The organism is Komagataeibacter sucrofermentans DSM 15973 (assembly GCF_040581405.1).
Lineage (GTDB): Bacteria > Pseudomonadota > Alphaproteobacteria > Acetobacterales > Acetobacteraceae > Komagataeibacter > Komagataeibacter sucrofermentans.
In genome coordinates this window covers 57,672-115,342 of record NZ_CP137159.1, presented here as the reverse complement: position 1 = coordinate 115,342, position 57,671 = coordinate 57,672, and the positions used below count along the sequence as shown (strand labels likewise).

47 protein-coding genes, 1 tRNA gene and 13 pseudogenes (2 of these 61 cut by a window edge) are annotated in these 57,671 nt (G+C 57.0%); 36 read left to right on the top strand and 25 right to left on the bottom strand.

The window, feature by feature from the left end; translation table 11 throughout:
• Nucleotides 1–743, bottom strand: partial view of a 1-aminocyclopropane-1-carboxylate deaminase gene (locus R5N89_RS15610; protein WP_110569950.1) — the 5' portion only. Its footprint begins 274 nt before the window's first position; 743 of the gene's 1,017 nt are visible here — the first part of the coding sequence; it begins with the start codon at nt 741–743; its stop codon lies beyond the left edge, outside the window.
• Nucleotides 744–931: 188 nt separating this feature from the next.
• On the opposite strand from R5N89_RS15610, the gene R5N89_RS15605 reads away from it, so the two are divergent.
• Complete coding sequence (locus tag R5N89_RS15605) at nt 932–1,396, top strand: Lrp/AsnC family transcriptional regulator (RefSeq protein WP_110569951.1); 465 nt, start codon at nt 932–934, stop codon at nt 1,394–1,396.
• Between the two features lie 210 nt (nt 1,397–1,606).
• Complete coding sequence (locus tag R5N89_RS15600; RefSeq protein WP_110569952.1) at nt 1,607–2,680, top strand: alkene reductase; 1,074 nt, start codon at nt 1,607–1,609, stop codon at nt 2,678–2,680.
• Between the two features lie 295 nt (nt 2,681–2,975).
• Here R5N89_RS15600 and R5N89_RS15595 read toward each other — a convergent pair whose 3' ends face one another.
• The 3 genes and pseudogenes from R5N89_RS15595 to R5N89_RS15585 all read right to left on the bottom strand — a co-directional run.
• Nucleotides 2,976–3,902 (bottom strand): ketopantoate reductase family protein, encoded by a 927-nt coding sequence (locus R5N89_RS15595; protein WP_110569953.1) that lies wholly within the window; start codon nt 3,900–3,902, stop codon nt 2,976–2,978.
• Nucleotides 3,903–3,988: 86 nt separating this feature from the next.
• Nucleotides 3,989–5,431: a tyrosine-type recombinase/integrase gene (locus R5N89_RS15590; RefSeq protein ID WP_110569954.1), complete on the bottom strand. Its 1,443-nt coding sequence runs from the start codon at nt 5,429–5,431 to the stop codon at nt 3,989–3,991.
• A gap of 379 nt (nt 5,432–5,810) precedes the next feature.
• Nucleotides 5,811–6,755: pseudogene (locus R5N89_RS15585) on the bottom strand (Fic family protein); the annotation flags it as partial.
• A 93-nt stretch (nt 6,756–6,848) separates the two neighbouring features.
• Between R5N89_RS15585 and R5N89_RS15580 the strand changes: the two are divergent.
• A protein-coding gene (locus R5N89_RS15580; RefSeq protein WP_110569955.1) for an IS630 family transposase occupies nt 6,849–7,906 on the top strand; the annotation gives its coding sequence in 2 pieces (ribosomal slippage) (nt 6,849–7,353 and nt 7,353–7,906; 1,059 coding nt in all).
• A gap of 14 nt (nt 7,907–7,920) precedes the next feature.
• Here R5N89_RS15580 and R5N89_RS15575 read toward each other — a convergent pair.
• The 3 genes and pseudogenes from R5N89_RS15575 to R5N89_RS15565 all read right to left on the bottom strand — a co-directional run.
• Nucleotides 7,921–8,082, bottom strand: a pseudogene (locus R5N89_RS15575) (DUF4172 domain-containing protein); the annotation flags it as partial.
• Nucleotides 8,083–8,169: 87 nt separating this feature from the next.
• Nucleotides 8,170–8,640, bottom strand: coding sequence for a hypothetical protein (locus R5N89_RS15570; RefSeq protein WP_208624720.1), 471 nt, complete (start codon nt 8,638–8,640; stop codon nt 8,170–8,172).
• A 168-nt stretch (nt 8,641–8,808) separates the two neighbouring features.
• Nucleotides 8,809–8,949 carry a hypothetical protein gene (locus R5N89_RS15565; protein WP_199858430.1) on the bottom strand — a complete coding sequence of 47 codons (141 nt, stop codon included), beginning with the start codon at nt 8,947–8,949 and terminating at the stop codon, nt 8,809–8,811.
• A 948-nt stretch (nt 8,950–9,897) separates the two neighbouring features.
• On the opposite strand from R5N89_RS15565, the gene R5N89_RS15560 reads away from it, so the two are divergent.
• From R5N89_RS15560 to R5N89_RS15505, 12 genes and pseudogenes are all read left to right on the top strand, one after another.
• On the top strand, nt 9,898–11,235 hold the full coding sequence (locus R5N89_RS15560; protein WP_208624721.1) for a transposase: 1,338 nt from the start codon (nt 9,898–9,900) through the stop codon (nt 11,233–11,235).
• A complete protein-coding gene (locus tag R5N89_RS15555) occupies nt 11,225–12,040 on the top strand; it encodes a ScpA family protein (RefSeq protein ID WP_244192267.1) in 816 nt (271 codons plus the stop codon). Before R5N89_RS15560 ends, R5N89_RS15555 begins: the two co-directional genes overlap by 11 nt.
• A gap of 85 nt (nt 12,041–12,125) precedes the next feature.
• Entirely contained in the window at nt 12,126–14,390 is a 2,265-nt protein-coding gene (locus R5N89_RS15550) for a dynamin family protein (protein ID WP_110569956.1), read from the top strand.
• A 12-nt stretch (nt 14,391–14,402) separates the two neighbouring features.
• A complete protein-coding gene (locus tag R5N89_RS15545) occupies nt 14,403–15,467 on the top strand; it encodes a hypothetical protein (protein ID WP_146220228.1) in 1,065 nt (354 codons plus the stop codon).
• 14 nt (nt 15,468–15,481) lie between these two features.
• Nucleotides 15,482–18,772 carry an ATP-binding protein gene (locus R5N89_RS15540; protein ID WP_167400899.1) on the top strand — a complete coding sequence of 1,097 codons (3,291 nt, stop codon included), beginning with the start codon at nt 15,482–15,484 and terminating at the stop codon, nt 18,770–18,772.
• A gap of 11 nt (nt 18,773–18,783) precedes the next feature.
• Entirely contained in the window at nt 18,784–19,491 is a 708-nt protein-coding gene (locus R5N89_RS15535; RefSeq protein ID WP_208624722.1) for an HNH/ENDO VII family nuclease, read from the top strand.
• 21 nt (nt 19,492–19,512) lie between these two features.
• Nucleotides 19,513–19,914 (top strand): SMI1/KNR4 family protein, encoded by a 402-nt coding sequence (locus R5N89_RS15530; protein WP_167400900.1) that lies wholly within the window; start codon nt 19,513–19,515, stop codon nt 19,912–19,914.
• A gap of 21 nt (nt 19,915–19,935) precedes the next feature.
• Nucleotides 19,936–20,376, top strand: a complete 441-nt coding sequence (locus R5N89_RS15525; protein WP_110569960.1) for a transposase — start codon at nt 19,936–19,938, stop codon at nt 20,374–20,376.
• Nucleotides 20,354–20,464: pseudogene (tnpB, locus tag R5N89_RS15520) on the top strand (IS66 family insertion sequence element accessory protein TnpB); the annotation flags it as partial. The gene R5N89_RS15525 and the pseudogene tnpB, both read left to right, overlap by 23 nt.
• A gap of 279 nt (nt 20,465–20,743) precedes the next feature.
• Nucleotides 20,744–20,833: pseudogene (locus R5N89_RS15515) on the top strand (IS5/IS1182 family transposase); the annotation flags it as partial.
• A 71-nt stretch (nt 20,834–20,904) separates the two neighbouring features.
• Nucleotides 20,905–21,921: an IS110 family transposase gene (locus R5N89_RS15510; RefSeq protein ID WP_110569961.1), complete on the top strand. Its 1,017-nt coding sequence runs from the start codon at nt 20,905–20,907 to the stop codon at nt 21,919–21,921.
• Nucleotides 21,922–22,253: 332 nt separating this feature from the next.
• A protein-coding gene (locus tag R5N89_RS15505) for an IS3 family transposase (protein ID WP_354680737.1) occupies nt 22,254–23,440 on the top strand; the annotation gives its coding sequence in 2 pieces (ribosomal slippage) (nt 22,254–22,512 and nt 22,512–23,440; 1,188 coding nt in all).
• A 415-nt stretch (nt 23,441–23,855) separates the two neighbouring features.
• Here the strand turns inward: R5N89_RS15505 and R5N89_RS15500 are convergent.
• The 7 genes and pseudogenes from R5N89_RS15500 to R5N89_RS15470 form a co-directional block, all read right to left on the bottom strand.
• A pseudogene (locus R5N89_RS15500) lies at nt 23,856–24,002 on the bottom strand (integrase core domain-containing protein); the annotation flags it as partial.
• Between the two features lie 115 nt (nt 24,003–24,117).
• Nucleotides 24,118–25,704: an efflux transporter outer membrane subunit gene (locus R5N89_RS15495; protein ID WP_110570218.1), complete on the bottom strand. Its 1,587-nt coding sequence runs from the start codon at nt 25,702–25,704 to the stop codon at nt 24,118–24,120.
• Nucleotides 25,701–26,888 carry an efflux RND transporter periplasmic adaptor subunit gene (locus tag R5N89_RS15490; RefSeq protein WP_110570219.1) on the bottom strand — a complete coding sequence of 396 codons (1,188 nt, stop codon included), beginning with the start codon at nt 26,886–26,888 and terminating at the stop codon, nt 25,701–25,703. Before R5N89_RS15490 ends, R5N89_RS15495 begins: the two co-directional genes overlap by 4 nt.
• Entirely contained in the window at nt 26,888–30,079 is a 3,192-nt protein-coding gene (locus R5N89_RS15485; protein WP_110570220.1) for an efflux RND transporter permease subunit, read from the bottom strand. The genes R5N89_RS15490 and R5N89_RS15485 overlap by 1 nt, the downstream gene beginning before the upstream one ends.
• 889 nt (nt 30,080–30,968) lie before the next feature.
• Complete coding sequence (locus tag R5N89_RS15480) at nt 30,969–31,877, bottom strand: NAD(P)-dependent oxidoreductase (protein ID WP_110570221.1); 909 nt, start codon at nt 31,875–31,877, stop codon at nt 30,969–30,971.
• 21 nt (nt 31,878–31,898) lie between these two features.
• Nucleotides 31,899–32,288, bottom strand: coding sequence for a cupin domain-containing protein (locus R5N89_RS15475; RefSeq protein WP_110570222.1), 390 nt, complete (start codon nt 32,286–32,288; stop codon nt 31,899–31,901).
• A gap of 35 nt (nt 32,289–32,323) precedes the next feature.
• Nucleotides 32,324–32,866, bottom strand: a complete 543-nt coding sequence (locus R5N89_RS15470) for an Rrf2 family transcriptional regulator (protein ID WP_110570223.1) — start codon at nt 32,864–32,866, stop codon at nt 32,324–32,326.
• Between the two features lie 78 nt (nt 32,867–32,944).
• Between R5N89_RS15470 and R5N89_RS15465 the strand changes: the two are divergent.
• A pseudogene (locus tag R5N89_RS15465) lies at nt 32,945–33,097 on the top strand (oxidoreductase); the annotation flags it as partial.
• Between the two features lie 76 nt (nt 33,098–33,173).
• Here the strand turns inward: R5N89_RS15465 and R5N89_RS15460 are convergent.
• The 3 genes and pseudogenes from R5N89_RS15460 to R5N89_RS15450 form a co-directional block, all read right to left on the bottom strand.
• Nucleotides 33,174–33,601: pseudogene (locus R5N89_RS15460) on the bottom strand (transposase); the annotation flags it as partial.
• 55 nt (nt 33,602–33,656) lie between these two features.
• Entirely contained in the window at nt 33,657–34,466 is an 810-nt protein-coding gene (locus R5N89_RS15455) for an IS5 family transposase (protein WP_354680736.1), read from the bottom strand.
• Between the two features lie 100 nt (nt 34,467–34,566).
• Entirely contained in the window at nt 34,567–35,910 is a 1,344-nt protein-coding gene (locus R5N89_RS15450) for an IS1182 family transposase (protein ID WP_233043190.1), read from the bottom strand.
• 106 nt (nt 35,911–36,016) lie between these two features.
• On the opposite strand from R5N89_RS15450, the gene R5N89_RS15445 reads away from it, so the two are divergent.
• The 5 genes from R5N89_RS15445 to R5N89_RS15425 all read left to right on the top strand — a co-directional run bounded on the left by R5N89_RS15445 (nt 36,017) and on the right by R5N89_RS15425 (nt 38,013).
• Nucleotides 36,017–36,331, top strand: coding sequence for a hypothetical protein (locus R5N89_RS15445; RefSeq protein WP_354680735.1), 315 nt, complete (start codon nt 36,017–36,019; stop codon nt 36,329–36,331).
• Nucleotides 36,332–36,573: 242 nt separating this feature from the next.
• Nucleotides 36,574–37,170: a helix-turn-helix domain-containing protein gene (locus R5N89_RS15440; RefSeq protein ID WP_110570285.1), complete on the top strand. Its 597-nt coding sequence runs from the start codon at nt 36,574–36,576 to the stop codon at nt 37,168–37,170.
• Nucleotides 37,171–37,319: 149 nt separating this feature from the next.
• Complete coding sequence (locus R5N89_RS15435) at nt 37,320–37,493, top strand: hypothetical protein (protein ID WP_019089580.1); 174 nt, start codon at nt 37,320–37,322, stop codon at nt 37,491–37,493.
• Nucleotides 37,483–37,755 carry a type II toxin-antitoxin system RelE/ParE family toxin gene (locus tag R5N89_RS15430; RefSeq protein ID WP_019089579.1) on the top strand — a complete coding sequence of 91 codons (273 nt, stop codon included), beginning with the start codon at nt 37,483–37,485 and terminating at the stop codon, nt 37,753–37,755. Before R5N89_RS15435 ends, R5N89_RS15430 begins: the two co-directional genes overlap by 11 nt.
• Before the next feature lie 164 nt (nt 37,756–37,919).
• A tRNA-Pro gene (locus R5N89_RS15425) sits at nt 37,920–38,013 on the top strand.
• A gap of 17 nt (nt 38,014–38,030) precedes the next feature.
• Here R5N89_RS15425 and R5N89_RS15420 read toward each other — a convergent pair.
• The 3 genes and pseudogenes from R5N89_RS15420 to R5N89_RS15410 all read right to left on the bottom strand — a co-directional run bounded on the left by R5N89_RS15420 (nt 38,031) and on the right by R5N89_RS15410 (nt 39,924).
• Nucleotides 38,031–38,462, bottom strand: coding sequence for a hypothetical protein (locus R5N89_RS15420; protein WP_354680742.1), 432 nt, complete (start codon nt 38,460–38,462; stop codon nt 38,031–38,033).
• Between the two features lie 12 nt (nt 38,463–38,474).
• Nucleotides 38,475–38,666, bottom strand: a pseudogene (locus R5N89_RS15415) (hypothetical protein); the annotation flags it as partial.
• The gene (locus tag R5N89_RS15410) at nt 38,581–39,924 is read right to left on the bottom strand and encodes an IS1182 family transposase (protein WP_233043190.1); all 1,344 of its coding nucleotides are present in this window, start codon (nt 39,922–39,924) and stop codon (nt 38,581–38,583) included. The gene R5N89_RS15410 and the pseudogene R5N89_RS15415, both read right to left, overlap by 86 nt.
• 60 nt (nt 39,925–39,984) lie before the next feature.
• Between R5N89_RS15410 and R5N89_RS15405 the strand changes: the two are divergent.
• From R5N89_RS15405 to R5N89_RS15395, 3 genes and pseudogenes are all read left to right on the top strand, one after another.
• Nucleotides 39,985–40,266 (top strand): annotated as a pseudogene (locus tag R5N89_RS15405) (PIN domain-containing protein); the annotation flags it as partial.
• A 421-nt stretch (nt 40,267–40,687) separates the two neighbouring features.
• Nucleotides 40,688–40,786: pseudogene (locus R5N89_RS15400) on the top strand (GTP-binding protein); the annotation flags it as partial.
• Between the two features lie 4 nt (nt 40,787–40,790).
• Nucleotides 40,791–41,111 carry a DUF6525 family protein gene (locus R5N89_RS15395; RefSeq protein ID WP_110569779.1) on the top strand — a complete coding sequence of 107 codons (321 nt, stop codon included), beginning with the start codon at nt 40,791–40,793 and terminating at the stop codon, nt 41,109–41,111.
• Nucleotides 41,112–41,169: 58 nt separating this feature from the next.
• Here the strand turns inward: R5N89_RS15395 and R5N89_RS15390 are convergent, their stop codons facing one another.
• Entirely contained in the window at nt 41,170–42,345 is a 1,176-nt protein-coding gene (locus R5N89_RS15390) for a PepSY domain-containing protein (RefSeq protein WP_167400895.1), read from the bottom strand.
• Nucleotides 42,346–42,580: 235 nt separating this feature from the next.
• On the opposite strand from R5N89_RS15390, the gene R5N89_RS15385 reads away from it, so the two are divergent.
• From R5N89_RS15385 to R5N89_RS15360, 6 genes are all read left to right on the top strand, one after another.
• Nucleotides 42,581–43,090 carry a sigma-70 family RNA polymerase sigma factor gene (locus R5N89_RS15385; RefSeq protein WP_110569777.1) on the top strand — a complete coding sequence of 170 codons (510 nt, stop codon included), beginning with the start codon at nt 42,581–42,583 and terminating at the stop codon, nt 43,088–43,090.
• Nucleotides 43,091–43,190: 100 nt separating this feature from the next.
• Complete coding sequence (locus tag R5N89_RS15380) at nt 43,191–44,183, top strand: FecR domain-containing protein (RefSeq protein WP_110569776.1); 993 nt, start codon at nt 43,191–43,193, stop codon at nt 44,181–44,183.
• 176 nt (nt 44,184–44,359) lie between these two features.
• A complete protein-coding gene (locus R5N89_RS15375) occupies nt 44,360–46,870 on the top strand; it encodes a TonB-dependent siderophore receptor (protein WP_110569775.1) in 2,511 nt (836 codons plus the stop codon).
• Between the two features lie 334 nt (nt 46,871–47,204).
• The gene (locus R5N89_RS15370; RefSeq protein ID WP_265001387.1) at nt 47,205–47,396 is read left to right on the top strand and encodes a sigma factor; all 192 of its coding nucleotides are present in this window, start codon (nt 47,205–47,207) and stop codon (nt 47,394–47,396) included.
• Entirely contained in the window at nt 47,393–47,758 is a 366-nt protein-coding gene (locus tag R5N89_RS15365) for a sigma-70 family RNA polymerase sigma factor (protein WP_167400894.1), read from the top strand. The genes R5N89_RS15370 and R5N89_RS15365 overlap by 4 nt, the downstream gene beginning before the upstream one ends.
• Before the next feature lie 97 nt (nt 47,759–47,855).
• A complete protein-coding gene (locus R5N89_RS15360) occupies nt 47,856–48,104 on the top strand; it encodes a hypothetical protein (RefSeq protein ID WP_167400893.1) in 249 nt (82 codons plus the stop codon).
• A gap of 588 nt (nt 48,105–48,692) precedes the next feature.
• Here the strand turns inward: R5N89_RS15360 and R5N89_RS15355 are convergent.
• Nucleotides 48,693–49,252 (bottom strand): annotated as a pseudogene (locus tag R5N89_RS15355) (recombinase family protein).
• A 230-nt stretch (nt 49,253–49,482) separates the two neighbouring features.
• On the opposite strand from R5N89_RS15355, the gene R5N89_RS15350 reads away from it, so the two are divergent.
• The 4 genes from R5N89_RS15350 to R5N89_RS15335 all read left to right on the top strand — a co-directional run bounded on the left by R5N89_RS15350 (nt 49,483) and on the right by R5N89_RS15335 (nt 54,440).
• Nucleotides 49,483–50,202, top strand: coding sequence for a hypothetical protein (locus R5N89_RS15350; RefSeq protein WP_354680739.1), 720 nt, complete (start codon nt 49,483–49,485; stop codon nt 50,200–50,202).
• On the top strand, nt 50,202–52,805 hold the full coding sequence (locus tag R5N89_RS15345) for an EAL domain-containing protein (RefSeq protein ID WP_110569770.1): 2,604 nt from the start codon (nt 50,202–50,204) through the stop codon (nt 52,803–52,805). The genes R5N89_RS15350 and R5N89_RS15345 overlap by 1 nt, the downstream gene beginning before the upstream one ends.
• A 110-nt stretch (nt 52,806–52,915) precedes the next feature.
• Nucleotides 52,916–53,530 carry an NERD domain-containing protein gene (locus R5N89_RS15340; protein WP_110569769.1) on the top strand — a complete coding sequence of 205 codons (615 nt, stop codon included), beginning with the start codon at nt 52,916–52,918 and terminating at the stop codon, nt 53,528–53,530.
• 88 nt (nt 53,531–53,618) lie between these two features.
• Nucleotides 53,619–54,440 (top strand): 2OG-Fe(II) oxygenase, encoded by an 822-nt coding sequence (locus R5N89_RS15335; RefSeq protein ID WP_110569768.1) that lies wholly within the window; start codon nt 53,619–53,621, stop codon nt 54,438–54,440.
• Between the two features lie 361 nt (nt 54,441–54,801).
• Here R5N89_RS15335 and R5N89_RS15330 read toward each other — a convergent pair whose 3' ends face one another.
• The 3 genes from R5N89_RS15330 to R5N89_RS15320 form a co-directional block, all read right to left on the bottom strand.
• Nucleotides 54,802–54,978, bottom strand: a complete 177-nt coding sequence (locus R5N89_RS15330; protein ID WP_167400892.1) for a hypothetical protein — start codon at nt 54,976–54,978, stop codon at nt 54,802–54,804.
• A 21-nt stretch (nt 54,979–54,999) separates the two neighbouring features.
• Nucleotides 55,000–55,212, bottom strand: coding sequence for a hypothetical protein (locus R5N89_RS15325; protein WP_110569766.1), 213 nt, complete (start codon nt 55,210–55,212; stop codon nt 55,000–55,002).
• A 79-nt stretch (nt 55,213–55,291) separates the two neighbouring features.
• Nucleotides 55,292–56,002, bottom strand: coding sequence for an autoinducer binding domain-containing protein (locus tag R5N89_RS15320; RefSeq protein ID WP_110569765.1), 711 nt, complete (start codon nt 56,000–56,002; stop codon nt 55,292–55,294).
• A 326-nt stretch (nt 56,003–56,328) separates the two neighbouring features.
• Here R5N89_RS15320 and R5N89_RS15315 point away from each other — a divergent pair.
• Together R5N89_RS15315 and R5N89_RS15310 are read left to right on the top strand one after the other, a co-directional pair.
• A pseudogene (locus R5N89_RS15315) lies at nt 56,329–56,668 on the top strand (transposase); the annotation flags it as partial.
• A 92-nt stretch (nt 56,669–56,760) separates the two neighbouring features.
• Nucleotides 56,761–57,671, top strand: a pseudogene (locus tag R5N89_RS15310) (IS701 family transposase); it runs 219 nt beyond the window's last position.

Genomic DNA, 57,671 nt, shown 5'->3' with positions numbered 1-57,671 from the left:
TCGACCAGAGCCGAGGTCTTCTGTGCAATGTCGAGCACCTGGGCCTTGACCGGCTTGGGCGTGAAGGAGGCGTCGATGCCAATGACCTGGCGCGCCCGGCCATCGTCGGCAAAACCGACGACCATGCCCGCATGTGTCGAACCTGTAACCGTGCAGACGACGATGAAGTCGAACTTCACGCCCATTTCCGCTTCCTGGGCGCGCACTTCTTCGGCAAACCCGACATATCCGAGACCGCCATATTTATGGACGGACGCGCCGGCCGGGATCGCGTAAGGCTTGCCGCCCTTCGCCTTGACCTCTTCCATCGCGTTCAGCCAGCTGTCGCGGATACCCACGTCGAATCCCTCATCGACAAGCTGGGAATTGGCACCCATCAACCGTGTCATGAGAATGTTGCCGACGCGGTCATAGACGGCGTCATCGTGCGGCACCCAGCTTTCCTGAATCACATGACATTTCATGCCGATTTTCGCGGCGACAGCCGCTACCAGCCGGGTATGGTTGGACTGCACGCCACCAATCGACACCAGCGTATCGGCACCTGATGCGAGAGCGTCGGGCACGATATATTCGAGCTTGCGAAGCTTGTTCCCACCCATTGCCAGACCCGAATTACAGTCTTCGCGTTTGGCGTAGATATTGACATCACCACCAAGAAAATCCGAAAGGCGCACCAGATGCTCAATCGGCGTCGGGCCAAAAGTCAGGGGATAGCGTTCGTAACGGTCAAGGTTGAGCATGGGCGGACTCCGTAATGACGAGGGCGTCCTGATGGCTGGACGGTCCTCAGTGATTGCGTCCGCACTATCTCACATTCCTTATGAATGGTGCTTCCTTATTAGTCCAACATAATGCGTATCTCTTCCTACGTGATCGATTCCCACGTAGAAATAGATCATAAAATATAACTTAATCGGAAGATCCTTTCATGCCAGAAAATCTGGACCGAATCGATATATCCCTGCTGCGCCTGCTCCAAAAGAATGGCCGGATGCCTAATGCGGAACTGGCACAGGAGGCTAATATCAGCGCGGCGACATGTCATCGCCGCGTACAGCGACTCATGGCAGATGGTTACGTGCGCGATGTCCGCGCAGAGCTCGAACCAGCGCAGCTCGGTTTTGGTACGCTCGCTCTCGTCGGGGTCGTTCTTGACCGCTCGACGCCCGACAGCTTCGGTCTGTTCGAACAGGCCGTACACAACATCAAGACGATCCTAGACTGTTATCTTGTGGCGGGGGATTTCGATTATTTTCTCAAAATCAGGGTAAAGGATATGGCTGATTTCAACCGATTTCACGCCAGCCGCCTTATCGCCCTGCCGGGCGTACGTCAGACACGAACATTCTTCGTCATGAAAGAGGTCGTGGACGGCCGACCTCTCACGCTCTGAAAGCACACGTGCAGGTCAGTGCCTTCTTGGATTCAGTCTGCTGCGCCGTCACCCACAGGGGGATGCCCAGCGGCTGCTCCCTGTCTGCTTCAAGAATTGACCAGACAGGCAGCACTTACCTCAAGTCAGACAAGGTGGTAGGCCTCCTGTTGTTATCCTCGTGAGTCTTCCGCAGTTCATAGGAACTGCGTCTTTTAGGAAGGATCTGTCATGCCCAGCCTGTTTGAGCCGATCGAACTGGGAAGCATTTACGCCAGAAACAGAATTCTCATGGCACCGCTCACACGCGCCCGGGGCACCCGTGAGCATGTGCCCACTCCCATCATGGCAGAATATTACGCGCAACGCGCTGGAGCCGGTCTGATCATCTCGGAGGCGACCGGGATCAGCCGCGAAGGTCTTGGCTGGCCTTATGCGCCGGGTCTATGGTCGCAGGAACAGGTGGAAGCCTGGAAGCCCATCACCGCTGCAGTCCACGCCAAGGGCGGAAAAATCGTGGCCCAACTTTGGCATATGGGTCGGATGGTGCATTCCAGCGTGACGGGTCAGCAGCCTGTGTCCTGCTCGGCGACAAAAGCACCTGAAGCGCTCCATACTTATGACGGCAAACAGGCTCCCGAAATCGCCCGTCCTCTTACCAGGGAGGACATTGCCCGCATCCTGGACGATTATGAAAACGCTGCTCGCAATGCTCTTAAGGCAGGCTTTGACGGTGTGCAGATTCATGCCGCCAACGGTTATCTGATCGACGAATTCCTGCGGGACGGCACCAATCATCGTTCCGACGAATATGGCGGTTCGCCGGAAAACCGCATCCGCTTCCTGCGTGAAGTCACGGAACGCGTGATCGCAACGATTGGCGCGGACAAGACGTCAGTACGGCTGTCCCCCAATGGCGATACGCAGGGTTGCATCGACAGCCATCCCGAGCAGGTTTTTGTACCGGCGGCAAAGCTGTTGAACGACCTCGACATCGCTTTTCTTGAACTGCGCGAACCCGGGCCGAATGGCACATTCGGCAAGACCGATCAGCCCAAGCTGCATGGTCCGATCCGCGAAGTTTTCAGGAAGCCGCTGCTTCTGAATCAGGACTACACACGCGATGAAGCGATCGAGACCGTCGCAACCGGTGTCGCGGACGCCATTTCATTCGGCCGTCCATTCATCGCCAATCCGGACCTTGTGCGTCGTCTGGAAGACAATCTGCCTCTGAACAAGGACGATATCCGCACCTGGTACTCGCAGGGCGCAGAAGGCTATACCGATTATCCACTTGCTCGCTGACACCCTATTTTCTTCGCAAGCTCCTTCCATTACAAGGAGCTTGCATTTCAACTATAGAAAACATTTAGATGCCCACGTGATAGTTGTCGTGTGTTGGGCGAAATCACCTGAATAGTTCTACCCTCTGTCATGAATGTGAATGCTGCAAAAGGCTGTTTTTGGTAGTCCTTATCAGCAGTCGACTATCTGCTTTCCCCAGGTCAGATCGTGCAGGGAAAAGTTATCTTTGAATAAGGCGGGCATGATCTACGAAGCGGATATGTCTGCCGGTGCCTCGTGCCTGCCCTGCGTGTCTTCACGCGTGCCTTTGCTGTTCATACACGCGCAGATTCAGATCCGTGAGATCCAGGAGAGGCGTCGGGATCTGATGGACGCGTGCCCGCCTGACCAGATCACCAATAATCTGCTGCGCCTCCACAGGCGCATCCTGCAGCAGATCCCGGAACATGGAGGACGTCAGGGTGGAGTCCGTTTTCGTCAGGAGACTGACAGTGCCCTTCAGCGTGGCATCCCGCAGGGGATAGCCAGCAGCAGCGGCCGTCGACGCACATTCGTGGATCACCGCCTGTGCAAAGGCCTGACCTGCTGGCTGGGTGGCGACATCCCCCACGGTTCCGCGCATCAGGCAGCAGATGCTGCCCAGGGCGGCGAGCAGCACCCATTTGTCCCACATATCCTGCAGGATGTGGGTGGAACACACGGTTTTAAATCCGGGGCCCGACAGGGTTTCCGCAATACTGCGCGCCGCTGGCGTATTGCTACCGTCCCGCTCCCCCACGGAAAGCCGGGGGAGGGAGCCCGTCTGGACAATGCGCCCCTGCGCATCAAGCTTGCTGACGATAAAGCATGTCCCCCCCATGACCGCGGCAGGGCCAAAGCGGTCTGCTAGCATATCAAGATGCTGCATGCCGTTGAGGAGTGGGACAATCCGAGTCTGCGGTCCCACCGCAGGCGCAAAATCGTTCATTGCACCCGTCAGGGAATAGGCTTTTACACTGAGCAGGATGATGTCGTAGGGACCCTCAATCCCACCGGCCATCACCATCCGGGGGGCGATGGTGACGTTGCCAACGGAACTGATCAGGCACAGGCCCTCGGCACGGAGCTGCTGCAGGCGCCTTTTGCGCACCAGAAAGGTCACGTCATGCCCGGCGCTGGCCATGCGCGCGCCAAAATACCCACCCATGGTGCCCGCGCCGACAACAAGAATTCTGGAGCCCATGACGCTATTTCCTCTCTTTAATCCGCCCTGACGTGTTGCGGTTGAAGGCGCGTTGGGGCGCTCTGGCGGCAGGGGTCAAGACAGGCTCAGAATCTCGACCTTCCCGGATGCCGGGCCTTGATGCTGGCCTCGTCAATATAGGTCTCGACGACCTGAAGGCTTTTGTGCCGCGAGAAGCGCTTCAGCTCCAGGAGATCATACCCGTCTTTCGCCCCCGTGGTGATGGCCCCGCGGCGCAGGCTGTGTCCGCCAAAGTCCCCCTCAAGGTGGGTGTCGCCGCAGCGTTTGCGGATGATGTCCGTGACCGCCCGGTCCGACAGGGCGTGCGGGCCGATCCTGGGCGGGGCTCCGACGGGAGTGGTTCCCGCCCTGTGACCCCGCGCGGACCAGATACGCCGGAAGACCGGACCTTCCGTGATCCCGGCCTGCCGGAGCCAGGTCTCGTATGCCAGAACCGGGCAGTTCCGGGTCAGGCCCCGCGGGATGCCGATCAGCGCGCCCTTGCGCTGGGGATCCCCCTTGGACCGGCCCAGTCGGATCTGCATGCCGTCCTCGTCCACCGTAATGTCTTCCATCTTCAGTGCGGCAAGTTCGGAGCGCCGAAACGCGCCGGCAAAACCGAGCAGAAGAATGGCCCGGTCCCGTGCACCGACCAGATCGTGGGGACTGATGGCCTCGACGACCCGGACCAGCCTGTCCCAGGTGAGCGCGGTTTTCTGGCGGGGCAGGGTCTCCTTTGCCTCCCGACGGATGCCAGCAAGCGTTGCGGTCACCATCGGGTGGGCGGTGGGCACGGCAATCTGCGCCAGATGGTGCAGGTAGCGCAGGGCGGCACGATGCAGGTCGATGGTGCTGGTCCTGCGCCCCTGCAGTGCCATGTCGGCCAGATAGGCGGCAACATCCTCGCTGCGGGCCGGCAGGGCGGGCAGCGCATGACCGGCCGCCCAGCGACACCAGGACCGCACGGCGGCGCGATAGGTGCGCAGCGTGTTTTCGGCCTTGCTGCGGTGCATATAAGCATCGGCCGCCTGACGGGCCGTGGCCAGGCGGCCATCATGTTCGGGGACGGGCTGTGCCGAGACGACGGAAAACCATTGCGCGACGGCAGCGGCCGGCTGGCCAACGGGGGCAGGGGGCGCCTCTGTCGTCTCGGGACAGGCCCCTACGGGCAGGAGCGGCCGGAACCAGGCCAGGAAACAGGGTGTGCCATCATCGATTTCCAGCCCGACGGCCAGTTCGAACCCTGATGGGATATCGGCCACATGGTCCTGAGCCATCTGCTGGGCGGCCGATGCATACGGCACGTTCTGGGCGAGGGGGGTATCCGGGGAATAGCTACCGTCTGGCAATTCGATGCCCGCCAGAAGCAGGGGTAGGGGCGGGGTGAACCGCGCGGTCGAGAGGATTTCGCGCCAGCGCGCCGGGTCCTGTGTCTCGGCCAGACGCTGTCGTGTCAATTGGTCAACGCGGGCGTGCAGCGCGGCCTGCGCGCGCCTGCTGGAGCCGAGGATGCGGATGTCGCTCAGCATGACCGGCTTTCCCGGTCCGAAGACCCCTGGGTGCAGAAAAGGTGACCGGGGTCGCCCCTGCCTCTTTTCCGCTGGCCCGGCCTAGGCTGGGCGATCGGTTCGGCAGGACAGAGCCGACCGCTACGCGGGCAGCAGGGGAGGGGCAGACAGGCAGGTAGGGTGGAAAGGCTCTGGAACAAGCGCATTTTGGGATTTTTGTCGAAATGCCTCATGAATGGGAACAGAAATCCTATTTTACCAACCACCTATTTGGCACCGTCCAGTTAATCGTGGCAGAAAATGCCATCCAGCGCGGTCGGGAGCTCTGTCAGATTATCCGCGTCCATAATGCAGCGACCTTGAAGGTTTTTTCGTGGTTGAACAGTAAACTACATGTTTGTCAGAGACGAAGGGAATACCGGGCATACCGGTTTTCTCCTGTCCGAATAAGAGCACCAAGCGCCACCAGATCAACCAGATCACGCGTCGCCGTGGCAGACGTCGCCCCTGTAATCGACCGATAATTCTGGGCACTCAGGCCACCTTGAAAACCATCAGGCCCTTCTGCCAGCATTCGAAGCATGGCCTTCTCCTGACGACTGTTCAGTTTTCCGCGTAAGCGATCCAGAAACCGCGTTTTCTCAATAAGAAACCGGATGTTCCGAAGCGTGCGGGATTGCGCCTCCAACACGACCTGAGAGAACCAGACCATCCAGTTCTCTATCTGGTTCGTCTTGCTGGCCCGATGTAGTTCGAGATAATACGCTTTCTTGTATGTATTGATGGTCGCGGCCAACGCCGTCAGCGTTGGGCCTGCGAGGGTTTGCGCCAATGCTTTTTCAGCAATAGCCCGTCCGATGCGACCATTTCCATCTTCAAAAGGATGAATGGTCTCAAACCACAGATGGGCAATCGCAGCCCGCTCAATCGCGGGCAAGGGGTCGATCCCGCCTGGGGCGGTTCTGTTAAACCAGCCGATAAACTGCGCCATCTCCGAAGGGACGCTTCGAGATGGCGGGGCTTCGAAGTGGATGTGCGGCGCATGGATGGGGCCGGAGATAATCTGCATTGCCTCGGCATGCGTCCGATACCTGCCAATGACATCCAGATCTCGCCGACCGTTCATGAGCATGGCATGCCACTCAAAGAGACTCTGGTCAGTCAAAGGGGCCGCATAATGCCGATAGAGGTCCGCCATCAATTCAGCGGCCCCAGCCTCAGTTGGCGTAGAACGTCGCCTGTCTGTGGCGAAGCCAAGGTGTCGCGCAATCGACGATTGCACACTGGCCCGATCAAGCACCTCGCCTTCAATAGCGGAGCTCTCGACCGTTTCTTGCGACATGATACCAACCATTGTTTGGTCTGACTCACGGGGTACCCATCGGGTTAAAAATGTGATTCACAGGATGCTGACCATTCTCTGAAGGAGGCATTCTGGATGGGCAGCCCTCTGTCCCTGCGTGACGATCATGATAGTTCGGAGTTGCGACGCCTTGCGCGCAGAAGCCGGCATGCGGGTCAGTCGCGTCGCCTGCTGGCGCTTGCGGCGATTTATGATGGCGCCTCACGCGGCGAGGCGGCCCTGCTTGCCGGGACAGACCGTCAGAGTATCCGTGACTGGGTGGTGCGTTTCAATGCGGATGGTCCGGATGGCCTTGTGGATCGTCATGGCGGGGGACAGAAAGCCCGCCTGACACAGGAGATGCTGTCTGCCTTGAAAACCCGGCTCGAAGAAGGACCCATCCCTGCGGTGCATGGTGTTGTCCGCTGGAGACTGTGTGATCTCTGCGGGTGGCTGCATGAGACCTATGGCGTCAGCCTGTCGGAAACGCGTCTGGGTCAGATCATACGCCGCGAGGGGTTCCGTCTGCTGACAGCCCGGCCACGGCACTATCGCCAGGATACAGAAGCCCAGGACATTTTTAAAAAGAGTTCCCCGGTGTCATGGCGGCGATCAGGTCCAGACATCCCGGAAAAGATATCGAAATCTGGTGGTCTGACGAGGCGCGTATCGGCCAGAAAACGAAGCTGACCCGACGGTGGGCGAAACGGGGCACCCGGCCCCGGGCGGTTGCTGACCTGCGCACCAGATCCACGTGGATTTTCGGGGCCATCTGTCCTGAAAAGGGAGCGGCCGCAGGCCTCGTGCTCCCTGTCTGCAACCTGCACGGTATGCAGCTCCATCTCGCGGAGATTTCACGCACGGTCGCGCAGGGCGCTCACGCCGTCCTCATTGTGGATCAGGCGGCATGGCATACCAGTCAGAAGCTGGATGTTCCCTACAATATCACCATTCTCCCGCTGCCTCCCCGGGCTCCTGAACTGAACCCGGTAGAAAATCTCTGGCAGTTCCTGCGCAATACATGGCTCTCAAACAGGATCTTCAGAACCTATGACGATATCGTTGATATCGCCTGCCATGCCTGGAACCAGCTCGTCGATCAACCATGGCGCATCATGTCAATCGGACTGTGCAATTGGGCTCATAGGTTATAGCAATCAACGGTTGGTATGAGTTGAACGACAAGATGCTGATTGGCGTCTTTGTCCAGATGCTGCATCGCACCGACGATCACGCCTGAACCTTTCAGGAACTCCGTTTCGGCGTCTCGCAGACAGCTTTTCTCGAAGTGAAAATGTGGCCAGTCCGGAAGCTGCCAATTCCAAAGCATGATTGATATCCCAAGGCTCTATCAATCATTCTATCGCATTTTTATGATTGATAGAAGTCTAATCTATCGATCCTTCGGCGTGACGGATTATGCTGCGTATGAACCCAGAGTGGCCCGCAGCATTCCATAATGTTCACTAAGACGGGCATCATATCCGCCGTTTTCTGATGAAGGCGAGATATTCCCAACAGTAGATAAATGGTGCGGATCTGGTTCGCTCTTCCCCGCAATCTGGACCGAAGCGGGACATTCATCCCGGATCGTCAATGCGAGGAGAAACTTTTGTCGAGCCATATGCATTGACCAGGCATCTGCCTGCGCATCGTACCGGCATAGGCCGGATGAGGCCACGGCCTCCTTTTCGGTGAAGCAATGGACAGCATGGCCGATGGCGAGAAACTGCCACGGGGCAGGGCTGCCGTACATTTCGGTCAGGAAGCCGTCAAATTGGGGGCTGGTCGAGGTATCATCCGCCCCGTTCATGGCAAGAACCCGTGCCCGGATCGCATGTGCCAGGGCGGGATTATCCGTCGAGAGATTGCCGTGGAACGCGACCACGGCTGCGATCTCCGGACCGGACCGGACCGGACCGGACCGGACCGCGCGAGATCCAGCACGGCCGCGCCGCCGAAGCAATAACCGATGGCGCAAGATGGGTCGTGTCGATTGGTGCCTGCGATACAAACGACCTGAACTGTGCCAGGGCAAAGGCCACGCGACGGCGCATCATGGAACGGTCAGCGAGCAGAAGGGGGATATGGCATCGCGTGCGCCAGCGGCGTCTTTCGGGCGGATCGCGGCGGCATACATATCCGTCAGCAGGATCACGTAGCGTTGCCCTGCGATGTCCTCGGCCTTGCGGATCACGCTCTCGTTGACGCATGAACCATGCGGGCACCATCAGGAGACCCGGCCGCCGCGCGGCAGTCGTGTCGTCGTAGATTAGGACGCAGTCATAACGCGCGCCCTCGAACGTCTACGAAACTGGCCTGTCGACCATGCGGGCACGCGCATGCCCGGAAATAAGGAACGGCAATGCGGCAATGACGAGCGGACGCAAACGGATCATTGACGTTTCTCTTTCGGTTATGGGACGGGCGAGGGGCAGGTCAGATTATCGCATATGCTGTTTTGCGCTCAACCATTGACGGAGTAAAGCTGTCAGGAGATCGCCATAACGGACCAGAATGAGAGTTTTCTTCAGCCCTGTCCGGGATGGACAGGGGGCTTGGCGGGACAAGTCGACGGCGCCCCGTGGGGAGAGGAAAGCAACGCGAGGTTTTCAGTCCAGAGAGTTTTTTGCAGTGGCGTCATCCAAGCATAGCGGGCTGGGGGAGGCTGCTGCCTGGAAGCACTGATGATGCGTAACCGAATTAAGGGTACTTTTTCGCATTAATAAGGATCATTTTTCTCCTGATTAAGGAGACCTTGAACAGGAGAAGATCGCGGCAAATCTGGCATTCTCCTTATTAAGGACATTTCGACAATTTTAGCAGGCATTTTGGAATTTTTCACCTACTTCCGACAAGATAACTTATCGGAAGTAGGCTTTTGATCGGTCGGATTTTGCCTGGCGGGGAGGGGAGGAAGCAGAAAGTCTGGAAAACCGCGCCTTTCCGGATCAATCGGGCGCTTTTCCGTTCTCCAAAACCAGTTAACATGATACGACGTATTATATGAAGCGCAAACGCCTTAATATGGTCAGAGTCAGGCGGCGCGGTTTCCCGCTGAGGGTGGACAGGCTGCCCGCTTCGGGCGCCTGTCCGCCGCTGGCCCGCAGGGCGTTCGGAACCGAAAACCGGGGATCCCATCCGAATGGCTAAGACCGGCCGACTGCTGCAGGCGGCGCGGCCGCCGACCGGTCTGTCGCCGGCCACGGTACGGGCCTATGCGGCCTCCTGGCGTGCTTTCGTCGGGACCCAGGCCGTCGACGGCTGCTTTCCGGTCGGCCCTGTCGCGGTGGCAGCGTGGCTGGAGGCCCGGGCCAAGGCCGGACGGCCGCGGCAGAGCCTGGTGGTGGATCGCGCGGCGCTGACGGCCTGGTGTGCCGCCAATGGCGAGGGGCTTGATGTCGCCCTGCCCGCCACACGGGTGCGTCGGACCGGGGCCGGGGTCGATGCGGCTTCCCTGCTGGCCGCCGCGCGGCGCTGCGGCCCCGACCTGCCCGGCCTGCGCGACCGGGCCTTGCTGTTGCTGACGGCCGCGCTGGACATCGGCGCTGAAGCGCTGGCCCGGCTGACCGTTGAGGACATCACCGACACGACAGACGGGATGACCGTTGCCCTGCTGCGGCCCCGGTCCGGACGCCACCAGCTGCGCCGGTTGCGGCGACGCCGGGATCCGGCCGTCTGTCCGGTGCGGTCCTGGGCGGCCTGGCGCGATGCCGCGCAATTGCGGTGGGGGGCGGCGTTCCGGGGGATCGACGTGCATGGCACCGTCGGGGATCCATTGTCGGTGCCGGGGTTCCGGTTCGTGCTGGACCGGGCGCTGGGACGTCCGGACCGCCCGGCCCACCGCGCGCGGCGGACAAAATCGGGGTCCCCGCCAGAGTCTCCAGTTGGGACGGTGGCGCGTCAACGCATGCTGAGACCGACCCCGGACTGGGTCCGGACGACGCTGACGGTGAGCGGTCCGGTGGACGCGGTGGCCCGGTTCCGAGCGGCGGCCCAAGGCCCGGGGATCATCCCCTGGCAGGCGGATTTTGACTACGAACAGGCCCGCCTGCTGGCCCCGATGGCGGGGAAGGGGGCGCAGGCGGTGACGCTGGCCCGGCTGCTGCGGCAGGCATCCGAGCGCCTGCATCAGATTGCCCTGCAGCATCAGGCGGCAGGCACGCCGTCATGCGCGTTTGACCTGCACCGGCTGGTGCCGGTTCCCGGTTCCATTCTGGAAGCCGGGTCGGACTCCTGCGCAGCGGCGGCCTGGTTGCAGGCGCAGTGGGGCACGCTGCTGCCGTTGCGTCAGGTGGAGGTCGAAGCCCCGCGCGACCAGCGCATCCGCCGCAGTGCCCGGCTGGTCTACCGCTTCTGGTCGGCGGAATGGACGCCGTGGCAGGCGCTGGACCGGGTGCGGACGGACTGGCCAGAGCTGGTTTTCAACATCCGGCCGCAATACGCGCGCGCTGATGCCGGGAAGACCGCTAATGCTGCCTGACGAGGAGGAAGATTGGGGGGACCCGCCGCGTCGGCCGCCGCGCCCGGTTGTGCCCGAGTTCCATGTCGAGGGGTTTGACGGGCCGCTGGACCTGCTGCTGGATCTGGCGGAACGGCAGCGTCTGGACCTGGGCGTGCTGTCCATCGCGGACCTGGCGGCCCAGTTTGTGGATGAGGCGGAGCGGTTGGCCCAGACGACGCCGCTCATGCAGCGTGCGGACTGGGTGATCTGGATCGCCCGGCTGGTCTTCCTGCGCTCGCGGCTGCTGTTTGCCACGCAGGCGGAAAAACAGCTTGCCGAGAGCGAGGCGCGCCGGACGGTCGGCCAGATCGAGGGGCTGCTGGAGATGCGCGCGGCGGCGGACTGGCTGGAGGCGCGACCGCAGCTGGGCGTGTCGGTTTTTACGCGGGGCGGAACAGACGTGGATCGTAGTGTTTCTGTACGGCAGGGGACGTATTTCAGTCTGATGGAAGCCTGCCTCGCTGCGCTGGAACGGGAGTTGGGAAAGGTCGAGACGTCCGTTCCGATCTATCGGATCGATGTGCCCTCTTACTGGCGTGTGACCGATGCATTGGTTCTTATGCGTGAGAAAATAAGGAACGGAACCTTTCGAAGCATATGGGACTGTGTTCCCGCGATGGCGTATACTGAAGCTGGGGAAACCATTGGTCGTCGAACAGCTGTAGCTGCGACATTTGTGGCAGGGCTTGAGCTAGTGTGTCAGGGAGAGACCTCAATCGAAAAGGGTTTTGTCTCTGACAGCATAATCAGTAATTTCCTGTGCAGCCGCGCACCAACATCATAGCATAATAGAAAGAAATTGGTATTGATCGTTTTCCTGCGACCGTTATAACAAACGGTTATTGATTGCAGGATTGGAAGCGTTTCTTATGATTGATGTCTCCCTGGTTTACGATCCAATTTCCCCGGAAAATCGTTCCATTACAGTAAATGGTATTACGCTAGATGCACGTTCTCCGTTGTCGGCGTTGAGCAAGAAGATGCTCCAGAGTTGGATTGGTAATCTGCCAGAGGAGTTGGAAAAGCAGTTTAACGGTGACAAGTCCATCAGGCTGACGTTCACCGGAACAAAGTCCGATCAGGAAGATGTGGCGCAGATGGTTGAGGCTGCCAATAAAAGAGGTTTCCGTATCAAGGTCGTGCGTTACGAGACAATGTCTGGTCCAGAAGAGCAGTTCAGCGAGTTCCGGCAGTGGCTGGATGAACAATGTGGAAAGCCATTTTTTGAACAGCTTCTGAAAGATAATCCGGATAAAAAAGCAAAGCTGGATGAAGCTTTGGGGGATCGCTTTGATGTCTATGTCATTGCAACCATGTCTTCGGGTAAATCAACGCTGATCAATGCATTCTTGCACCGGGAACTGATGCCTTCAGCCAATGAGGCGACAACTGCTGTTATCACGGAAATCATGAACGCTCAGAAAACCGGATATAGCGGCGGGGCTTATGAAGGTGTGCCCGGCGAGAGTGATGCTAAAGAGATTTTCAGGTCTGGTGACGTTACTCTGGCGGAGATGCAGGAATGGAATCGTGATGAGCGTGTCCAGACTATTTCTATCAAAGGACCTTTGCCTTTTGTGCTGCAGGAAAAGGATCTGAATGTTGTTCTGACAGATACTCCTGGCCCGAATAATAGCCGTGATGAACGCCACCGTATCACTACAATGCAAAAAATCGGAGATGATAAAAAGAAGCCCTTGATTCTTTATGTCCTCAATGCCCAGCAACTTGGTATTAATGACGATAAAAATCTTCTGGTGGAAATTGGCAAGGTCATTAAAAGTGACCCGCAGGCTCGCGATCGTTTTCTGTTTGTTCTGAATAAGGCCGATGCATTCGACTCTCAGAAAGAGGGGAATATTGACGCGATTCTAGGAAAATGCCGGAGATATCTGGAGGAAACAGGAATTGAAAGTCCATTCATTTATCCTATTTCGGCACGTCTGGCCCGATTGGCACGGCAGGACGTCAATACGCTTAGTTATCAAGATGAAGGTGATTTGTTCGCATTAAAAAGACAGTTTTTGCCGAATCCAGATAGAAATTGGGAGGGTATTGATTTTAACGATAAAGTTCCTACCACATTCTCAATGCCGGTTGAGGAAAATGATGAGCTTGTCCGCCGGTCTGGCATGGCGGCTCTTGAGGCCGCCATCAAGGGTTACGCCCGTAAATATAATTACCCGTTTCGGCTACAGCGCGTTGCATCAGTAGCGCGTGATGTATTGGATATTGCTAAAGGTGCTGAGCAGTTTCGCCAGGTCATCGCTGATAAAAAGACAGATATTCAGAAATTTCGGCGTGTCTGTGACCAACTCAGGAAACAATCTAGCAAGGTTTGGGAGAGTCAGTCTGTTCTTGAAGATTTGAAAGAATTTGAACGTATTCCTCGCAGTTTTATAGAAAAAATTCAAGAAAAAAAAATTGAGAGAGAAGAAGTTTTTGGAAGTATAAGAGAAGAACTGGCGGGTCTAACTGAGTTCTCTACGGTTAGTAAGGTTTTGTCCGAAGCCCAGGTAAAAGTGGAGCAATGTTTTGATCAATATGTGGCATTTCTAAATAAATTACTAATAGAATCATTAGATGATATTGAAGCGAATTTGGAAAGTTTTTATGCTCAAAAAATCAAAAACATGTTTTCAGATATTGATGAAGAAACAATAGCACGTCCTATTTTGGGGGGCTTGCAAAATATCGCCCTGAATATGAATCTTGGCCTGTCTTCTTATGAAGTCATAAAGGAAGCGCGTAAAGTTTCCACATCAAAGTGGTGGAATCCATTCTCTTGGGGAGATATGGAAGTAGTGCATGATATAAAAGTCGAAGATGCTGATAGTATATGGCAGAACCGTCGTAAATTTATTAGTAAAACATTTTCAAATGTCACCGATGAAGCTGAAAGGCGTACTATCTTAGACCGGACTCATTATGTGCAGCTTTATGTTGGGCGCGTAAAGAAACTGTTACCCGAAAAGATGAAGCAGCTATCTAATGAAATCGCACAGTACGAGAATAATGCCCAAGCCAGCGATCGCGCCATGGCGGAAGCAGAGGAACGGCTTTCTGAAATTGGAGCCGTGCGTGAAAGGCTTGAGCAGATTCTAAATGGCTCTGCAGATATAGCAAAGGCTTAGGAAAAGGATAGAATGATGAATGACTTTCCTGAGACGACACAGAAGTTTTTCAAAGCATTTGAGGACCGTACTGTTCTGCCGCATGAACTTGAGGCATGGGTCGCAAAGTTTCCGGAAAAAGGGAAAAATAATCATCTTTCACCGCATGATGTTTTGCCGGATATGTGGGAACTCTATAAAAGTAGTTATTGCAATTCTGGCGCGATACCATCGCAAGAAGATATAAAAACGCTGATTGCGCGGCAGAGGAAGATTCTGTCGCCAGAAGCAGGGACAAGCACGCATCCTGCTGAAGCACCGGTACAGACAGCATCCCCGATGACTCCGGCCTGTCGGGTTAAAACCACGGAAGAGTCGCTTCATACAGTGCTCCCGGCTGACGGTGTGGAACAGGCCGGATTAAGCGAGAACTCATCCGCATTGTCGGGAGTAAAAGGGCAGGTTCCCCCTGGATTTGATACTCTGTTTGGTAGAGCAGATGAGCCTCTTGCCCAAGCGCGTGATGAGATGCTGCAGGTTCTTTACGATCCGACCAATCGAACGGAAGACCTTTATACGCTACTGGCCTGGTGTAAGAAACAGCGTCCGACCGACCTGTTCGACGATTATGCTGTAACCATGTTTGCAAATCCTTTGCCTGACCAGGTTGCCACACACCCTGTTAAACGGGATTTATATGAACAGGTGACATGGGCAAAAGATAATTTTTCGGAAAAGCGCTACAAAGCCCTGATTGAACTGCGCGACAAACTTCGAAAATCTGGGCAGTTATTGGTCAAGGAGCGTCCTCGGCAGGGCAATGGAGGCACAGGAGAGGGCCCTTTGGACAGAATAGATTACAGAAAATCAGAAAAAGGTATATTCCAAACGTTCTTCATTGGGGGTACGGTAATAGTGGTTCTCATCGTGGGTAGTATTGTTGTTTATACTCGCATGCATTCGTCCGTGCCTCCTGCGGATACCTGCAACAGTTCGGCATCTTCGACTGCGGCTTCTGGCAGTGCTCCGACGTCCTCGGTCACAGTTCCTTGCGGCAAGTTAGATTCTTCGACTCAGTCTTCAGATAATAAAAATTGATAATGGAAAAAGATATGAGTCAGTTGCAAAAACGCTCAGAAGAGCATGTATTGGTAGCCGAACAGGCCAGAGCCGAACAGAGTCTGGCACTGGCTCAATCCGTTATTTCACAGGATTATCTGTCGCAGCTTGAGCAGCATGAAGTTCTGAAACCCCAGTTGAGCGAGGAAGAAGGCTTCAGCCTTACGGGTGATATCCGTATTTTCCGTGTTTTGCGTCTTGTGCAGGAAAACCGTCAGGCTGTGCTGGAAAGCACAACTGCTGCCTATGCTGCCCTTGGTGCGGCAAACAGTTCTCTTTTTTTCTATATCCAGTCATCCGGGATTGAAACAGCATTATTTATCGGTGTGCGTGGTCAGGCTGGTGCGATCATGGGGCAGCGCAATGGAGAACTGCTCGAAGAGGTATTTCGTGGGCACTTTCCCGGTAGTCGTCTGGAAAGCCAGAGCGGGGATGACATCAAGGCGATTTCTTCTGCCTTGCGTGGCACGGGCGCGATGGAGGAACAGGGGAGTGTCACGGCCGTAACAGGCGTTCCCGGCCTTTCCAGTGACGATCGGTCCATGTTCATTCAGGGGCTGGAGCGCTTTATCGATGCTTCTGAAGGGAAACGCTATCAGGCACTCCTGCTGGTGGATCCCGTCTCCCCTGCAGAACTGGCGACCATGCGGGCCGGGTGTGAGCGTCTTGCCAGCCTTGTCTCACCCCTGGCAAAAACGACGACAGCCTACAATCAGTCAGAAAGCCGTTCCATCGCGGAAAGTCTGACCAAATCAATCAATGAAGGCTTTTCCGAAACGCATACCGAAGGGACGTCTACGAGCAAAAGCAGGGGGGAGAATGAGCAGGTCGCTTCTGAAAGTACGGGACGCAGCATAGCCCGTGGGGCTTTGAACCTTGTGGGGGCAGGGGTCGGTATTGCGGGCGCGGCATGGGCTGGGGGAGCCCTTCTTACTGAACTGGTCGGTGGTATCGGCCTTAGTTCGCTTGGCACAAGTTTTATTCCGCAAAAAACAAGAACAGTCGGTACAAGTTGGGGCACGCAGGAAGGCACCAACAGGTCCACTGCTACGGGAACGACCCGAGGTTCTTCCACAAGTGAGGGAGAGACGACAACTGATGGTGCCAGTCAGGGCGTGACTCATACGATTGAGCATCAGAACAAGACGGTTGAACAGTTTTTAAAAACGATCGATTGCCGGCTGGAACGTATAGAAGAAGCCCGTTCCTATGGTGGTTGGAATGCCGCAGCCTATTTCGTGGCGGAAACACCGGCGGTTTCGGAAGCTCTGGCCAGTACCTATATGGGGCTTTTGCGTGGGGCAGCATCCGGCAGGGATGCGCACGCCATTACCACATGGAGCGATGCCCGGGCGGAACTGCCGCGGAAATGGCTTTCCAGCTTCCATCATCCGCGCATAAGCGCCAGTGCTCTTACCAGGACTGATCAGGAGACCCGCAATTGGGTCTCTCCGACCGTTATGGTCAGTTCCCGCGAGGCTGCCATGCTTCTGAATCTGCCACGGCGTTCGGCATCGACCCTGCCCGTACTGGAAGCCGAACCTTTCGGGCGCTCCATACAGCGGCTTGATGGCGTTCCGCACAATGCCGACACTTTCCGATGGGAGAGCCCCCGGCGGGTGCTGAAACTGGGCTGCATCCGCCATTTGTGGGAAGACCTTCCTCAGCGGATCGACCTTGATCTGGAACAGCTCAGGACGCATGCTTTTGTCACCGGGACAACAGGATCGGGCAAAAGCAATACGCTTTATCTCATCCTGCATCAGCTGCTGAAGGAAGAGATACCCTTTTTGGTTATTGAACCAGCCAAAGGCGAATATGCCCAGGTTTTTGGCGGGTACGAAGGCGTCAACTGCTTCGATGCCGGGACCGGGCGGGGGACAGGCCTGAAGATCAATCCGTTCCGCTTCCCTGTTGAGTTGCATATTCTGGAACACATTGACCGGCTTACGGGTATTTTCTGCGTATGCTGGCCGCTTTATGCGGCCATGCCCGCCTTGCTGAAAGATGCAGTGATTGTCGCGTACGAGCGCGCTGGCTGGGATGTGGGCACATCGACCCATATCGGCACGGGGCGTGGCGTTTCCTATCCTGATTTCACGATGCTGCTATCCGCTCTTGAGGATGTCATCGCCGGTGCCGAATATGGCGAACGTTTGCAGGGGGAGTATACGGGGGCGCTATGCACCCGTGTCCGCTCCCTGACGATGGGGATTAATGGCCAGATTTTCACAGCGGACGAGACAGGGGATGTAACCCTGTTTGACAAGACTGCTCTTGTTGATCTCAGTCGCATTGGCTCTGCAGAAACAAAATCGCTGATCATGGGAGTTCTGGTCATGCGTCTTGTGGAATATCGACAGGCCCGCGCGGAGATGAATGCCCCCCTCAGGCACGTAACCGTATTAGAGGAGGCGCACAATCTTCTGCGCGCGAACCATGCGCAGGACAGTGGGGAACAGGGCAGCATGGTTGGAAAATCTGTTGAAATGCTGACCGACGCCATTGCCGAAATGCGAACTTATGGCGAGGGGTTCATGATCGTGGACCAGTCTCCACAGGCCGTGCATCGTGCTGCCATTCGTAATACGGGAACAAAGATCGCGCTACGTCTTCCCGATGAAGAGGACCGGCATGTGCTTGGTGGTTCAATCGGGCTGAATGCAGAGCAGATCCGCGAAATAGGTCGCTTGCCCAATGGAGTGGCAGTGATTCATCAGTCCGGATGGCTGGAGGCGGTGCTTGGTCATGTCGATCACTTTGATGAGAGCGCGGATGGAAAGCCATTGCCGCCGTCTTCCGGGCGTGTGCTTTCCGGGCCGAAAGTACAGCGTTTTCGCAAGGAGGCTATCAAACTGCTTCTATGGCCGTATGTACCGGGCAATGCACCTGATATCGCTTTTTTGGAATCCGTAATCGGGAACTGGCCCGAAGGAAATGGGCGTTTGTTTATAATCGAGGCGATACATGCTTACAAACACAAGAAGTGGCCTGCTCCGAATGATGGCAAAGCATTTTATGAAATGACTAGACAACTTGGTGATATTTCCGGCTTGCGGCGACAGGTAGCTCTGCTGGCAGCCAAGGATATCACAGCTGCGGATCTGTTCGTCAGATTGGATGCACTTGTAAAGCGTTCCCTTGGTTCAATGTGTCCGTCACAGGATATTACGCTGGAGCAGGCACTTCTTTATGACTGGGCGGGTTCTGATAATTTCAAGCGTCAGCAGATCGTTGACGCCTGGCAGAAAGTCGCTAGGCCTGCAGGCAATTCAGGATCCTAAAGGAGAAAAACATGAAAAACGACAATTTACTGGCGCCAAATGTGCCGGAAGAACCAAAGGCCGAAGAACCCACAACGGGCCGTGTTGGCGGAGCCTTGGTTGGAGCCGCAGCAGGTCTTCTTTGGGGCGGCCCGATAGGTGCGCTTGCCGGAGGAATAGGGGGTGCCATGGTCGGTGGAGCGGTTGAGCGTGCTGCGGAAGGAGCCTTGCCCATTACAGAGGCTGTAAATGAAGAAATAAAAGCGGCAAAAGAAAGTATTTCTTTGATTGCAAAAGAAGTGGAGCCTGTTGTTAAGGCATTTAAATTAGATAAGAGTATTGTTGGTGAAATTATAACAGCCTTGGCAAGTATGGGGGAGGCGAATGTCTATGCTGAAGAGGGGTTGAAAGGGGCAAAGGTCGGGGAGCATGCGGCTCTGATTCGGTCCGATATCGATCTGCAGCAGATTGACCCGGTGCGTCATTGGACAAATGCGCAACGCATGGAAAGAGGTCTGCCCCCATTAACAAAAACAGGCGAACTCGTCGAACTGCATCGTATTGGACAAAAGCCGAATGGACCATTCGCTGAACTAACAGTAGATGTATTTGGTGACATTGCCAAGGCAGGCAATCTATTTGTAAAGGCTACGGGCGCGGTTACCGAACTTGCTGATTTTGGGAAAAATGCGTCCGCTTATTGGCGTGATCGTATCAACGCACAAACAAAACAAAATTAAGTTATGTCAGGGACAGGTAGTGTGATAGAATTAAAGAAATTTCTGGTTGAAAACGGGGCTCTTTTCACTCCGGCATCGGAAGACGATATCCTTGCACTGGAAAGGGATGTAAATTTTCCTGTTTCAGAAGATTATAAATTTTATCTGAAAGAATTCGGTACTATCCTTTTTAAGGATAGGGAAACTTATGGTCTAGGTGTCCCTGAAACTTATTATCTGAACGTGCTTCATGCGTATCAGGCGCTACAACGAGTTCCCGAATTTCCCGGCACGATGCTTCCTCTTGCTGGAAGTGGTGATGGCGCATGGTATCTGTATGACAATGAGGAGAGGAAGGTTTTTTCTTGGCAGATAGCAGGTATTGCGGAAAATATCGAAAAGTCTATGTTGGATTTTCTCCAATTCTTTTTGGGTCTGGCATAGGTAAGCCAATAAAGGCTTAATATGCCGCATGAAAGCACGTCGTCGCGGTCGGCTGCCTGTCAGCATCCAAAACGCCTTCTGGAGTACTTCGTCGCGGGGACACCCACCCGGAATGCCGCCGAACTTCTCGGTGTCAATCGCAATACAGCGACCCCTTATTACCGCAAATTGCGAGAGATCAGCGCGGGACAGATTGCTCATGAGGTACCGGTCTCAAATGAAATCGAAGTCAATAAGAGCTATTCCGGTGGACATCGCAAAGGAAAACGGGGCCGGGGTGCTGCTGGAAAAGGGGCTGTCTTCGGTCTGTTGAAACGGTATGGGCGTGTCCATATCGTTATGATCCCCAATGCGGGAAATCAGACACTGATGTCGATTATTCGAAAGAAAGTGCAGGCAGATTCAACGGAAACGACCGATATGCGCCTTGGCACTGCGGGTGCAGGAGGCACTGGGTCATAATCCATATGTTGGTGATCTCTACCTGTTCCGGGGGCGACGCGGGGATCTGATCGAGGTTCTCTGGCACGACGGGCTGGGCATGTCGCTCTACGCCAAATGGCTGGAACGCAGCTGGTTTATCTCGCCGTCACCGGCGGATGACGTGGTGGCCCGTCAGGAGGTTGAACGGCGCGCAACGGGTGCCGAGGCGATGGTCGCGCATCTGAAATTGCTGATAGCAAAGATGCGGCAAGATCGCTTCGGTGCGTCTTCTGAGCGCGGCCGACGCCTGCTCGAGCAAGTTGGAACTCGAACTCGAGGATCTGGAAACGGCGATCGCCGAAGACGATCCCATCAAACGTGCCAGGGACCATGGTCAAGGCATCGGAAACTCCAACAGTTTCGAGCCGTCGAAACACGCTACGACAAGCTCAAATCCACATTCCTCGCCGCCGTCCAGTTCGTATCAAAGAGGTGATGTTGTGGACGGCCCCCGCACGAAATGTGCGAGGATGAAATCGTCACCGTCTGCAACGCATGGAGCCACCTATGGGAACGATTTCGACGATTGGCCTCGACCTGGCCAAGAATGTTTTTCAGGTGCATGGGATCGATAGTCTTGGGAACATTCTCGTACGCCGTCGCTTACGGCGCGGTGAAGTTCTCCGGTTTTTTGAAACACTCCCGCCATGCCTGGTCGGTATGGAAGCGTGTGGCACGTCGCATTACTGGGCGCGCTCGATTGCGGCTATCGGACATACGGTCAAGATGATGCCGCCGGTCTATGTGAAGCCCTACGTCAAGCGGGGTAAAACTGATGCCGCTGACGCCGAGGCGATCTGCGAGGCGGTGACCCGCCCGACGATGCGCTTCGTGCCAGTCAAGTCACCGGCTCAGCAGGCAGCGTTGCTTCAGCACAAGACGAGGGATTTGCTGGTGCGTCAAAGAACCATGCAGGTCAATGCCCTGCGGGGGCACCTTGCCGAGTTCGGTATTATATCGGCAGCTGGCGTCGCGGGCCTGAACCAGATGATTACATTGCTGCATGCGGAGCAGGAGATGTTGCCCGAGCCCGCTCGGAAACTGTTTCAGGAAATTGTCGCGCATCTGCGGGCTCTTGAGCAACGCATCGACGATATCGAGAAGCAGATCGTCGCGGAACATCGGGCAAGCAGTGTCAGCCGTCGGTTGGCTGGCATTCCCGGTATCGGCCCGATCACTGCCAGCGCGATCGTCGCGGCCGTTCCGGATGCCTCGACTTTCCGGTCAGGCCGTCAATTCGCTGCGTGGCTCGGTCTGACGCCCAAAAGTCACAGCAGTGGTGGCAAGGAACGACAGGTTGGCATCAGCAAACAGGGGGATAGCTATCTCAGACGCCTGCTCGTGCTGGGCGCCACGGCGGTGATCCGTCTTGCACGCAAGGAAAACGCCAGTCGTCAATGGGCCGCAAAGTTGCTCGAGAAGAAGGCGGCGCGTGTCGTATCTGTCGCTCTCGCCAACAAGACTGCCAGGATTGTCTGGGCACTCCTCACAACGGGCAATGTATACAGCGCCAGGAGCGCCTGAAAGAATTCAGAGATTCGCCCTCGTCGAACACCAAAAGCGACGAAGGTGAATGTGCGGAGTGGTGAGATATGATGGCGAACCGGTCAGGCCGGGGAGAGGATAAACCCGACGGGACCAAGCGCAGAAAAAGCGCGCAGAGGTGATCAGGGATCCAATCCGCGGACTTCATCAGGGCCAGCAGCCCCCGGGCTGCGCAAACAGGCCGGACACATGGCTGCACCCGACCATCAAAGTCATACTTTCCACTTGCATCGTCAGGGCCGTCCACACATGGTCCCCATTTTTCGGACAGGGCGATAAGCTATCATCTGGCCTGAACGAGGACGGGTTTTATGGGCAAGGTTACGCGGAAACGGTATGCGGCAGAGTTCAAGTCACGGGTTGCGCTGGAGGCGATCCGTGGGGAACTGACGCTGGCGGAACTGGCTTCGAAATATGGGGTGCATCAGACGATGATCGCCCAGTGGAAACGGCAGGCGATCGAGGGGATGGCGGCGACCTTTTCCGGGAAGACGGTGGCTGAGCCCCCGGTCAGCCCAGCTGACGTGGAGAAACTGCACGCGAAGATAGGCGAGCTTCTGGTGGAACGGGATTTTTTACGCGATGCCTCTGCTCGGTTGGGCGCGATCAGAGGCGGCAGATGATTGACCCGAAGCGAGCGCGCCTGCCGATAATCCGGCAATGCACGCTGCTGCAACTCAACCGGTCGGGCGTCTACTATCGGCCTGTGCCACAGAGCGAGGCCAATCTGGAGCTGATGCGGCTGATCGACGCCCAGTTCCTGGAAACGCCGTATTATGGCTCACGGCAGATGACATGGCATCTGCGCCGCCTGGGACATGAAGTGGGCCGCAAGCGGGTCCGGCGGCTCATGGCGATCATGGGCCTGCGGGCGATCTACCAGAAGCCGCGCACGACCGTGCCCCATCCGGAGCATCGGAAATATCCATATCTGCTACGGGATCTGGTCATCAATCGGCCTGACCAAGTCTGGTGTTCCGATATCACATATATTCCCATGAAACGGGGATTTCTCTATCTCGTGGCGATCATGGACTGGTTCACGCGCAAGGTCCTGTCCTGGCGTCTGTCGAACACGATGGACGTGGAGTTCTGTATCGAGGCGCTACAGGATGCCCTCATGCGCTATGGCGCCCCGGACATTTTCAATACTGACCAGGGGTCGCAATTTACGACACCCCGTTTCACCGGGATACTGGAAGAGCGTCAGATCCGCATCAGTATGGACGGGCGTGGGCGATGGCTGGATAACGTGTTCATCGAGCGTCTGTGGCGGTCGCTGAAATATGAATGCGTCTACCTGCACGCGTTCGAGACCGGATCAGAACTGAGGGGCGGGCTTGGCAGATGGATCGCCCATTATAACGAAAGGCGTCTGCATGCGGCGCTGGCTGGACGAACGCCCGATGAGGCGTATCATAACGTGCCGACGCCCTCTGGTCCGGGGTTAACCCCGGACCAGAGGGCCAACAGCAACGCCGTCAGAAGGGCGGCATAACAACAACCGGGTATAGCTTATCAAGCCCGCAAAACTGTCCGAACGGACGGGACCACCTCAAGTTTCACGCAAAAAACCAGACCACGTGAGATAGAATTATGGCAGTAGGATTAGCTCGATATATGCCACCGAATCCCGCGTAATCCCATCAAACATTTATCATCCTACCATCAAACAATAACAACACCTACACTGAGGGATTAATCGCTCGTCGAGCGGCTGTAGCTGCGACATTTGGGGCTGGACTTGAACTGGTGCGGTAAGGAGAAACATCGGTTGATAAGGTAATATTTCCCACAGTATGAACCGAACCTGTAGACCGTAACAGGAGCGTTGGCCCCGTTTGTTCGGACAGTTTTTAGGGTTGAATAATCTATACCCGATTGATGTCATGCTGCCATTCTGACGACATTGGCGCAGTATGAGGACGCTGCCCGTTGTAACGGGCGATCCGTTGCGCGAGGCCTGCACGGAGATATGAGCCGATCTGAAAAGCATGCAGGAAGACGTATTCGTATTTCAGTGACCGTCACAGACGCTTGATGAAGGCGTTCTCCAGCCAATCAGTCTGATCAGTGAAGGCGTGCGGGCCTACGCGGTCGATCTCGTGCATGCCGAGGCCCTGTGGGTAAAAGCGAGGGCAGGCAGGGGCGTCCTCCCCCTGCATGCCCTTGTTTTCACGGGCTGGTATGCGGCGAGAGGATTGGCCCGGTCAGGTTGTCATCCGGGTCGGGGCCGTGGCTGTGGGGCGGCGGCACATCGCCTGCGGGGCGTGCGTTATGCAGGCCGGAATACTGGAGCGGGTCTACCGAGAAGAGCTTGTCGGGCGCGGGCAGGCTTGCGGCATTCCATCCCCCGCCGCAGGCCCGGATCAGGCCAACCTGCACCTGCAGGTAACGGGTCTGGATTTCGGCCTGCTGTATGCGGGCATCAAGCGTGCTGACCTGCGCGATCAGCACATCGAGATAGGTGGCAAGTCCGCCTTTATACAGGTTCATGGTGATGTCCTGCGTCTGGCTGGCGGCTCCTACGGCGGCACGCAGGCGGCCGTTTTCGCCATCAAGCCGGTTGGTGCGCGACAGGCCATCTTCCACATCGCGAAAGGCGTTGAGAATGGTCACGCGGTAATGGTCGCGCGTTTCACGGTAGGCGGACCAGCTCTGCTGCAACTGCGCGCGCCGCAGCCCGCCCTCAAACACCGGCATGGTCACGGTGGCGCCATATGACCACATGCTGTTGGCCAGGTTGGCAAGGTTGAAGCCGTTATCATCAAACCCCCCGTTCATCTGGAAGGATACGTGTGGGTAGAACGCGGCGCGCGCAATGCCAATGGCCCGGTTGGCCTGCGCCATCTGGCGCTCGCTCATGGCAATGTCGGGCCTGCGCTGCAACAGGTCCGAGGGCAGGGGGGCGGACAGTGCGAAGCGGGTGGTATTGAGGTGGGCATCGGGCGCAATATGGAAGGATGAGGGCGCGACATTGACCAGAACCGCAACCGCATGCTCCATCACCTCGCGCTGGGCCTGAATGTCGAGCAGGCGGGCCTGCGTGGTGTAAAGCTGGTTCTGCGCACGCGCCACATCCAGCCGGGAGGCTGCCTGATCCATCAGCCGGGTCTGGGTCACACGCAGGGATTCCTCATAATAGCGGATCGACTGCGTATAGATCGCCGCCTGTGCATCCAGCCCGCGCAGGGTAAAGTAATCGCTGGCCAGTTCGGCCTGCAGGCTTAGCCGTGCGGCGGCGTATTGCGCGGCCTGTTCCTGCGCGTAGTCTTTTTGCAGGCGCACGCGGTTGCGGATGGAGGACCAGAAATCAGGCTCCCACGAGGCCATGCCGCCATAGAACTCATCGGAATCCGTAATCGGCCCCTTGTAGCGGAACAGCCGCTCGGCCGAGCTTTTGTTGTTGCTGCCGCCAAAGGCTACACCAAAATGCGGCAGCAGGTCGGCGCGCGCTTCGCTTACAATGGCGCGCGCCTGCAAAAAGCGCTCGCTTGCGGCCTGCAGGTCGCCGTTATGGGCCATGGCCGCCTCTTCCAGCGTATCAAGTTCGGGGTCGGCAAAACCCTGCCACCACTGCGCAGGAATGGTGTCATCCATCGGGTGGGCCACGCCAAACGGGGCCTGACCCTGCCATGTGGCGGGAATGACGTAATGCGGCGCATGATAGGCAGGCGCAAGGTCGCACCCCGCCAGTGACAACAGTGATACGGCGCAGGCAGCCCCCTTGAACGTGGGGCGGCGAATGGTGGGGGCCATCATTCATCGTCCTTTTCATCGGCGTCGTTGCTGTATCCGGTAGCGGGCTGGACCACATGCACGCGCTCGCCTTCCAGCAGGTCGGCGGGCGGGTTGTCGATGATCCGGTCATCGGGGTTTATGCCCGAGAGCACCTGCGTCGCCCCGTCGCCCATGCGGCCCACCGTTATGTCATGGAAATGCGCGTGGCCCTGCCCATCCACCACGGCGACCTGCATGCCATGCTCCTGAAACACCAGCGCGCCGGTGGGAATGGTCTGATGGGCTACCTGCTCGGGCGCGCTCAGGGTTACGGCGGCAAAGGTGCCGGGCCACAGGGCGTGGTCGGAATTATCAATCACGAATTCACTCACGCTGGTGCGGGTATCGGGGTCGTAGCCGCCTGATACGGTCAGGAACTTCGCCTCGAACGTACGGTCGGGGAACTGCGGCACCCGCACGCTGGCATGCAGGCCGGGCTGGAGAATGTAGGACATGTTCTCCGGTATCGAGACGAACAGCCGCATCTGGTGCGTATCGGCCACGCTGAACAGTTCGCTCGCCGCCCCCGTGGCATTGAGGTTGCCGCCGCCTTCGTGCACGTAGTCGCCAACGTTGATGTCACGCTCCGTCACCACGCCATCAAAGGGGGCGACAATCACCTTGAAGCGCTCAAGGGCGGCGTAGCGGTCAAGGTTGTGGCGTGCGGCTTCGAGATCAGCCGAGGCCGATTTCTCGTTGGCGTCCTGCACCGATACCGACTGGCCCGATACCGCCTGTGACTTGCCCATCAGCCGCCAGCGCTGGGCAGTCACGACGGCGAGGTCGTATTTGGCCTGCGAGGACTGAAGGTCAGCCTGCGCCTGGGCAAACTGGGCATCAAGGCCGGGGGTGTTGATCTCGGCCAGTACGTCGCCTGCCGCCACGCGGGCGCCGTAGTCCTTGTACCACATATGCACATAGCCCGAGGCCTGCGGGTAGATGGGGGCCTGGTACCACGCCTCGACAGTGCCGGGCAGGTCGAGGCTGACATGGCGGGCCTCCCTGTGGGGCGAGATGACCATTACATCGGGGATGGTGGCAGCCGCGGCATCGCGCCGCAGGGCGGTGGCATGGTGGATGCGCCCGACCAGCAGGTAACCGCACCAGCCCACAAGGATCGTGGCACCGGCCAGCATCAGCATCTTACGGGATTCCCGGGTGGACATCAGTTCAGTTCCTCGCGGTTGCGGGGGGCGCGGTTATGCAGGATTGCGTAAACACAGGGCACGAACAGGAGCGTGGACACGGTGGCCACCAGCAGTCCGCCAATTACGGCGCGGCCCAACGGCGCGTTCTGGGAGTTGCTCATGGCCATGGGCACCATGCCGATCACCATGGCCAGCGCCGTCATCAGCACGGGGCGGATGCGGCCGTAGCCCGCCTCGAGTGCAGCACGTAGCGCGTCGCCATGCTCCTCGATCCGCTCCCGCGCGAAGGACACCACAAGGATGGAATTGGCGGTCGCCGTGCCCATGCACATGATCGCTCCCGTCAATGCCGGTACCGACAGGCGCGTGTGGGTCAGGAACAGCGCCCAGGCGATGCCTGCAAGGGCCGCGGGCAGGGCCGAGATGATGATGAACGGGTCCAGCCAGGACTGGAAGTTGACCACGATGAGCAGGTAGATCAGCAGCACCGACACCACCAGCCCGAACACAAGTTCGATATAGGCATGGCGCATGGTCTCGGTCTGGCCACGCACTACCACGGCGGCGGTGGAGGGCACCTTGTCGCGCGTCTGGTCCAGCACATGCTGCACGCCGGTGGTGACCTGCCCTAGATCCGCCCCCTCGGCGGAGACATAGATGTCCACCTCAGGCATGGAATTGAAGTGCGAGACCTGCCCTGGCGTGCCGGTGGCGCTGACATCGCTGATGCCGCCGAGCAACTGCATGTGTCGCCCCTGCGGGTCGCCATCGCCCTTGTCGACCGGGATGGTCATGAGGTTGTTGAAATGCGTCAGCTGGTCCTGTGAGACATAGACATTGAGCGGGAAGGTGATGCCCGTGGCCGGGTCGAGCCAGTATTGCGGGTCCACCGTCTGGCTGCCTGACAGGGTCATGAGTTCGTTATTGGCAAGGTCCGCTTCCGTCATGCCGGTGGCCTGGCCAAAGGTGCGGTTGCCCTGCACGAACAGGGTCGGTGTCTTCATGGTCTGCTGGATCACGACATCGGCGGCACCCGGCACGCTGCGCAGGCGGTTTACGAGCAGGCGGGCGTAGTCGTAGTTATCGCGCAGGTCAGGGCCGGAAATCTGCACGTCGATGGGGGCAGGGGAGCCGAAATTCAGGATCTTGGCCGTCAGGTCGGCGGGCTGGAAGGTGAATACCGTGCCGGGAAAACGCGCCGAGAGGTCGCGGCGCAGGATGGCGCGGTCATCCCAGACCGGGGTTTCCTCATCCTTGAGCGCAATGGTGATGTCGCAGTCCTGCGTGCCGATGGTTGGGGTGGGGATGAAGGCCTGGTTATGCGCGCCTTCGGGCAGGCCACAGTTCTCGATCATGCTCTCCACCTTGCCGGGGAAGAGCGCATTGACCCGGTCCTCCACCAGCGAAGCTTCGCGCCCCGCCACCTCAATGCGGGTGCCAAGGGGCGCGCGCATGTGCATCTGCAGCGTGCCGGACTTCGTCTCGGGGAAGAAGTCGCGCCCTGCGATCAGGTACAGCCCCAGCGAGCAGACCGATACGCCGAGGAAGATCGCCACGAACCGCCCCCGCCGCGCGATGGCGCGCCCGAGCAGCGCCCCGTAACGCTCACGGAAAGTGTTGAAGCCGCGCTCGAATGCCTGCTGGAAGCGCTCGGGCAGGCGCCTGGGGTATTGCAGGTTATGCACCTGCGGCTCGCAGTGGTGGGAATCGCCATGCCCTGCCACGCTATGGCCTGCCAGCAGGTATTTGGCCATGGTCGGCACCAGCGTGCGCGAGAGGATGAACGACGCAATCATGGCGAAGATGATTGCCTCCGCCATGGGCATGAACAGCCAGCCCGCCACCCCGCTCAGGCCAAACAGCGGCAGCCAGACAATGCAGATGCAGGTGGTGGCGACAAAGGTGGGGATGACGATCTGGTTGGCGGCATCGATGATGGCGGGTTCCAGCGTCTTGCCCATTTCCAGATGCGCGTCGATGTTCTCGATCATCACCGTGGCGTCATCGACCAGGATACCCACCGCCAGCGCCAGCCCGCCCAGCGTCATGACATTGATGGTCTGCCCCGCCCAGTGCAACCCGATGATGGCGCACAGTATGGCCAGCGGAATGGAGGTGGCGATGATGACCGTGGGCCGCCATGAGCCCAGGAACAGCAGCACCACCATGCCGGTCAGGAAGGCTGCGGTGAGCATCTCGCGCACCACATCGAAAATGGAATCCTTAACGAATACCGAAGCATCGCCCAGAATGCTCACCTTCACATCGGGCGGCAGCAGTTTCTGGATGCGTGGCAGCAGCGCCTTGGCGCCTGCGACTACATCCAGCGTTGAGGCGTCGCCACTTTTCATGACCACGATCTCGACACCCTGCTTGCCTTTTACCAGCACAAGGTTGGTCTGCGGGTGGCCGCCACGATAGACCTCGGCCACGTCATGCACATAGATCACGGCATTGCCCACGCGCTTGACCGGAATATCGCCCAGTTCCTTCATCGAGCGCGGGGTGGCGTTGGTCTGCACCATCCAGTCGGTGGCCGCGATTTTCTGGTCACCCGCCGGGAGCACGATATTCTGCCCGCGCAGGGCGTTCTGCACATCCATGGCCGAGAGGTGATGCGCCTGGAGCTGCTGCTGGTTCAGCGCCACCATGACAAAACTGTCCATGCCGCCATAGGCCTGCGGCACCACAGCACCCGGCACGGTGACAAGCAGCGGCCGCACGCGGATCATGGCCAGCTTGAACAGGTCGGACGGGGTCTGTTTATCCGACGTGACCTGAAGCGTGAGCACCGGCACGGATGAGGCATCGAGGCTCATGACCATGGGGGAGGGGATATTCTCGGGCAGCTGCTTGATCACCGTCTGGGAAATGGCGGTGACTTCGGCCTCGGCCTTGCCAATATCGGTGCCGGGCTGGAAGTATATGTTGACGATGCCGCGCCCGTAATACGAACTGCTTTCCATATGTTCGATGCCCTCGACAGTCGAGGTCACCATGAGTTCGTAATTATAGATGATCCGGCCTGCGAATTCCTCAGGCAGCATGCCGCCATAGGTCCAGACGACGGATACGACCGGAATGCGGATATTGGGGAACACATCCGTCGGCGTACGCCATACCGACATGATGCCAAAGACCACGATCAGGATCGAAAGCACCACAAAGGTATAGGGCCGACGTAGCGCAGTGACTACGATGGCATTCATGGGATGTATAATTCCCTGTATTACGAAAAACCGCATAAGTGTACGTATGCGGTTTTATTGCGTTGATGGCATTCCCGACTGCTATATGCGCCTCAAAAAGACACATGACGGCTTCATGCAGGCCTGATTGCGGGTGTCCGCACGACATGATGGCGCAATAGGCCCGTCCGGATTGCTCCAGTGGGCAGGCGCCGGTCAGGAATATTCAGGCAGCACAGGGGGCATGGCAGAGATACTCCAGCAGGATGGGTGATGGACGGGCCCGCATGAATCCGCGGGTTATGCCTGAACGACAGATACAGCGTTTTTTTACAAAGTATGAACAGATAAGATTTAAAATAATTTTCATTGCATCTCAGTATATTTTTTATTTTAAATATTTAATGAACTTATATTTACATTTATATTTGAAATAAAATTAATTTCATTATGAAACTTTTATTGTATTGGTGCGAAAGAGCATGCTGTCATGAAAACGCCGCTTGAAAAAAATGCGGCACCCCCAAAATCCATGGGGCAGGCATAATTATGCCAATAGAAGATCGATATATCTTATGAAATCACGGCGTCGCAGCCGGTTATCTGTAGGCATCCAAAAACGGCTTCTGGAACACTTCGTTGTGGGTCCGCCCGCATGAAGTGCCGCCGAACTTGTGGGTATCAATCGCAATACCGTGACCCTGCGTTACCGCAAGCTGCGCGAAATCATCGCTTTTTAAGTCTAACTCTTTTGACAGGACATTATCGCTACGGATTGGCGCGGATTGCCTGGACGGAATACTACCCAATCATACCGATAACTGTCGCCTCGTAATAGATAGACGGAACGCACAAGGTGCATCCCGTAAGCGGCCACCGCATAATCCGCCTGAAGAGAATATGCCTCGATTTACCGATTGAGCCACGGTAGCCGTCGTGGACTGAAACCCAGCATATCCAGGGCTTTTCGATTGCTCGCGCCCGTCAGCTTATTCTGGTAATAGATGCTTTCCTTGCCCATGAGGCGCTGGGCCTCCTGCTCGCCCAAATGGGACGGAACACCTGCTCCGATCCAGTCTGCATAGGCTGGCAGCCATTCGGATAGCTTCGTCGGTTGACTGTCGACAATGTTATAGATCCCCGTTTGTGCCGTCAGCGCCGCGACCGTCGCCTGGGCTGCATCATCGACATGAATGAAGGAAAACATGCTGCGGCCCGCACCGATCAGAGGGACTTCACCCTGTGCAAGATGGCGGCTGAACGCGCCATCCGGCCAGTACCATGTGCCGGGGCCATAGAAGAACCCGTAACGGAGCCCGATGCCTTCCATCGTCGGCGCGTTCAGGACCCGTTTTTCCAGCGCCGCATACATCCGCGCACTTTCACCAATCGTGCCGGGGGCGTTGACCCTTAGCGGCGAATCCTCTGTCGCCAGGTCCTCTCCACCATCCAGATAAAATCCTGATAATTGCTGGATGTAGCGCTGCACGCGCCAGGTCCGGGCCGCATCGAACAGATGGCCGCCGCCTTCCAGACGCAGCCTGCAGTCGGCGGCGATGCGCGCGGGCAGATCGAAGGGACTGGCGGGCAGGGAGGTCAACTGGTCGATGACTACTTCCGGGCGAATCTGCCCGACAAGTGTAAAAATACCGGCCCGGTCGAGCGCATCGGCCTTCACGGGACATGCGCCGAGCCTTTCAATCGCCTCAAGGCTGTCAGGACGATGGGCCAGTCCCCAGACTTCATGCCCTGCGTCCCGCAGGCGCGTGATCAGCGGGCGCCCCAGTGCGCCGCTGGCACCAGCAACAAGAACCTTCATGATGTTTTGATACCCTTCGGCTCAATTGGCGGGAAAAACGAAGGGCGCAGTCTTGTCCTTGACGAAAAACGCAAGGAAACGGGCGGGCTCCGTCTGGCTGGCATTGCGCCCGACGAGATGGACATCGTCCGGTCCTTCAAAGAACGTCTGCCCTTCTTTCAGGGTGACAGGCCTACCGCCCTTGATTTGCATGATGATGCTTCCCTTCAGCACATACACAAAGACCGTGGCATTGTGCCTGTGGATCGGATCAGACTCTCCGGGTCCGTAGTCTACTGTCAGCATGGCCCCTTCCTTGCCGGGTATTCCTTGCAGGTCATGCGCTGTCAGGGGCGTGACGGTGGTGGCTGCATGAAGGGAATGGGTGCAGAAGCTTGCGGCTATGGCGCCGAAAGCAAGAAACTTGCGCATATTCGATGTTCCTGTTGCAAAAGGCTGATGATGATTCAGGAATGACCTGATCTTCTGCGTTGCCTGATCTTGCGAGTCCGACGGGTCTGAACACGTTCGTCGAACCATGACTGTGCCTCTCCAAAAAAGGGGGCAGGGGCCTTGTCGTGAACTGATCTGGCCAGATCGGCGAGCGTTGTTTCCGCCAGTTCCCGCCGCATGGCCTGCTCGGCCCGCAGCATAACGCCATGAATTCCGCACACGCCCCGTGTCGCCCATTCAGGCGGGTGTTGATCAAAAAGCGCGCAACGACCACGGATTTCCTGACAGTTGAAAAGGCTCTTCTGGCCTTCAACCGCGTCCACAACGGCCAGCACGGTGATCTCCCCGGCTGGTCTGGCCAGTCTGTAACCGCCTTTCAGGCCTTCAGACGCGGCGAGAAGCCCTGCCTTTTCAAGTTTGGGAAGCAGCTTGGCGACGAACGCTGCAGGGATCTCCTGCAATTCTGCCAGATCAAGGCTGCTGACAGGTTCAGGATTGTCGACCAGCCACAGCAGGCTGTGCAGGACATATTCGGTAATTGCGCCATAAAGTGCCATACGCGGACTATATAAGTCCGCGTTATGATTCGCAAGACGGCATAACGGGACCGCTGCTGATGCAGCGATATGGAATCTACGGACCCCACTTACCGTAAACAGATGGATGACCTGGCCGCTTCCATGACCTGTCTGGAAGGCGAGGATATTGCTGACACAATCCTGTTTGCGCTGAAATCACCATCCCGGATGGACGTCGCAGAACTGTTTGTTCTTCCCACCGAACAGGGTAATCAGATGTCCGGTTCCAATTATTCAAATCCTGGCGCGGGCCATCTCATTTCCGACCTTGCCTTTGGTGAATAGGGTAGCCATAAACCCTGCCGCTGTCGTTCCAGGCCTGACGGATCAATGTGGTCTGTCGGCGTCCTCGCGAGCCCGTCGGCTCAGCGGTTCCTTCCGTCAGGCATAATAGTGTACGGCCAGACAGCGGCACATCGCCTGAATGCCAAAATGATCGCGATGTCCGGCAATGAAGGCGTATCTCACTTTGCATCCCTGGCGAAAGACGCGGTGACTTTTTTAGAATGTCGCGCTCCTCGGTCACCCGGGCCAGTTCGCGCTTCAGTTGCCGGTCTCGCCTGATGCCACCTTCGCGAATTGCCGCTTCCACGCATACAGCGAATGTGTGCTGCCCCCGAGCCGCTGCGAAACTTCTGCTACCCGATATCCCTGTTCGGTAATCTGCGCCACCGAGTCTTGCTTAAACTCGTCACAGAAATCCGGCTTCCCCATCAACGCCTCCTGCCCTCATTTTTAGGAGTTCGGGCGTCCATAAATCTAGAGGGTGTTATGCACCTTGGGCGAGCATAGCTGCATTTCTAAGCATGAAGCACGCGAACGCAATGACATGGAGACTTGCGAGTGTTGAAGCGTAACGCTCGTAATCTTTGACGAGCCTACGACAACGTGTTGCCCATGCGAAAGATCGCTCGACAACCCATCGGCGCGGCAGCAGCACAAAGCCGCGTTTGGCTTCGGACAACCTGACGACCTCAAGGGCGATCCCCTGGGCCCGTGCTGCCCTGGCAGGCTTCTCGCCGGTATATCCCTGATCGACATAGGCCAGTTCAACGCTCTCGTCCGTCGCGTCCTGAATGGCAGCGGCAAGACGTCCCACTTCGGCGCGATCATCCCGACTGGCTGGTGTGACATGCAGGGCCAGCAGATGCCCCAGCGTGTCCACGGCCATGTGCAGCTTTGATCCCCTTTTGCGCTTGGCTCCATCATATCCGGCGCGGGAACCGCTTTCCGGCGTCGAACGTAATGTCCAGCTGTCGATAATGGCTGCCGTTGGCTCCGCCCTGCGGCCAGAAGCGATACGCAGCACGGCACGCAGATCAGACACCAACGCGTCAAAACAACCTGCCTCCATCCAGCGACGGGATTGCTGGTAGACCGCCGACCACGGCGGAAGGTCATTCGGCATGGCGCGCCAGGCAATTCCGTAGCGGATCACGTAACGCAATCCATTGAACAGTTCGCGCAATGCGTGATGTCGTTGGTGCGCATCCTCGCGCATCAGAACCAGATACGGGACAACCAGAGACCATTCTTCATCTGATACATCAGAGGGATACGGTTTGCGTGTAGGCGTCATCCCTCATTACTGCACCAATCAGGCACGAAAATACATAACACCCTCTAGCAGCCTGTCGGGTTGGGCATTTTGCGGCTGATAACGCCAAGGCTGACCTGGCTTATGCTGCCTGAAGCCGCGCCATTCTTTTACAGTTGTATGCGAGAGCAACGAGTGTCCATTCGGTCGTGACTTTTGCAAGGCCACGCAGGCTGAATTTTCTGAAGCCCATGATGCTTTTGATAATTCCAAAGACCGGCTCCACGGTCTGTTTTCGTCGTCTGTAAAGATCTCCGGCTTCTGTAGTTTCCAGCCTGTCCTTCATGGCAAGCCGCCAGGGTTCGGTTATCCGGCGTGGCTCCCTTTCTGCGGGCCGGGGTCGGAAGTCGTAAGGTCTGCGGGCACAGGGCCGTCCAATGGCGACCAGCGGATCAATGCCCTTTTCCCGCAGTTTCCGGACCGCCTGCCCGCTGGCGTAACCGGTATCGGCGAGCACTGTCTTTGGGAGACCGATTGTGTCTTCCATCGACAGCACCGTGTCGGCAAAGGACGGCGCATCCGCTGATGTGGCGACAACGTCGGTTGTCACGATCAACTGGCTGCCTTCGGCGCACACCACGGCCTGGGCATTGTAAGCCTGCCGGAACTCGTGGGCGTCCGAACGCCGCATGAGGCGGCTGTCGGGATCGGTCAGACTGATCTGTCGGTCGGGTGGTGGTTCATCATCGGGCGGTTTGGGCGCCCGGCCGCGACGCCCTGTTTTCGCATCATAAGCGGCTTTCTTCTTCTCGTAGGCCGGTCGCGCCGTTTCAGCCTGCGCCTTCGCATCAGCTTCCAGCCGGGCGCAGGCTTCGTCCAGCTTCGCTTTCAGCGTTTCCCGCCGGGCAAGCTCTTCCGGCAATGCCTGCGGATCTCTGTCTGTGACGTCCGCATGCTCCGCCTGGTCCATCAGTTTCGCGATATCCACAGCCAGCTGTTCGCGCAGCGCCCTGATCCGGTCGTAGCGCACCGAACGGTATTTCGATGCGTCAGCATCGATTTTCGTGCCGTCGATCGACACCACGCCCAGACGCAGCAGACCCGTCTCGCGCGCCAGAAGCAGGACCTGCGCAAATGCAGCTTCAATGGCTGTCCGGTTCGTCCGGCGGAAGGTCGCAATCGTATCATGATCCGGATGCAGGTTCGCCGCCACGAATCGCACCCCGATGTCGCGATATGTCGCCCGCTCGATCCGGCGTGAGGAAAACAACCCGTTCGCATAGCTGAAGATCAGAAGGGCCAGCATCAGGCGCGGATGATACTGCGCCTTGCCTCCCGTGCGCACTGGCACGCAGAACGCACTCATCGGAACCCGCTCAACGGCGGCTACAATGAAATGCGCCATATCATCAGCAGGAAGCCACGACTTCAGATCAGGCGGCAGAAGATACGGCTGAGACCGGTCAAACGGGATGAAGCTGCTCATCACACCACCTTACAATCGCCCCCCTTCACAGGGTACCCCAACCCGACAGGCTGCTAGAACCGCCGTAGAAGCGTCCGAGGCATTCGCAGTGTCGAAACCCCGCCTAATGATCTGGACGGCCCTCTGTGCCTTCCTGCTGGTCTCTGGCGGGTGGTTGGCAGCGTTCTGGGTAGGCAGACACGATGGCTGGGCCGCTGGTCAGGTCGATGGCAGACAGGAAGCCCTCACCGCCAATGCCGCCGCGTCATGGGCGAATACCACCAGCGGGAAGATGGCCAAGCAACTGGATGACCTCGGCAACCTTCAACCTTTGGCGACTTGCAACGTCCCCGGATTCTCCATCCAGAAGGGGGAAAAGGGTGTTCGCTGGTGTGTGGTTGCTGGAACAGACGGGCAGTTCCACGGGTGGGCGATGCCCTGACGAACCCTTCCCTCTTCCTGAGCAATTCGGAAGATCAATTTCCTCTAGCCTAACACGTCGAAAACGGGAGTTTTCCACCAAAAAAGAGAGACCTACAGAGAGATTAAATTTCTTTCTCTTTCTTAAGGATAGCTGCAACCCGCGCGAGACTGCGGAAAAATGCTTGTAATAGGTTACAGGATATGTAACCCAGAAGTTACAGGGGCTGTAACCTATTAGCCCGTTATCAACAGGGGTGCGAGATGTCCCGGATTGTCAGACTGACCACCAAGCGGCAAATGGCCGACCAGCAGGCCGCAGCTACCATTGCCGAACAACTGGAACTCATCACTCCGGAAATGCTGGAAGGCGCTCCGGGAGACCTGAAACTGTTGCTGTCACGGGCTATCTACAGCGCACAAAAGCAATCGCGCCCGAACACCGAAGGACTTTGGCCGGGAGGTTTCACCATGATTAGCCGCGACCAGACGAAACTTGTGTGGGATGCCATCCGCGCCCTTCCGCCAGAAGATCGCCCCCAGCAGGTACGTCACGCCTTCGATCTGGCCTTGCTGTCACTGCGACAGGATACCGGCGAAATCATGATGCGCCGTGATGAACTTGCCGAAGAAATCGGCTGTTCTCCGCAGAACGTCAGCCAAATTATGGGCGTTCTCGAGCGTATGGGTGCCGTCCGTCGAACCCGCCAAAAGGTGCCGGGGATCAGAGGACCGGGTGTGGCAATATATTACATCAACCCGCATGTCGGCTGGAATGGCTCTCTAGATGCTCGCAAGGCACAGGCTGAAGAAATCCATCCGCCGGTACAGCTTGAGCTTCTGCAAGGGGGAGCCAAATGAGTTCCCGTAGAAGCAGTAGAGCACAGGGCACCAATCCAAAAGCTCTAGGATTAAACCCTAGAGCACTTGGATTAAGTCCTAAACAATTAGGAATTAGCCCCCGTCAGCTCGGGATTAGCCCTAAGCAACTCGCAAAAAAGAGGCAAATCATGACCGACCTATCCGACGAACTGGCCGCCAAACGGGCGGCAATCCGTGCAGCCCGCGAATGCACAGAACCGTCGCTGTCTGCGGCGGAGGCTATCGCCTTGCTGGAATCCGATCTGGTTATGGTTCAGGCAGCTATCGACGCTCTACACGCCGAGGAACGCCGTGCAGGTTGAGTGGTCGAAGCTGGCCCGTTCTGATGCGGAAGCAATCAGAGCCTACCTGTTGGATCGAAACCCATACGCAGCTAAGCGAATTTTACTCCGTCTGATCGATGCGACAAAAGACTTGGCAATGTTCCCGAGCATCGGTCGGATAGGGCTGGACGGCACCCGCGAATGGGTCGTCGCCCAGCCCTACGTTCTGCTCTACGAAGTCAATGAAATGGCCGGAATCGTTAAAATCCTGCGTGTTTGGCACAGCGCCCAAGACCGCTGAATAGCCTCTAACGCCTTCGCCGGGGGCGGGGGTACACAGGCACTAGACCTAATCCCAAAACCCGGTGTCAAATTGGCTATTATCCAAGGCGTTGCAAAATAATTCTTAAGTAATGAAATATTTTTATTGACAACATATGAAAAAAATCGTATAAATAATCTTATGCGGCCATGGTGAAATTTGGTAAACACATATAATTTGGAATTATAGATACATTTAAGAGAGTATTTGAGGGTTCAAGTCCCTCTGGCCGCACCATATAAATCTCAAAATACTTAGCGTCGCCTTCCTCCCGGCCCTTTACGTCCGCCTGTGAAGCCCTCGTCGATAAGCTTCTGGCGGGCGGATTCCTGTTCAGCCCGCTTTTGCGCCTCGCGCTGTTCCCGCGCCAATCGCTCCATTATGGCCCGCTGCCGTTCCTGCCTCTCCTGCTCCTTCCGCTCGATGGCATCCCGACCCACCTCGTCGGCCAGATCGGCGAACCAGTCCATCAGGTCTTCCGCTGCCTGCTGAACCTTGGCGATGGCCTGTTCCGCGCTTTCGATGATATGGCGCAGGGCTTTCGCAATCCCGTTCTTCTCGGCGGCATCCGCATTTGCCCTGGCACGGTAGGTTCTGGGTTCATACTCCCGACCTTCCTGCTCGGCCTGATGCGCGGCCTTGCGTTCGACCGCCGTGCTGTGCGGCCCGAGATGGACGCCGGGCACAACCTCGACACCCTGCCGCTCATAACTCCGGTGATCGACGCGGGCGGTCTGTCCGGCCCGCTCTAGCAGCCTGTCGGGTTGGGCATTTTGCGGCTGATAACGCCAAGGCTGACCTGGCTTATGCTGCCTGAAGCCGCGCCATTCTTTTACAGTTGTATGCGAGAGCAACGAGTGTCCATTCGGTCGTGACTTTTGCAAGGCCACGCAGGCTGAATTTTCTGAAGCCCATGATGCTTTTGATAATTCCAAAGACCGGCTCCACGGTCTGTTTTCGTCGTCTGTAAAGATCTCCGGCTTCTGTAGTTTCCAGCCTGTCCTTCATGGCAAGCCGCCAGGGTTCGGTTATCCGGCGTGGCTCCCTTTCTGCGGGCCGGGGTCGGAAGTCGTAAGGTCTGCGGGCACAGGGCCGTCCAATGGCGACCAGCGGATCAATGCCCTTTTCCCGCAGTTTCCGGACCGCCTGCCCGCTGGCGTAACCGGTATCGGCGAGCACTGTCTTTGGGAGACCGATTGTGTCTTCCATCGACAGCACCGTGTCGGCAAAGGACGGCGCATCCGCTGATGTGGCGACAACGTCGGTTGTCACGATCAACTGGCTGCCTTCGGCGCACACCACGGCCTGGGCATTGTAAGCCTGCCGGAACTCGTGGGCGTCCGAACGCCGCATGAGGCGGCTGTCGGGATCGGTCAGACTGATCTGTCGGTCGGGTGGTGGTTCATCATCGGGCGGTTTGGGCGCCCGGCCGCGACGCCCTGTTTTCGCATCATAAGCGGCTTTCTTCTTCTCGTAGGCCGGTCGCGCCGTTTCAGCCTGCGCCTTCGCATCAGCTTCCAGCCGGGCGCAGGCTTCGTCCAGCTTCGCTTTCAGCGTTTCCCGCCGGGCAAGCTCTTCCGGCAATGCCTGCGGATCTCTGTCTGTGACGTCCGCATGCTCCGCCTGGTCCATCAGTTTCGCGATATCCACAGCCAGCTGTTCGCGCAGCGCCCTGATCCGGTCGTAGCGCACCGAACGGTATTTCGATGCGTCAGCATCGATTTTCGTGCCGTCGATCGACACCACGCCCAGACGCAGCAGACCCGTCTCGCGCGCCAGAAGCAGGACCTGCGCAAATGCAGCTTCAATGGCTGTCCGGTTCGTCCGGCGGAAGGTCGCAATCGTATCATGATCCGGATGCAGGTTCGCCGCCACGAATCGCACCCCGATGTCGCGATATGTCGCCCGCTCGATCCGGCGTGAGGAAAACAACCCGTTCGCATAGCTGAAGATCAGAAGGGCCAGCATCAGGCGCGGATGATACTGCGCCTTGCCTCCCGTGCGCACTGGCACGCAGAACGCACTCATCGGAACCCGCTCAACGGCGGCTACAATGAAATGCGCCATATCATCAGCAGGAAGCCACGACTTCAGATCAGGCGGCAGAAGATACGGCTGAGACCGGTCAAACGGGATGAAGCTGCTCATCACACCACCTTACAATCGCCCCCCTTCACAGGGTACCCCAACCCGACAGGCTGCTAGGGGCTATTCAAACTTCCATATGGTGACGAGACGTCACAAAATCCCTCAGGGGTGCGTCGGGAGGTTAGAGCACTTCGCAACGCGTCTTTCCGTTCCGCCGTTTGATGACAAGGCTGCAGCCCATTCGGCGGAAATCAGAGCTGATCTGGAGCGTAGGGGATGCGTGATCGGCTCATACGATCTGATGATTGTCGGACACGCGCGTAGCAGGGGGCTTGTTGTGATAACCGGCAATCTTTATGAGCTCACGAGAGTTGACGGTTACGGTCTGAAGGCTGGGATTAAGTATAAATTCTTAATATATTAAATATAATTTTTATTACAGATTCATTTATCTACCAATGAAGGTAGATTTATGGGTGATATGTCTTTTCTGTCAGAAAGACAGACTACATTCTATTCTTCTTCTAACCCAGAGTGCCACCGCATTCATCTTCCATCTTGAAAATAGGTATTCGCCTCGGTCAGGGCTGAACATTGTTCGCATATTTTCAACAATCTTCAATGTGCATGCCTATGTAAGATCCACAACCCGTATTCTCGAACTTCGATACGACTTCGACCAGGAAACACGTTCGGACCACAGGCATCCCATAACGCCGTATCCTGCAAGATATCTTTCCCCGTTCGAAATCCTTCGGGTATTGTTATATTATAACGTTCCATATAAGTTTGGCGGATTACAACCGAATGAAGGGTGTCCGTCATGCACGAAAGGCTTCCGATAACGGTTCTTTCCGGCTTTCCCGGAGTAGGAAAAACGACGCTTCTCAACCATGTGCTCAATAACCGTGAGGGCCGCAGAGGCGATGGCAGATAACGAGCGGACCCTGCGGCACGAGATGTGGCGGCGCTACGTGGGTGATGACTGGGCAGCCTTCGATGCTCTTCCCGCCGCGATCCGCAACCGGGTTGCAACACATGCCTATGATGCCTGGTCGGTCAATGTCATGATGCTGTGGCAGCATTACAAACGGCTTTATGGGCGCACGATGCGCGCCGAGCGGGCATTGATCCGGTATCTTGATTATTGCGAGCGGCTGGAGCGAGAAGCGTTTGCCTCGCGCTACAGCGAAGCCTACGGCATGACCCTGCCGCATGATGCGGCAGGCGTGACCGTGCAGAGATGACGCTGGCACCTGAATGCCACCATTCTGGCTTTTCAATTGCCTGTAACAGCCTGTCGGGCTATCTGGCCTGACGGGTCTGCCGCTTTCGTTGCCAGATCATGATGCCCGTTACCACCAGCATGCACACGGCCAGACCCGACAGGCATATGAGAATACGGCCGCCCGGCCCGGCTATCCTGCCGCTATGCCATGGCAACTGCATCTGCATGACCAGATTGCCCGCAGCCCCCCGACCGGGCATGTCACCGGCCGTGATCTGACCGGTTTTCAGATCCACGGTAACCATGGGACTTCCCAGCCCGGAGGGTTCTGTTCCCTGATTGCTGAAAAGGTAGAACATGGCGGTCCCGCCATCCGGGTCCAGCAGCACTGCGGCCGGTTTCTCGCCGCTGCCATGAGCCTGCACGAAACCTGCAGCGAGACCTTCGGCCTGATCAATCGTCACCGGATGGACCGGGAGCCGTGTGTCCGTCATGGGCGGGGCGGTAGGCAGGATGGTCCGGATGACAGGATTGAACACTTCATCCTCAAGTGCCAGCGCCACCCCGCTTATGGCAATGCCCAGCAGGACAACCCATAGCCACAGCGAGACGGCCCGATGCAGGTCAAACGTGATCCGTATGGAAGAACGCCGCAGGCCGATCGCCCATGTCTTGCGCCATTGCCGCCAGAATGCCTGCCGCCATGCAGGCTGGTGCAACGGAAAGGTCAGGAGAAGGCCGACCACGCAGTCAATCGACCACAGCATGGCCGAGATACCCATGACCCACATGCCCATCTGGCCCAGATCAAGGGAATAATGAACGCGGTATATAAAAGACATCAGCGCATGACGGCTCAAGCAGCAGCCTTCGGCCGGGCGCATGCCCTGAATGCGGCCTGTGCCGGGGTCGAGAAAGATTTCGTTTTCAACCGGATCTTTCCTGCCCGCGACCGTTTCGGACGAATAAACCTCGATCGCACGCCCCGCAGGAGGGCGGTAGAGCAGGGCGGTCACCTGCGTTTCAGGGCGCTGCAGCTTCAGCCGTGCCAGCAAGGTTGAAACAGGCAGGAGGCGTGTCGGGGCAGGGGCATGGAACAGATCAGGATTGAGGGCCGCGTCAATTTCCGTGCGGTACACGCTGATGCTTCCCGTAAGCCCCGCAATGAACAGCACACCCGACAGGAGCAGCCCCGTATATCGGTGCAGGCGCACAAGGGCCGGACGAACGGTTTTCAGGGTCAGGACAGCCATCACGCATGGCTTGGCACGCCCGTCAGGGCTGGGCAACAAAAGAAAATAAGACGCGTTCGCATATTTGGCCATCCGGTCTCCCAAACGCCCTGCCGGGGAATGGCATGTCTGACAATCTGGAATGTATCGAAACATCACAGTGCCGTTTTGTTATTGATAATGATTATTATGTTCAGATAAGGAAGGCACGCCTCCGTTCGGGCGCTGATGCACGCTGTCAAGGAACCTTCAGGCCGTGGCCTCGACCGATCACCTTCTGGAAACCTATCTGGCAAACCGGTCGCGTTTCGTGTCCTTAGCCGTATCCATGGTCGGTTGCGCGGCACAAGCTGAGGATATCGTGCAGGATGCGTTTGTTCAGGTCGCATCCGTCAGGCGGCAGGGGATCGTGTTCAACCCTGTTGCGTATCTGACCGCGATCATACGCAATCTGGCGCTGGATCATCTCCGTGCCGCACGCAGGCAAATCCCGACCGAGATCGATCATACCCTGCTGGCTGATACGGGTGCGGGGTCCATATCGCCCGAAGCCCATTGCGGGCACCGGCAGGAACTGCATAGCGTGGCCCATGCCCTGGGCAGCCTGCCGCCACGCACCCGCCGCGCGTTCGAGATGTATCGCATCGGTGGCTACACATTGCAGGAAATCGCGACCGTTCTGGGTGTTTCCACCACGCGTGTGCACAGGATGATCCAGATCGCGCTGGTGGCCTGTGCTACGGCCCTGCCAGACATGGAGCCGTAAAGATTTTTCCCTTACCGTTGAAAAACCGGCCTGTGTTCCGCCCCTATTGCTGGAAATACGTTCAACGCCACGGGCGCGGAACGCAGGGGAGTGAACACGGATGAGCACACAGCCGACCCAAGGCACTGAACGTGCCACGCTGGAAGCCGCCGCCTGGAAAATCCGCCTTAATGAGGCACCGGATGATGAAACGGTACAGGCGGCATGGGCCGCATGGCGCACGCAGGACCCCGACCATGAGCGGGCGTGGCGCCGGATGGAACGCGCCTGGGCCCTTACGGGCCAGATGGTTCCCGTAACGCCCCCGCATGACCGGCCCGCAACACCCCGGCGGCCTGCGGCTGGCAGAACGGCCCCGGCGCGCCCTTTGCGGATTGCGGCGGCCTGCATGCTGCCGGTGGCGGCGAGCCTGCTGGCCTTTGCCACGCCGGACCTCATGTTCCGCCTGCAGGCCGATTATTACACGAAAACCGGCGAAACCCGCACGGTCAGCCTGTCGGATGGAACGGGTGTGACCCTGGGCGGTCATTCCGCCATCGCCGTGCATTATTCGGGCCGGGAACGGGGGGTGACACTGCTGGCCGGGGAAGCGTTTTTCAATGTCGTGCATGACGGAAAACGCAGCTTTGCCGTCAGGGCAGGAAACGTGACGACGCGCGATATCGGCACCACCTTTGATGTGCAGATGGCCGGGCCTCATGTCACTGTTGCCGTGCGCGAGGGGATCGTGAGCGTATCCCGCCAGTCCGACCCCGCCCTGCGCCTGACCGCCGGCCAGACATGGGCGGTCGACCAGCACACGGGGCAGGCCCACCGCGGCACGATCGACCCGGAGGATGTCGGTTCATGGCGGTCAGGGCAGATGGTGCTGAACGACGTGCGGTTTTCTGACGCGGTCGCGGTGCTGGGCCGCTACTATCCAGGCACCATCGTGATCCGTGATCTTGAGCACGACACCATCCCGGTAGGGGGCGTGTATGACCTGCATCACCCCAGGGAGGCGCTGGAAGCCCTGTGCGCGCTGCATGGGGGCAGGCTTGTCACGCTCCCTGCAGGCTTCACCCTGGTGCTGGCGGACCACAAAGCCCCCTGATGGGCCCACACGGGCAAGCAGGCCACGCACAACCGCCACCGCAGCGCTTTTTTTCAGGGGACCGCTAAAAAAGTTTCACCCACACGTTAAAAAAAAATCGTCTCAACGGACATGGATATACGCGAATGCAATTCGTTTGCATTTTCTGCCAACCGTACCGCCCGTGAGACCCGACCATGCCGTGTGTTCTTCTGCCGTGCCGCCGCAATCGCATCCGGCCCTCCCGATCCAGCCTGCTTACGGGCACGTCCGCCCTGCTGTTCGTCATGTGGGCCGCTGCGGGGCATCATGCCGCGGCCGCACCGGTGGGGGGCAGCGTGGCCAGCCTGCCATCATCGGCACAGCCCTTCAGCATTCCCGCCCAGCCACTAGGCCGGGCCCTTGCCGCCTTTGGCGCGCAGACAGGCATGCAGATCGCGTTTGACAGCGCCACGATAGCGGGCGCACGCTCAGGGGTGGTGAGCGGACAGATGACAGCGGAGCAGGCGCTATCCGGCCTTCTGGCGGGCACGGGCATCAGTTACCACAGAACCGGGGCGCATTCCGTCTCGCTCATCCGTGCGCCTGCCGCCATTACTCTTGATCCGGTGCGGGTGGAAGGGCAGGGGAACGGGGGCGGCAGAAAAGGCTGGAAAGAAGAGCAGATTGCCGTTTACGCCACATCGGGGCGGGCCGGGCTTGTGCCCAAGAATTCGAGCGCCGCCACCAAGACCGACACGCCCCTGATCGAAACCCCGGAATCCGTATCCGTCGTAACCCGCGCACAGATGGACCAGCAGAACGCCCGCACCATAGCTGAGGCCCTGCGCTATAATGCCGGTGTGTCGGGCGATGTGGCGTCGGGCTACACCACGCGGTTCGACATGGTGGAAATCCGCGGCTTTCAGGGTGCTGCAGGCGCGGATGAGTTTGTTGACAATTTGCGCCTGTTCAACGGCGCGTACTACGCCACCCAACAGATCGATCCCTACCTGCTGGACCGGATCGATATCCTCAAGGGGCCGCCTTCAGTCCTGTACGGGCAGTCCAATCCCGGGGGCGCCATCGTGCTGACCACAAAGCAGCCGACGGCAGTACCCGTCCACTCCATCTCTGTCGAGGGCGGAACATACGGCTACGTGCGCGGCACTGCCGATTTTGGCGGGCGGATCGACTGTGATGGCAAGTGGCTGTACCGCGTGGCGGCAACCGCCACCACATCGGGCACGCAGGACGAACACACCCGCAACGAACGCTTTGGCGTCCTGCCATCGCTGACATGGACCCCCAATGACCGCCTGACCATGACGCTGTCCGCCTTCTGGCAGCGCGACCCGCGTGGCGGCAATTTTGATACCGCGCCGCTGGAAGGCACCATCCTGCCCAACCCGAATGGCAAGATTTCGGACCATTTCTACCCCGGCGACCCGAATTTCGAGACCTACAAGCGTACCCAGACGGCGGTGAACTACCGCCTGAGCTATCAGATTGCGCCCAACTGGACGTTCAAATCATTTGCCCGTTACGCGAATGTGGGGGCGTTTTTCCGGCAGGTGTCCTCAGGCGGGATGCTCGATGATGACAACCGCACGCTGGAGCGTGCCGCCTACGGGTCGGAGGAGCATTTCGACACGATCACGGTGGAGGAACAGATCCTTGGCCATTTCCGCACAGGGCCGGTCAAACACAACGTGATCATTGGTGGCAACTGGCAGAATATCCGTGATTCCGCCAACCTGTATTACGGCGATGCGCCGTCGTTGGACGTCTTTTCCCCCACGTACGGGCAGAGCATCGGCAAGCTGGACCTGTATGAAGCCCAGAGCATCACCACCAATCAGGAAGGCATATATGGCGAGGACCAGATGACATGGGGCCACCTGCATGTGCAGGGCGGCGTGCGCCACGACTGGTCCACCATCGACACCCGCGACCAGACCGATGGAGGCGGCAGCTTCAACCAATCGGACCAGGCCACGACGTGGCGCGGCGGCATCCTGTATGCCTTCCCCATCGGGCTTTCACCCTATTTCCATTACGCGGAATCCTTTCAGCCCGCGAACAACCTGTCCTTCAACGGCACGCCGTTCAAACCCACGCGGGGGCGGCAGTTTGAAGTAGGGCTGAAATACCAGCCGCATGGCTTCAACGGGTTTTTCACGGCCGCACTGTATGACCTCAAGCAGAGCAACGTGCTGGTCACCGATCCGGTCCATATCGATTTCTATACCCAGACCGGCGGCATCCGCTCACGCGGGATCGAACTCGAAGCCCATGTGGACCTGACCCGCAACCTGAACATCATCGCGGCCTATACCTATCAGGATGTGGCCTATACGCGCGGCAGTGGCGACCTGACCGGCGAGCGCCCGATTGCGGTGCCCAAGCAGACATTCTCGGTCTGGGGGCATTATGACCTGCGCAACGGCCCATTGCGCGGGCTGGGGTTTGGCGCGGGCGTGCGCTACAACGGCAATACGCTGGTGGACAACACGCTGGAATATGTAACCCCCAGCTATGTGCTGGTGGATGCGCAGGCACAGTATTCACTCGATGCCGTAGCCCCACGAATGAAGGGCATGCTGTTTCAGGTCACCGCACAGAATCTGCTCAACCAGCGGTACTATCCCAGCTGCGCGGGGGCCGATACCGGCTGCTATATCGGCGCGAACCGCAATGTGATCGGCAAGGTGACGTATAGCTGGTAGTAACTGTAAATATTGACCATCAGTTATGCGATTATCGCATGATGCAGCGAAGGTATCCCATACAGACGATCCATCCCGGCAGGAAATAACAGCGCGCGGCAACCGTTGTCCGATATTTTTGGACGGTTTTACGCAACACACTGATTTACCTACACTTTCCCAAGAACTCAGAAAGCATGTCGCATGTGTCCCTACAGGGGCATACGAAACACCGACTACATCATACGCAACTTGAACATGCAAATAATTATTATTACAGGACATGAAAACAGCAGGAGATACGACGCACGGCAAGGCAAAGCCCCGTGCGTCGATCTCCTTGGAGGCGGTGCCCGTGTCCTACGCGGACAAGATTTTTCTGGAAGTTCTTGAAAGCAACAGACGCCATCTTGTCGCGCTGGCGGCACGTGTTGTGGGCTGCGCATGGTGGGGCGAGGAAATCATGCAGGACGCCTATATCCGCATCATCCGCGCCGGGGCCGCGCCACAGGACATCCAGCCCCCGCAGGGTTACCTGAACGGGTGATTTTTCGCCTCGCCATTGATGCACGCCGGGCAAAAGCCGTTGAACGTGCCTATGCGCAGGCCATCAGTTCTCCCGACAGGCGAACCACATGCACTGACGTAGGGGACGTGGATATCCCACGCGCCGATGCCATCGAAATCCTGACGCCCGAACGCCAACTGGCCAGCCAGGATGAACTCCGCCGCGTGCTGGCCTGCCTTGACGGCCTGCCCCCGCGCACCCGTCGCGCTTTTGAACTGAGCCAGCTCTATGGCCATAAACAGCGTGAAGTGGCCGAGATCCTCGGTGTCAGTTCTCCGCGCGTGCATGCCATGCCCCGGCAGGCTTTCCAGCGGATTACCGAGCAGCTTGGTGAAGAATGAATTCCCACCTGCCGGTGTTAATTTCCATGCCGTTCAATCGTCAGACAGAAAGGGAGATGTGAAAGCGCATGTCCTGCCTGCAAAGTATTATGGGCCCATGACCGACATTCCCCCGCCTGACGCTGCCGATACGGCCCTTTCGTTCCTTCTCCGTGTGCAGGCTGATCCCGCGCATGAACGGGCATGGCAGCAGGCATTGCGGGTCCGCCTGCTTGGCCAGATGGCCCTGCAGGGTGCGACACAGGCACAGTCCCTATCAAAGCCCACGCCCGATAACCCTGCCTGCGGCTCAGCAGGTTCCCGATACGGTAGACGTATCCGGCATCCGCATCGGTCCGTGAACTGATCCATGTCTTATGTCCATTCTGAATGGAAATGATCAGTGTTCATGTCGCATATACAGTAAAGTCGCGGCATAGAGTCAGACGGCTGCGCGAGAGTTCGTGACGGGATGAGAAGAGGGGAGGGAGGCTCGCCTGCGCCCGTCATGAAGTTTACCGTCATGACGATCCGAATGCCCGGATCAGACAGGACCCTGGCTGATCCGTTAAAGCCGATGTTCGGTATTTCTGCCTCATCAGTCAGGCAGTCGGCCTGCAATCAGAAAACTCGGAGCAGGACATCCGGCACAACCGTTTTCCAGACGGCTGGGGCATTCAAAATCTGATATCGTTCAAACTGCACGGACGACAGCACCTCGCGCCTGACGTAGCTTTGTGCCCTGTATTTTATAATATTTCGATGTAATAAAACACGTTCTGCCAGGTTACCTGATGTGCCTTGCAGATTCGTCGTTAGATGCGATGGCGCTTTATAAAGCATAAAAACTCTCTGACACAGCATTTATGTTGTAATTAACATGATATCTGATCGTGTATTCCAGCTTGTAAGCCTTTATGAAAATACTCGGTCCAACTTACCCCGTAATAATTCCTTACTTGTTATTGGTAACAGCCCGATAGATAGTAGCTTTATGCACACCAAAACGGGCTGCAACTTCTGAAATGGAGAGGTTCTCGTCACGGACAAGCTTTCGTATCGTCGCAATCTGCTCTGCACTGAGCTTGGCTGGCCGACCAAGATGGACACCCCGTTCCTTGGCCCGTTTCCTACCCGTTTCCGTGAGGTTCCGGCTTAATGCGCGTTCAAATTCAGCAATGCCGGCAAAAACACCAAGAATCATTTTCCCATAGGGAACGGTAGTATCGGCCCAGGGTTCACACAGGGAGCGCAGTCCCGCCCCTTTTTCACGAAGTCGATCGGCCACCTCCAGCAGGTGGGGCGTTGACCAGGCAAGACGGTCCAGAGAATAGACAACCAAAGTATCGTCAGAAGAAAGTTCCGTCAGGACGTCCCTCAGAATGGGCCAGTCCCGGCTCATTGTAGGAACTTTTCCTCATATATTTTTTGACAACCCGCCTTTCGGAGTGCTTCTACCTGATGGAGAAGCGTCTCTTCTTCCGAATTTTCGCGCGCGTACCCGATCAGCATCATATTATTCGTTTATATTGGCACATCAGCCTTATTTTATAGACGATTGCGCGAATGCATAGCCAGCATTTTTTTTGTTTTCAAATGACGGGTCTTATGCAAAAATGAATTCCGTTACGTCCTCATCACCTCCACCATCATGCGGTTTCACATCGGGCAGAAAGGCCACGCCACAAATATTTCATATTTTGGCCCAATAGCCAGCAGTCAGAAAACCCGAAACTTCCTTGCTGGTGCGAGTATTTTTGAGACAGGCGATACATATGAAAATGGCAACAGACAATGGCTGCTCCCTTGTAGTCCGTACGAATGAGACCGCGGTCAGAAACGGCTTTTTCAACTGGAACAACGTGATTGAGGTTGTAAACAGATCACTTCCCCTTTCACGCAGGTCGGACCTGTCTTCCTATCGCTTCGTCATAGGATCACGGGCCTGGGTCCGCACGAACCTGACAGATCTGGCCCGGTGGAGCAGTTGGGAATACGTCCTGCAGGGGGGAACGCTGGAAATCGACAGTTTTGGCCCTTTTCAGGTTCTGTGGCTGCACCTGATTATTGATCAGGCGGGGGGAGAAATCATTTTCGGCCCCAAGCATTCCGAAGCCGGCCTTATCCTGATCGACATCACATTTGGCAGCCCGGACCGCGCCGCACCATTCAGCCTGATATTCCGCGGCAACGAGACCCTGACGGCATCCTATGATTCCGATACCCGCATCACGCTGGTCGGACTGCTTGCGGGATGTGGGGCGGAACGGGACTGCGCGGCATGGGCGGTCGTGCGCTGTGATGGGGACCCCTACGGGCTCTCCCGTCCTGAAAACTGGCAGCAGGGAGGAGAAGGGACAGACACGCCCCCGCTTTTCCTCAAACGCTATCGGACACAGACCCCCCAGAACGGTATCGTCATCCATTTACCTCCCACAACACAACAAACAGGCAGACCAGACTAATGGGCGAACGACAGACCTATCCCATTCCGGACAAACTGCTGGAAAGCATTGATACGGGTATCCTGCTTGTCAGCAATGATAACACAATCATCTTTGCCAATGATAACGCGGCCCGTATCTGGGGTGGCCCCACGCCCGGACTGGTCGGCCGGAAACTCGATATTCTCTTTCCCGCCGGGACAGACATCCTGCCCTGTATCTTTGGTGAGAACCTGACGAATGTCGCGCTGTGCCCATCCGGCGTATCCGGGGGTAAGGTCTGTCGTTCCATTACGGAAAACCACCATTATCTGACCTTGCTGCGACATGACGGCATGGCGTTTTCTGCCGAGATGTCCGTGGCACGGACCGAGGGGGCGGGACAGCAGGTGTTTGTCATTTCCCTGCGCGACGTGACACGGGATCTGTCCCGACGTGAACAGGACCTACAGTATGCCACCATCGTACAACGCAATGCATGCGGCATCCTGATACTGGACAGCCAATGCCGCATTATCTACGCCAATGCAGCGGCGGCCCGGTTTTCGGGCATCGGTGCCGAGGGTATGGAAGGGGCTGATTTCTCGGCCTTTCTGTCCGGGCAGCAGGGCGATATTGCAACATTACAGGCCTTTCGCCGTCGTCTGCAGCGCTGCCGGCCCTTTGAACTGGAAATCCATTCCCGCACCGACACAGGCCAGGACATCTGGCTTCTGGCAACCGTAACGCCCTTATGCAGCCCCTATGAGGAACTGCACGAAGTGATCGTGGTGCTGAATGATATTACGGGCAGCGAGCAGATAAAGGCGCTGCAGAAGGATATGATGGGGGCACTGACCAGCAACCTGTCCTTCAACGAAATCCTTGGCTTGATGTGCCGCCAGATTGAACGTATCGCCCCGGATGTCGTAACGCAGATCGTGGCCGTGGATGATGAACAGCGCATGCACCCTGTAGCGCGCGCACGGCTGCCCGCACAGATTGCCGAAGTCTGCGCTGACCTGCAGATAGGCCCCGAGGTCGGGTCATGCGGCACGGCACTATTCACCGGCATGGAAGTGGTTACACCAGACATTGAAGCCGATCCGAAATGGAAGGGGTTCTGGCAGTTTGTCGTCCCGCATGGCCTCATGGCCTGCTGGTCGGTGCCGATCCTGCTGCGTGACGGCCGGGTAGGCGGCAGCTTGGCTTTCTATTTCCGTGCCAAGCGCGCACCGGGCAGATGGCACCGGCGGATTGCTGATGCCTGCCTGCATCTATGCGCGCTTGCCATCGAACAGCAGCGCTCGCGTGAGGATATCGCGCGGCTTACGCAGTATGACACCCTGACGGGCCTGCCCAATCGGACCGGGTTGCGGCACGGTATCAGGCGGCGGGCGGCACGCGCGCGGCATGAAAACCTGCTGGCCCTGATCATCAACCTGGATCGGTTCCGGGCCATCAATAACGGACTGGGACGCCCGGCAGGCAACATGTTGCTAGCTGCGTTGGCCCGGCGGCTATCCGGCCTCATTTCCAGTGATGACCTGCTGGCCCGCAGCGGGGGAGACGAATTCACCCTGATCACGACCGGTGGGGTGGAACGGGCCACGGCACTGGCCGATGCCATCATGAAAGCCGTAGCGGAGCCGGTCGTGATTGACGAGGTTCCTGTTACCATTACGGCCAGTATCGGCATTGCGGATAATGACGGCGGCCGGCGGGAGACGGAAATACTCATGCAGCAGGCAGAAACGGCCCTGTCGCAGGCGAAGAATGCCGACTGTAACTGCTACCGTTTCTTCAGCGAGGAAATGAACCGGCAGGCGGCGGACCAGATCCTGCTGGGCAACGCGCTGAAGGAGGCAATCAGGACGGACCAGCTCTATCTGGTATACCAGCCGCAGGTCCATGCCGCGACCGGCCGGCTGGAAGGGGTGGAAGCCCTGGCACGATGGACCGATCCTGCCCTGGGCATGATATCACCGGGCCGTTTTATCCCCCTGGCGGAAGAAACCGGACAGATCGAGGCAATCGGGCTGTGGTCACTGCAGACGGCCTGTCGACAGATGGCCCTATGGATGCAGGCAGGGGTGGACGTTCCGGTCGTATCGGTCAACATATCCGCGTTGCATTTCAGAAATCCCGACCTGCCACGCCTGATTGGCGAGATTCTGCACGAAAGTGGCATTCCCCCATATCGTCTGACCATCGAACTGACGGAAAGTGCGATGATAGAAAATTACGATCAGACCCTCATCGCCGCTCAGGCGATCCGGGCCATGGGCATCGGGCTCTCCATGGATGACTTCGGAACCGGTTTTTCCAGCCTGTCGAACCTTGCAAACCTGCCACTTAACGAGCTCAAGATTGACCGGAGCTTCATGGATGGCTTTGAACCGACGGGCAAGGTTCACTCTGTGGTCACCGCCATCATCCGTATCGGGCGGAGCCTGGGCATGACCGTGGTGGCGGAGGGCGTGGAAACGCAGGCACAGCTTGACCTGCTCCGGCAGATCAACTGCGACGTGATACAGGGATATTTCTTTTCCAGGCCCCTGGATGCGCGGGATCTTGAAGCATGGCTGCAGGCGCCCCCCGATACCGGGTGCTCACAGCCCGGCAGCCAGCATGATGCTGCATGAGACGGACATTAATAGCGGCGTGACGAAGGGGAGACGCTCCCCGGTTACCAATTCTTTACAATAAAAGCCTTCTTATCGGATTTGGAGCTTTATCTGTTGCAGGACCGGACATGACACGTGCACACCGCAATCCAGATTTCCCCGCAGATAGAGATGCCACCCTGTGGCAGAAACTATGCGGCGAGCCTGCCGCGGATGATCCCGTTGCGCAGATGCTTGTGGCAAGTGGCCTACCCGTAATGCATGGCATTATCTTGCCAGTTGGTACAGACGAACGTGTGGAGATTGACCACATATTTGCCAGCGCAGACGGGTTGCATACCTTACATGCTAAACATTACATCGCGTGGATCAATGCGCCTTCTCCCGAAAAAGAAATCCGGTCGCAGGGTGGGGCTGGAAATTTTGCCTATAATAATGATTTCCTGCAAAGTTTCCTGAAACTGGCAGAGGTCGTCAGCACCACCATAAATGATCCATTACCGACACAGGACGGAACCCCCGTTCCCGTGACGGGCCATTTCCTGCTCCCCTACAAGGTGCCACTGATGGCCCCCCTGCAGGACCATGCCCTTCTCCTCCCGGAACTGGAAAGCATGCTGAATACCTTGGCCGGCAAGGGCACCATTCCTGCCAAATATGGCGAGGCGTGGTGTCATATTGAAACAGTACATCATAAATATGTAGTCGCATCGTCACAGATACAGAATCGAAGTCCCTTCTGAACTTTCCTTGTCTACGCAGCAGATAGGATTCACTAAAAAAAATTCTGATACTCTGCCGTACCTGGAAAGGCTATTATTAGGATAGCAGATGTCGTACGTACCCCTGTTAAAAAGAATGGACTGGTCCGATACTTCCCGGATGAACAGTCTTGCGCAAGAGTTCAAGACAGCCAGGCCATTTCCACATCTGGTCATGGACGGAATGTTCTGTGATTCCCTGCTGAACGAAGCGTTGCAGGCCTTTAATCTCGATCACGTAAACAATGTAAATGTATTCCAGAACCAGCTTCAGTCAAAGCGCTCGACTAGCACACAATCCGTCATGCCTGCTGCAATACAACGATATTTTGATATTGTGAACGGTGCACCGTTCCTCCGGCTACTGACCAGATTGACAGGAATCATGAATCTGCTTCCCGACCCTTATCTTTATGGGGGCGGCATGCACGAAGTCGCGGGGCAGGGACATTTTCAGGTTCATACCGATTTTCGTTATCACCCCCATACGTGTCTTGAAAATCGCCTGGCTTTGCTGACTTACCTCAATCATGACTGGAAGCCAGAATATGGCGGCCTACTGGAACTATGGCAGAAAAATCCAACCCGACCTATCAGAAAAATTGTTCCCCAGTTTGGGCGCAGCGTTCTCATGCTCCAGTCGCCTGATTCATGGCATGGACACCCCCAGGGCGCGCAAGAAGGGTATCTACGGCGGACACTCATTACATATTTTTATACGGCACCAAAAATAAAAGCCGACAGGACGGCAAACAGCACGATCTATCTATCCAACAGCAGACAATCGACCATGCAGATGGCAGAAATATTCATGCGGAACATACTTCCACATTTTGTTATTGATACAGCAAGATGGATGCGGCACAGAAAAAGTAAACAAAACTTTAAATAAAATTTTAATTTAGGGTCATATCTTACAAATTATCTTTAAGCCTGTAGTCATTGGATGGCTCGCTCGAACTGTCAGGTCGTTCAGAATGTGCCCAGCATATTCGCGATGCCGCCAGTAATTGAACTTGTAGCGGGTAGGACCGGATCGATCAGGCCGAGCCGGACAACCTGCATGCCAAGATGAAGGCGGTCCTGTTCCTGCTGAATATCAAGAAGAACCGGGGCACCTGCCCTCGCGTCGAGCGGGCGCGGCAGAACTTGCTGCGACGGAGGCAGGTCATGCCGCTGAGGGAGAAGAAGATGAGGAAGCGTGAGTTGATCGTGTAGAAAACTAGGCGGTTTCGGGTGGAGCGACCTATAACTTACACCGGATGCCAGCTTGATAATTGACGCCGGGCCATATCCATAAACTTTTCCTTTTCATCTTCTGTAGCGCCACCGGATGTCAAATTCGACGCGACCTCCCATTTTCGAAATGGATAGCGTTGTGAGAACAGTTTCTTTGCGAGGTATTCAATATCACCGTCGCGGATAAACAATTTACTACTCCTCTTAAAATTTTATTTATTTGTTTCAATATTAATTATTATTTCTGTGATGGAGAGCGAGTTATCAGTCTGTGTTAGGCCGCACCTTCTCGCTTCTTCGCGCAGAAACGATAACGCGGCTTTGATATCATTTGCTTTCGTTTTCGTATCTTCATTCATATTGTTATGCTGCATTCTGGTGCTCAATGCTGTCATTATTGAGGACGCGGTTACGGCTTCGATCATGGATACGCCCTCTTGCTGTTGGGTAAGAGGATTATTCATGAAAATCGACAGTCAGGTTACCTGTCAGGTCTGACAGGTTTTACAGTTCAATCAGACCGGCGCAGATGGCCTTCACCACACCCATGATACGATTTGTACATTTCAGCTTCAGCAGTGCATTGTTAATATGGAAATTAACGGTTCTCTCACTGACACCAACAATCATCCCGGTTTCCCATGAGCTTTTACCCTTGGCTGTCCATCTCAGACATTCTTTTTCACGCGGGGTAAGAATAGGGTCCAACACATCTGCCGGTTCATCCAGCTTTTTATAACTGGCAATGAAAAAATTAGATAAGGCACGCAGATAAATTTCAACTTCTTGATCTACGTTTTTGTCTGTAAATGCAAAACATATGGCATAAACCAATCTGTCATGTGTATGGAATGGTATTGTCATTCCTTTTTTTATACCGAATTCTGATACATCCCTGATTATCTTTTTTTCTTTTTGGTTTATATTGTGAATTTCATGCCAGAAATACGGATGACTCATAAATCTAGATTTTTTTATTATTGGATCAGAACTTATGTAATCATTCTCAATATAAAAATTTACCCATGCCTCTGGGTAGCCGACATGTATAAAATTTTCCTTAGGATCTTCAGTCCTATTTAATTCCACAATGGTTATATGGACGCCGCCAACGGTCAAGGCGGCGTCAAGGTAGGCGGTTAGAAGATCGTGTTTAGTGCTTGCGTTCTCGAAGTCATGCAGCTTCGATAGGAGGTCGATTGTTAATCCCGCCATCTATTGCGTTGCCCCATGATGCCATTCAAGGATAAGCCTAAATTATATGATATCCTTATTCTATATATTTATGACCGCACCCATCATTATGGTAGCTTGGCTCACTTTTGAGGCCGGAAGCCAGATCATTCCATTCTGCCCCGGCGACACTGTGTTGTGGTTCAACCAGAACACCCACATTTATCACCTGCTGGGCGACAGCTGATATGGCCTCACCAAACACGGCGCTTATGAGTGCGAGCGGTACCGGGCCGCAAGCCGAGTGACGTGCCCCCCGAAAATGTGCCCATTTGAAAGTAGAGGCCGATCGATAAGAATACGGACGGATGAAACGCAGTCGCTATACGGAAGAGCAGATCATGGGGATCCTGAAGGAACAGGAATCTGGTCTGAAGGTCTCTGATCTTTGCCGAAAACACGGGATCAGTGACGCGACCTTCTAATGGAAAACCCGCCATGGAGGTCTTGAGGTGTCCGAGGCCAAACGGCTGAAGGCGCAGGAAAGTGAAAACAGTCGCCTGAAACGTCTTCTGGCAGATGCCATGCTGGATAATGCAGCGCTAAAGGAAATTGTTGAAAAAAGTGGTGACGCCTGCTGCTTCGCGGCAGGCGGTCCGACACATTCAGGAGGCTCTGGCCCGTAGTGAACGCCGTGCCTGTGCCCTTTCTAGGCTCAGGACTCATTCTTTGAGATAGAAGATGAAGCTCTTGCTGCGATGTGGATTGCAGACATGAATGTATGAGCGCAGCGGTCGTATCTGGTCGCACTGGGTCACAAAGCGCAGCGGGCGATGTGTCCGGTTTATATTGCAGGCCTGATCGGACCTGGTGACCGCACGAGCGTGCAGCCCATGGCTGCACGCAATGGCGATATCCCTTATGACCGACTGCATCATTTCGTCAGTGCCGGTGTGTGGGACAGTGCGCCACTTGAGGCTGCTCTGTGGCATCATGCTGACCATCTGGTGGGCGGCGAGCGTTCGTGGATGATCATTGATGATACCTCCCTTCCCAAGAAGGGAGAACATTCTGTTGGCGTGGCGCCCCAAGATGCTTCGACCCTGGGCAAGAAAGCAAATTGTCAGACATTGGTGTCCGTGACACTGGCTTCGAGTGAGAAGTGCCACTGATGTTGTCACCCCGTCTGTTCCGGCCCGACATCTGGACAGCGGATCCGGCATGTGTGAAGCGGGCCGGTATTCCACTGGAACATCAGGGCTCCAGGACCAAACCGGAGATGGCTATCGAAAAGATTGATCGCCTCTGTGCCGCAGGTGTCCGTTTTGGCTGTGTTCTTGCGGATGCCGGTTATGCCTGTCTGCCCGGTTCCGTCAGGCTCTGAGCGTGCGGAACCTGCGCTGGGCAGTCGGGATACCACGTCATCAGAAAGTCTATTCCCCCGATGTGGAGCTGGTTTTCCCGGCCAGAAAGCGCGGCCCATCCCGGATACATCCGGTACCGGAACAGCAATCCGTTCCTGCCCATAAGATACTGGAAACTGCAACATGGCGCAGGGTCAACTGGCGTCGTGGGACCAAACGCTGGCCGGACGACCCAGCATATGCCCGGGGATGAAGTCTGGCTGATTGGCGAGCACCGTTCCACCGGTATCTGTCCAACCTGTCTGCCGACACCTCCCTCAGGCTACTGCCGCTGCGATCAAGGCCCG

Bases quoted from the DNA above. Each gene is read 5' to 3' on its own strand.
- R5N89_RS15605 (WP_110569951.1), top strand. From the start codon at position 932: ATGCCAGAAAATCTGGACCGAATCGATATATCCCTGCTGCGCCTGCTC.
- R5N89_RS15600 (WP_110569952.1), top strand. From the start codon at position 1,607: ATGCCCAGCCTGTTTGAGCCGATCGAACTGGGAAGCATTTACGCCAGA.
- R5N89_RS15595 (WP_110569953.1), bottom strand. From the start codon at position 3,902: ATGGGCTCCAGAATTCTTGTTGTCGGCGCGGGCACCATGGGTGGGTAT.
- R5N89_RS15590 (WP_110569954.1), bottom strand. From the start codon at position 5,431: ATGCTGAGCGACATCCGCATCCTCGGCTCCAGCAGGCGCGCGCAGGCC.
- R5N89_RS15560 (WP_208624721.1), top strand. From the start codon at position 9,898: ATGGCTAAGACCGGCCGACTGCTGCAGGCGGCGCGGCCGCCGACCGGT.
- R5N89_RS15555 (WP_244192267.1), top strand. From the start codon at position 11,225: ATGCTGCCTGACGAGGAGGAAGATTGGGGGGACCCGCCGCGTCGGCCG.
- R5N89_RS15550 (WP_110569956.1), top strand. From the start codon at position 12,126: ATGATTGATGTCTCCCTGGTTTACGATCCAATTTCCCCGGAAAATCGT.
- R5N89_RS15545 (WP_146220228.1), top strand. From the start codon at position 14,403: ATGATGAATGACTTTCCTGAGACGACACAGAAGTTTTTCAAAGCATTT.
- R5N89_RS15540 (WP_167400899.1), top strand. From the start codon at position 15,482: ATGAGTCAGTTGCAAAAACGCTCAGAAGAGCATGTATTGGTAGCCGAA.
- R5N89_RS15535 (WP_208624722.1), top strand. From the start codon at position 18,784: ATGAAAAACGACAATTTACTGGCGCCAAATGTGCCGGAAGAACCAAAG.
- R5N89_RS15525 (WP_110569960.1), top strand. From the start codon at position 19,936: ATGCCGCATGAAAGCACGTCGTCGCGGTCGGCTGCCTGTCAGCATCCA.
- R5N89_RS15510 (WP_110569961.1), top strand. From the start codon at position 20,905: ATGGGAACGATTTCGACGATTGGCCTCGACCTGGCCAAGAATGTTTTT.
- R5N89_RS15495 (WP_110570218.1), bottom strand. From the start codon at position 25,704: ATGATGGCCCCCACCATTCGCCGCCCCACGTTCAAGGGGGCTGCCTGC.
- R5N89_RS15490 (WP_110570219.1), bottom strand. From the start codon at position 26,888: ATGTCCACCCGGGAATCCCGTAAGATGCTGATGCTGGCCGGTGCCACG.
- R5N89_RS15485 (WP_110570220.1), bottom strand. From the start codon at position 30,079: ATGAATGCCATCGTAGTCACTGCGCTACGTCGGCCCTATACCTTTGTG.
- R5N89_RS15480 (WP_110570221.1), bottom strand. From the start codon at position 31,877: ATGAAGGTTCTTGTTGCTGGTGCCAGCGGCGCACTGGGGCGCCCGCTG.
- R5N89_RS15475 (WP_110570222.1), bottom strand. From the start codon at position 32,288: ATGCGCAAGTTTCTTGCTTTCGGCGCCATAGCCGCAAGCTTCTGCACC.
- R5N89_RS15470 (WP_110570223.1), bottom strand. From the start codon at position 32,866: ATGGCACTTTATGGCGCAATTACCGAATATGTCCTGCACAGCCTGCTG.
- R5N89_RS15455 (WP_354680736.1), bottom strand. From the start codon at position 34,466: ATGACGCCTACACGCAAACCGTATCCCTCTGATGTATCAGATGAAGAA.
- R5N89_RS15450 (WP_233043190.1), bottom strand. From the start codon at position 35,910: ATGAGCAGCTTCATCCCGTTTGACCGGTCTCAGCCGTATCTTCTGCCG.
- R5N89_RS15445 (WP_354680735.1), top strand. From the start codon at position 36,017: ATGATCTGGACGGCCCTCTGTGCCTTCCTGCTGGTCTCTGGCGGGTGG.
- R5N89_RS15440 (WP_110570285.1), top strand. From the start codon at position 36,574: ATGTCCCGGATTGTCAGACTGACCACCAAGCGGCAAATGGCCGACCAG.
- R5N89_RS15435 (WP_019089580.1), top strand. From the start codon at position 37,320: ATGACCGACCTATCCGACGAACTGGCCGCCAAACGGGCGGCAATCCGT.
- R5N89_RS15410 (WP_233043190.1), bottom strand. From the start codon at position 39,924: ATGAGCAGCTTCATCCCGTTTGACCGGTCTCAGCCGTATCTTCTGCCG.
- R5N89_RS15395 (WP_110569779.1), top strand. From the start codon at position 40,791: ATGGCAGATAACGAGCGGACCCTGCGGCACGAGATGTGGCGGCGCTAC.
- R5N89_RS15390 (WP_167400895.1), bottom strand. From the start codon at position 42,345: ATGGCTGTCCTGACCCTGAAAACCGTTCGTCCGGCCCTTGTGCGCCTG.
- R5N89_RS15380 (WP_110569776.1), top strand. From the start codon at position 43,191: ATGAGCACACAGCCGACCCAAGGCACTGAACGTGCCACGCTGGAAGCC.
- R5N89_RS15375 (WP_110569775.1), top strand. From the start codon at position 44,360: ATGCCGTGTGTTCTTCTGCCGTGCCGCCGCAATCGCATCCGGCCCTCC.
- R5N89_RS15360 (WP_167400893.1), top strand. From the start codon at position 47,856: ATGACCGACATTCCCCCGCCTGACGCTGCCGATACGGCCCTTTCGTTC.
- R5N89_RS15345 (WP_110569770.1), top strand. From the start codon at position 50,202: ATGGGCGAACGACAGACCTATCCCATTCCGGACAAACTGCTGGAAAGC.
- R5N89_RS15340 (WP_110569769.1), top strand. From the start codon at position 52,916: ATGACACGTGCACACCGCAATCCAGATTTCCCCGCAGATAGAGATGCC.
- R5N89_RS15335 (WP_110569768.1), top strand. From the start codon at position 53,619: ATGTCGTACGTACCCCTGTTAAAAAGAATGGACTGGTCCGATACTTCC.
- R5N89_RS15325 (WP_110569766.1), bottom strand. From the start codon at position 55,212: ATGATCGAAGCCGTAACCGCGTCCTCAATAATGACAGCATTGAGCACC.
- R5N89_RS15320 (WP_110569765.1), bottom strand. From the start codon at position 56,002: ATGGCGGGATTAACAATCGACCTCCTATCGAAGCTGCATGACTTCGAG.